The sequence below is a fragment of the Mycobacterium sp. RTGN4 genome (assembly GCF_033804635.1).
Classification (GTDB): domain Bacteria; phylum Actinomycetota; class Actinomycetes; order Mycobacteriales; family Mycobacteriaceae; genus Mycobacterium.
Map to the genome: position 1 here is coordinate 1 of NZ_JAPZLB010000025.1, position 45,259 is coordinate 45,259.

At 66.9% G+C, this 45,259-nt stretch carries 44 protein-coding genes; 25 read left to right on the forward strand and 19 right to left on the reverse strand.

What is annotated here, in order from left to right:
• Positions 1 to 142: 142 nt before the first annotated feature.
• Positions 143 to 1,360 carry an acyl-CoA dehydrogenase family protein gene (locus SLQ30_RS31735; protein WP_319449023.1) on the reverse strand — a complete coding sequence of 406 codons (1,218 nt, stop codon included), beginning with the start codon at positions 1,358 to 1,360 and terminating at the stop codon, positions 143 to 145.
• Positions 1,361 to 1,466: 106 nt separating this feature from the next.
• Here SLQ30_RS31735 and SLQ30_RS31740 point away from each other — a divergent pair, with 106 nt between their 5' ends.
• Positions 1,467 to 2,714, forward strand: a complete 1,248-nt coding sequence (locus SLQ30_RS31740) for an alpha/beta fold hydrolase (RefSeq protein ID WP_319449022.1) — start codon at positions 1,467 to 1,469, stop codon at positions 2,712 to 2,714.
• 5 nt (positions 2,715 to 2,719) lie between these two features.
• On the opposite strand, the gene SLQ30_RS31745 is transcribed toward SLQ30_RS31740, so the two are convergent.
• Genes SLQ30_RS31745 through SLQ30_RS31760 form a run of 4 tightly spaced genes read right to left on the reverse strand, consistent with a single transcriptional unit; the run spans position 2,720 to position 8,199 of the window.
• The gene (locus tag SLQ30_RS31745) at positions 2,720 to 4,477 is read right to left on the reverse strand and encodes an ABC transporter family substrate-binding protein (protein ID WP_413468235.1); all 1,758 of its coding nucleotides are present in this window, start codon (positions 4,475 to 4,477) and stop codon (positions 2,720 to 2,722) included.
• A complete protein-coding gene (locus SLQ30_RS31750; protein ID WP_319449020.1) occupies positions 4,452 to 6,296 on the reverse strand; it encodes an ABC transporter ATP-binding protein in 1,845 nt (614 codons plus the stop codon). Before SLQ30_RS31750 ends, SLQ30_RS31745 begins: the two co-directional genes overlap by 26 nt.
• Positions 6,293 to 7,225 (reverse strand): ABC transporter permease, encoded by a 933-nt coding sequence (locus SLQ30_RS31755; protein ID WP_319449019.1) that lies wholly within the window; start codon positions 7,223 to 7,225, stop codon positions 6,293 to 6,295. Before SLQ30_RS31755 ends, SLQ30_RS31750 begins: the two co-directional genes overlap by 4 nt.
• Positions 7,222 to 8,199, reverse strand: a complete 978-nt coding sequence (locus SLQ30_RS31760; protein ID WP_319449018.1) for an ABC transporter permease — start codon at positions 8,197 to 8,199, stop codon at positions 7,222 to 7,224. Before SLQ30_RS31760 ends, SLQ30_RS31755 begins: the two co-directional genes overlap by 4 nt.
• Positions 8,200 to 8,405: 206 nt before the next feature.
• Here SLQ30_RS31760 and SLQ30_RS31765 point away from each other — a divergent pair, with 206 nt between their 5' ends.
• Positions 8,406 to 8,666 carry a hypothetical protein gene (locus tag SLQ30_RS31765; protein WP_319449017.1) on the forward strand — a complete coding sequence of 87 codons (261 nt, stop codon included), beginning with the start codon at positions 8,406 to 8,408 and terminating at the stop codon, positions 8,664 to 8,666.
• A gap of 104 nt (positions 8,667 to 8,770) precedes the next feature.
• Positions 8,771 to 9,034: a hypothetical protein gene (locus tag SLQ30_RS31770; protein WP_319449016.1), complete on the forward strand. Its 264-nt coding sequence runs from the start codon at positions 8,771 to 8,773 to the stop codon at positions 9,032 to 9,034.
• A 74-nt stretch (positions 9,035 to 9,108) separates the two neighbouring features.
• On the opposite strand, the gene SLQ30_RS31775 is transcribed toward SLQ30_RS31770, so the two are convergent.
• Positions 9,109 to 9,588, reverse strand: coding sequence for a hypothetical protein (locus tag SLQ30_RS31775; RefSeq protein ID WP_319449015.1), 480 nt, complete (start codon positions 9,586 to 9,588; stop codon positions 9,109 to 9,111).
• 171 nt (positions 9,589 to 9,759) lie between these two features.
• Between SLQ30_RS31775 and SLQ30_RS31780 the strand changes: the two genes are divergently transcribed.
• The 11 genes from SLQ30_RS31780 to SLQ30_RS31830 all read left to right on the forward strand — a co-directional run bounded on the left by SLQ30_RS31780 (position 9,760) and on the right by SLQ30_RS31830 (position 24,143).
• Positions 9,760 to 10,464: a response regulator transcription factor gene (locus tag SLQ30_RS31780; RefSeq protein WP_319449157.1), complete on the forward strand. Its 705-nt coding sequence runs from the start codon at positions 9,760 to 9,762 to the stop codon at positions 10,462 to 10,464.
• A gap of 15 nt (positions 10,465 to 10,479) precedes the next feature.
• Positions 10,480 to 12,123: a HAMP domain-containing sensor histidine kinase gene (locus tag SLQ30_RS31785; protein ID WP_319449014.1), complete on the forward strand. Its 1,644-nt coding sequence runs from the start codon at positions 10,480 to 10,482 to the stop codon at positions 12,121 to 12,123.
• A gap of 23 nt (positions 12,124 to 12,146) precedes the next feature.
• Positions 12,147 to 14,024, forward strand: coding sequence for a glycosyltransferase family 39 protein (locus SLQ30_RS31790; protein WP_319449013.1), 1,878 nt, complete (start codon positions 12,147 to 12,149; stop codon positions 14,022 to 14,024).
• Between the two features lie 47 nt (positions 14,025 to 14,071).
• Positions 14,072 to 15,328, forward strand: a complete 1,257-nt coding sequence (locus SLQ30_RS31795; RefSeq protein ID WP_319449012.1) for a bifunctional glycosyltransferase family 2/GtrA family protein — start codon at positions 14,072 to 14,074, stop codon at positions 15,326 to 15,328.
• Between the two features lie 31 nt (positions 15,329 to 15,359).
• Positions 15,360 to 17,273 (forward strand): ArnT family glycosyltransferase, encoded by a 1,914-nt coding sequence (locus tag SLQ30_RS31800; RefSeq protein ID WP_319449011.1) that lies wholly within the window; start codon positions 15,360 to 15,362, stop codon positions 17,271 to 17,273.
• Positions 17,274 to 17,379: 106 nt separating this feature from the next.
• The gene (locus tag SLQ30_RS31805) at positions 17,380 to 17,871 is read left to right on the forward strand and encodes a carbonic anhydrase (protein WP_319449010.1); all 492 of its coding nucleotides are present in this window, start codon (positions 17,380 to 17,382) and stop codon (positions 17,869 to 17,871) included.
• Positions 17,872 to 17,967: 96 nt separating this feature from the next.
• Positions 17,968 to 19,962: a glycoside hydrolase family 15 protein gene (locus SLQ30_RS31810; RefSeq protein ID WP_319449009.1), complete on the forward strand. Its 1,995-nt coding sequence runs from the start codon at positions 17,968 to 17,970 to the stop codon at positions 19,960 to 19,962.
• A 245-nt stretch (positions 19,963 to 20,207) separates the two neighbouring features.
• Positions 20,208 to 20,423, forward strand: coding sequence for a ferredoxin (locus tag SLQ30_RS31815; protein ID WP_319449008.1), 216 nt, complete (start codon positions 20,208 to 20,210; stop codon positions 20,421 to 20,423).
• On the forward strand, positions 20,420 to 21,823 hold the full coding sequence (locus SLQ30_RS31820) for an NAD(P)/FAD-dependent oxidoreductase (RefSeq protein ID WP_319449007.1): 1,404 nt from the start codon (positions 20,420 to 20,422) through the stop codon (positions 21,821 to 21,823). Before SLQ30_RS31815 ends, SLQ30_RS31820 begins: the two co-directional genes overlap by 4 nt.
• Positions 21,824 to 21,834: 11 nt before the next feature.
• Positions 21,835 to 23,106 carry a cytochrome P450 gene (locus SLQ30_RS31825; RefSeq protein WP_319449006.1) on the forward strand — a complete coding sequence of 424 codons (1,272 nt, stop codon included), beginning with the start codon at positions 21,835 to 21,837 and terminating at the stop codon, positions 23,104 to 23,106.
• Positions 23,103 to 24,143, forward strand: a complete 1,041-nt coding sequence (locus SLQ30_RS31830; protein ID WP_319449005.1) for an NAD(P)-dependent alcohol dehydrogenase — start codon at positions 23,103 to 23,105, stop codon at positions 24,141 to 24,143. The genes SLQ30_RS31825 and SLQ30_RS31830 overlap by 4 nt, the downstream gene beginning before the upstream one ends.
• Before the next feature lie 3 nt (positions 24,144 to 24,146).
• On the opposite strand, the gene SLQ30_RS31835 is transcribed toward SLQ30_RS31830, so the two are convergent.
• The 3 genes from SLQ30_RS31835 to SLQ30_RS31845 all read right to left on the reverse strand — a co-directional run bounded on the left by SLQ30_RS31835 (position 24,147) and on the right by SLQ30_RS31845 (position 25,551).
• Positions 24,147 to 24,416: a hypothetical protein gene (locus SLQ30_RS31835; protein WP_319449004.1), complete on the reverse strand. Its 270-nt coding sequence runs from the start codon at positions 24,414 to 24,416 to the stop codon at positions 24,147 to 24,149.
• Positions 24,417 to 24,493: 77 nt separating this feature from the next.
• Complete coding sequence (locus SLQ30_RS31840) at positions 24,494 to 24,883, reverse strand: PaaI family thioesterase (protein WP_319449156.1); 390 nt, start codon at positions 24,881 to 24,883, stop codon at positions 24,494 to 24,496.
• 83 nt (positions 24,884 to 24,966) lie between these two features.
• Positions 24,967 to 25,551: a TetR/AcrR family transcriptional regulator gene (locus SLQ30_RS31845; protein WP_319449003.1), complete on the reverse strand. Its 585-nt coding sequence runs from the start codon at positions 25,549 to 25,551 to the stop codon at positions 24,967 to 24,969.
• A 227-nt stretch (positions 25,552 to 25,778) separates the two neighbouring features.
• On the opposite strand from SLQ30_RS31845, the gene cysD reads away from it, so the two are divergent.
• The 4 genes from cysD to SLQ30_RS31865 are packed head-to-tail and all read left to right on the forward strand — an operon-like array spanning position 25,779 to position 29,907.
• Positions 25,779 to 26,708, forward strand: a complete 930-nt coding sequence (gene cysD, locus SLQ30_RS31850; RefSeq protein WP_319449002.1) for a sulfate adenylyltransferase subunit CysD — start codon at positions 25,779 to 25,781, stop codon at positions 26,706 to 26,708.
• The gene (gene cysN, locus SLQ30_RS31855) at positions 26,708 to 28,558 is read left to right on the forward strand and encodes a sulfate adenylyltransferase subunit CysN (protein ID WP_319449001.1); all 1,851 of its coding nucleotides are present in this window, start codon (positions 26,708 to 26,710) and stop codon (positions 28,556 to 28,558) included. Before cysD ends, cysN begins: the two co-directional genes overlap by 1 nt.
• Positions 28,555 to 29,301: a 3'(2'),5'-bisphosphate nucleotidase CysQ gene (locus SLQ30_RS31860; RefSeq protein WP_319449000.1), complete on the forward strand. Its 747-nt coding sequence runs from the start codon at positions 28,555 to 28,557 to the stop codon at positions 29,299 to 29,301. The genes cysN and SLQ30_RS31860 overlap by 4 nt, the downstream gene beginning before the upstream one ends.
• Positions 29,302 to 29,310: 9 nt before the next feature.
• A complete protein-coding gene (locus SLQ30_RS31865; RefSeq protein WP_319448999.1) occupies positions 29,311 to 29,907 on the forward strand; it encodes a cysteine hydrolase family protein in 597 nt (198 codons plus the stop codon).
• On the opposite strand, the gene SLQ30_RS31870 is transcribed toward SLQ30_RS31865, so the two are convergent.
• Complete coding sequence (locus tag SLQ30_RS31870; protein WP_319448998.1) at positions 29,904 to 30,671, reverse strand: hypothetical protein; 768 nt, start codon at positions 30,669 to 30,671, stop codon at positions 29,904 to 29,906. The genes SLQ30_RS31865 and SLQ30_RS31870 overlap by 4 nt on opposite strands.
• A 64-nt stretch (positions 30,672 to 30,735) precedes the next feature.
• Between SLQ30_RS31870 and SLQ30_RS31875 the strand changes: the two genes are divergently transcribed.
• Complete coding sequence (locus SLQ30_RS31875; RefSeq protein WP_319448997.1) at positions 30,736 to 31,392, forward strand: pyridoxamine 5'-phosphate oxidase family protein; 657 nt, start codon at positions 30,736 to 30,738, stop codon at positions 31,390 to 31,392.
• On the opposite strand, the gene SLQ30_RS31880 is transcribed toward SLQ30_RS31875, so the two are convergent.
• Positions 31,381 to 32,208, reverse strand: a complete 828-nt coding sequence (locus SLQ30_RS31880) for a nitrilase-related carbon-nitrogen hydrolase (RefSeq protein WP_319448996.1) — start codon at positions 32,206 to 32,208, stop codon at positions 31,381 to 31,383. The two genes, SLQ30_RS31875 and SLQ30_RS31880, sit on opposite strands and share 12 nt — an antisense overlap.
• Before the next feature lie 60 nt (positions 32,209 to 32,268).
• On the opposite strand from SLQ30_RS31880, the gene SLQ30_RS31885 reads away from it, so the two are divergent.
• Positions 32,269 to 32,739, forward strand: coding sequence for an RrF2 family transcriptional regulator (locus tag SLQ30_RS31885; RefSeq protein ID WP_319448995.1), 471 nt, complete (start codon positions 32,269 to 32,271; stop codon positions 32,737 to 32,739).
• 3 nt (positions 32,740 to 32,742) lie between these two features.
• On the opposite strand, the gene SLQ30_RS31890 is transcribed toward SLQ30_RS31885, so the two are convergent.
• Positions 32,743 to 33,132, reverse strand: a complete 390-nt coding sequence (locus SLQ30_RS31890) for a VOC family protein (protein WP_319448994.1) — start codon at positions 33,130 to 33,132, stop codon at positions 32,743 to 32,745.
• A gap of 55 nt (positions 33,133 to 33,187) precedes the next feature.
• Here SLQ30_RS31890 and SLQ30_RS31895 point away from each other — a divergent pair, with 55 nt between their 5' ends.
• Positions 33,188 to 34,204 (forward strand): nitronate monooxygenase, encoded by a 1,017-nt coding sequence (locus SLQ30_RS31895; protein ID WP_319448993.1) that lies wholly within the window; start codon positions 33,188 to 33,190, stop codon positions 34,202 to 34,204.
• On the opposite strand, the gene SLQ30_RS31900 is transcribed toward SLQ30_RS31895, so the two are convergent.
• From SLQ30_RS31900 to SLQ30_RS31910, 3 genes are read right to left on the reverse strand one after another with little or no spacing between them, the layout of a single operon-like run.
• On the reverse strand, positions 34,185 to 35,084 hold the full coding sequence (locus SLQ30_RS31900; RefSeq protein WP_319448992.1) for a DUF4097 family beta strand repeat-containing protein: 900 nt from the start codon (positions 35,082 to 35,084) through the stop codon (positions 34,185 to 34,187). The genes SLQ30_RS31895 and SLQ30_RS31900 overlap by 20 nt on opposite strands.
• Positions 35,085 to 35,105: 21 nt before the next feature.
• Positions 35,106 to 35,750 (reverse strand): response regulator transcription factor, encoded by a 645-nt coding sequence (locus SLQ30_RS31905; RefSeq protein ID WP_319448991.1) that lies wholly within the window; start codon positions 35,748 to 35,750, stop codon positions 35,106 to 35,108.
• A complete protein-coding gene (locus tag SLQ30_RS31910; protein ID WP_319448990.1) occupies positions 35,738 to 37,054 on the reverse strand; it encodes a sensor histidine kinase in 1,317 nt (438 codons plus the stop codon). Before SLQ30_RS31910 ends, SLQ30_RS31905 begins: the two co-directional genes overlap by 13 nt.
• A gap of 152 nt (positions 37,055 to 37,206) precedes the next feature.
• Here SLQ30_RS31910 and SLQ30_RS31915 point away from each other — a divergent pair, with 152 nt between their 5' ends.
• The gene (locus SLQ30_RS31915) at positions 37,207 to 37,635 is read left to right on the forward strand and encodes a DoxX family protein (protein ID WP_319448989.1); all 429 of its coding nucleotides are present in this window, start codon (positions 37,207 to 37,209) and stop codon (positions 37,633 to 37,635) included.
• Position 37,636: 1 nt separating this feature from the next.
• Here SLQ30_RS31915 and SLQ30_RS31920 read toward each other — a convergent pair whose 3' ends face one another.
• A complete protein-coding gene (locus tag SLQ30_RS31920) occupies positions 37,637 to 38,050 on the reverse strand; it encodes a VOC family protein (protein ID WP_319448988.1) in 414 nt (137 codons plus the stop codon).
• 85 nt (positions 38,051 to 38,135) lie between these two features.
• Here SLQ30_RS31920 and SLQ30_RS31925 point away from each other — a divergent pair, with 85 nt between their 5' ends.
• Positions 38,136 to 39,017: an LLM class flavin-dependent oxidoreductase gene (locus SLQ30_RS31925; RefSeq protein ID WP_319448987.1), complete on the forward strand. Its 882-nt coding sequence runs from the start codon at positions 38,136 to 38,138 to the stop codon at positions 39,015 to 39,017.
• Between the two features lie 6 nt (positions 39,018 to 39,023).
• Here SLQ30_RS31925 and SLQ30_RS31930 read toward each other — a convergent pair whose 3' ends face one another.
• Complete coding sequence (locus SLQ30_RS31930) at positions 39,024 to 40,190, reverse strand: N(5)-(carboxyethyl)ornithine synthase (RefSeq protein WP_319448986.1); 1,167 nt, start codon at positions 40,188 to 40,190, stop codon at positions 39,024 to 39,026.
• Between the two features lie 183 nt (positions 40,191 to 40,373).
• Between SLQ30_RS31930 and SLQ30_RS31935 the strand changes: the two genes are divergently transcribed.
• Both SLQ30_RS31935 and SLQ30_RS31940 read left to right on the forward strand, forming a co-directional pair.
• A complete protein-coding gene (locus tag SLQ30_RS31935) occupies positions 40,374 to 41,450 on the forward strand; it encodes a 2-methylaconitate cis-trans isomerase PrpF family protein (RefSeq protein ID WP_319448985.1) in 1,077 nt (358 codons plus the stop codon).
• Positions 41,451 to 41,656: 206 nt separating this feature from the next.
• Positions 41,657 to 42,739: an AbrB family transcriptional regulator gene (locus tag SLQ30_RS31940; protein ID WP_319448984.1), complete on the forward strand. Its 1,083-nt coding sequence runs from the start codon at positions 41,657 to 41,659 to the stop codon at positions 42,737 to 42,739.
• On the opposite strand, the gene SLQ30_RS31945 is transcribed toward SLQ30_RS31940, so the two are convergent.
• Together SLQ30_RS31945 and SLQ30_RS31950 are read right to left on the reverse strand one after the other, a co-directional pair.
• Complete coding sequence (locus tag SLQ30_RS31945; RefSeq protein WP_319448983.1) at positions 42,708 to 43,394, reverse strand: response regulator; 687 nt, start codon at positions 43,392 to 43,394, stop codon at positions 42,708 to 42,710. The two genes, SLQ30_RS31940 and SLQ30_RS31945, sit on opposite strands and share 32 nt — an antisense overlap.
• Positions 43,376 to 45,055, reverse strand: coding sequence for a sensor histidine kinase (locus tag SLQ30_RS31950; protein WP_319448982.1), 1,680 nt, complete (start codon positions 45,053 to 45,055; stop codon positions 43,376 to 43,378). The genes SLQ30_RS31945 and SLQ30_RS31950 overlap by 19 nt, the downstream gene beginning before the upstream one ends.
• Between the last annotated feature and the right edge of the window lie 204 nt (positions 45,056 to 45,259).

The window sequence follows — 45,259 nt, forward strand, 5'->3', positions numbered from 1 at the left end:
CGGCCCGCCGGCGCCCCCCCCGCCCCCCCCCCCCCCCGCGCCCCCCCCCCCCCCCCCTCGCGTCCGCGCTCGTGCGGGGGGGTTTGGGGCGGGCGCGCGGCCCCCCCCCCCCCCCCCCCCCCCCCCCCCCACGAATCGCTCGTCAGAAGTAGGCGTTGGCGGGGATGGGCGTGTCGTGCAGGAGGTGCTGGCCGATCACCTTGGCCTTGTAGGCCACCGGGTTGTGGAGGGTGATGGTCCGGATGTTGCGCCAGTGCCGGTCGAGGTTCTTCTGCCTGCTCGCGGCACTGGCGCCTCCGAGTTCCAGCAGCCGGGTCGCGGCTTCCGGTGCGACGACGTCGAGGTGCACCTTGACCTTGGCGACCTTCAGCTGAGCCTCCGTCGTGAGCTTGGCGTCGGGTACGCCCGCGGCATCCGCCGATGCCGTCGCCTCCTCGATCGCCGCGGCGGCGTCCAACACCGCGGCACGCGCGATGTACGCCGTGCTGGCCAGTTCACCGAGCTGACGCTGCAACAGCGGGTCGTCGGTCGGCCGCTCGGTTGGGGCGTGGCTGAAGCTGCGGTCGCGCGACCTGAGCAGGGCCACCCCGTCGTCGACGACGTTGGCCAGGATGCCCGCGACCACGGCGTGGATGAACAGTTGGAGCGCCGAGTACTGCACGGTCGGTACCGGGTCGGCGTCGTACGAGGTGTCCGACAGCACTTCGTCGGCGGCCACCTCGACGCTGCTGAAGGTGGTGGTGCCAGTGCCGGTGCGACGCTGGCCGAAGCCGTCCCAATCGTCGACCAAGCGCACGCCTGCCCGGTCGGCGGGCACCACGATGGTCGCGACGGAGTCGTGATCCGTGGTGGCGGTGACGGTCAGGAAGTCGGAGAACAACGTCCCGGTGCTGTAGAACTTCTCCCCGTCGAGGCGGAAGCCGCCCGCCGGATCGGGGAGTAGCCGGGTGTTGAAGACCAGGCTGCCCACCGCTGCGCTGCCCTTCTCGCTGAAGGCGTTGCCGAAGATCTTGCCGTCGGTCACTTTGCCCAGCCAAGCCCGGGAGCCGGCGTCGTCGACCGTGTTCAACCGCTCCTCGACGAACCAGAAATGCGTCCGGAAGATGTGAGCCACAATGGGATCGGCGCGCGCGACGTCGATCACTGCGGAGAACAGTTGCGGGACAGTCAGTCCTGCGCCGCCGAGCTCGCGCGGCAGCCGGAGCTTGCCGAAGCCGGCCTGCTTGAGCTGCGCTACCTGATCAAATGGATTCTCGTCGTTGAGGTCTCGATCCTTGGCTCCTGACGCGATTCCGCTCAGTAGCTGGTCCCACTGGGCTGTTCCTGGCGCGATCGAGACGACTTCTTCGGTGGCAGACATGCCACCGTTGTACGCAACCTCTCGTCGCGGGGCACTGATTTGTCTCATGGCGAACCTAAGGATTCGATGCGTGCCGACCCGACGGAAGGGAGCACAATGGTCGTTGATGACCATGACCGCCAAGCGTCGCCGCGCACACGCCAAGTTGGCTGCGCTGCCCGGCGTGCGGCCGGTTCGCAGGCCACTGGGCAGCGGCGGTGAGTTCGACCTGTACTACGTGCGTAGCGGTCGCAAATCGGCGATTCCGCTGGTGATCATCCCCGGTGGACCCGGAGCGGCCTCGATCGCGCTCTACCGCGGGCTCCGCAGACACGCGGCGGCCGACGGGCTCGACGTCATCATGGTCGAGCACCGCGGCGTGGGCATGTCGCGTCACGACGACGCCGGTGTCGATCTGCCCGCCGAGGCCTTGACCATCGAGCAGGCCGTCGATGACGTCGCCGCCGTGCTCGACGATGCGCAGGTTTCGAAGGCAGTCGTCTACGGGACGTCGTACGGCACGTATCTGGCGGCCGGGCTCGGCGTGCGCCATCCGGACCGCATCCACGCGATGGTCCTTGATTCTCCGCTGCTCTCGGCCGACGACATCGAACTGGTTCGACAGGCTGCCCGCCGATTGCTATGGGACGGTGACGACCCCGAGACGGCCGAATTGGCGCCCAAGGTGCGCAAGCTCGTCGACGAAGGTGTGCTCACCCCCGCTGCGGCCCAGGTGGCCGTCGGGATGTACGGGCTCGTCGGCCCGGACGTTCTGCACCGTCAGCTCGACCTCTTGTTGAGCGGTCGAGACTGGTTGTGGGGTGCGATCGGGCAGACCGCCCGGATGTACTTCGAGCACGAGACGCCCTACCATCACGAGCCGGAGCTGGTCGCGCGGATCGGCTTCCGCGAACTCAACTACGGCGCGGTGCCAGACGGCCGGCCGCTCGATCCGGCTGTGACATTCCGCGAAATGGCCACCGGGGACGTCGATTTCGAGGCCGAGCCCTTCGACCTCGTCGCCGAGATGCCGAAGTTCGCATGGCCGACCGTCGTCGTTTCCGGTGGGCGCGACCTCACGACGCCGCCCGCGGTGGCCCGGCGCATCGCTGCGCTGATCCCGCAGTCCGTGCTGGTCGAATTGCCCACCCTGGGGCACAGCCTCATCGACACCAGGGAGCGGGCGGCACTGGAGATCGCCAAGGCGATCTATGCTGGCCATCTCGACGAGCTGCCCAGTCGCGCAGCGCAACTCGCTTCCGCGCCGACGGTCATGAGCATCCGCTTGTTGTCGATGGCGATCGGGGTGGCCTCGGTAGCCGAATCGGCCGTGCCCTCAGCGGTGCCGCGGCTGGTGCGCCGCGTCGCGCACTGAGCCGGTCAGGATTTCATGAAACCGATCGCCGTGTAGTTCACGTCCGCCAGCCCGGCGGCACCGAAGTTGGCGAGATTGCTTCGGACCGCAACGTTTCCGGGTGTCTGAATCAAGGGCAGGCTGAAGCCCTCGGCCCAGATCGCCTTGTCCAGTTCGTTGGCCCCTTCGCGCGTCTTGACGGGGTCGAGTTCGGCCAGCGTGGCTTCGATCTTGGCGTCGATGTCCGGGCTGCCGATCTTGCCGAAGTTGCTCTCCCCGGTGGACAGGTAAATCTGGGTCAGTCCGGAGAGCGGGAAGGCGTCTGCACCCCAAGCGAACTGGGCGATGTCGAAGTTGCCGACGGTGATGTACTGACTGAAGAAGCCATTGCCCGTCTTGGCGTCCAGATTCAGCTTCACGCCGATTTGGGCCAGGCTGTTCTGCGCGATCTGGCCGAACTGCCGCGTGCTTTGTGAGTCGTACAGCACGTCGCGCAGGGCCAGTTGCCTGCCGTCCTTCTCGCGGAACTGGCCGTTCATCTTCCAGCCCAGCGCGTCGAGTTCCCGCTTGGCCGCTTCTGGGTCGTATGCCACGACGCCGCTGTTGTCCTGATAGCCCAGCTGACCCGCGACGTAGATGTGGTTGTTGAGTGGCGCCGGGTTGTCCGCCAGTCCGCGTTGGGTCACGTTCGCGATCGTTTGCCGGTCGATGCCCTTGGCGATGGCGTTACGCAGCGCCGGATCTTCCAGAATCGAGCCCTTCGCGCCGTTGAACGTGAAGTGGTACCAGCTGAGCCCCGGAGCGCGCCGGATCGCAATGCCGGGGGTGTTGCGTGCGATCGTGAGCTCGTCGAGCGAAGCAACCCCGCTCGCGTCGATGGCGTTGTTCTGCAATGCAGGAATGCGGGCGGCGTCGTCGAGCACCAAGTACGTAATGCTGTCCAACTTCGCTGGCGTGCCCCACCACTTCGGGTTGCGCGTCAACGTGATTCGCTGCGCCGTGGGATCCATCGCCGAGATGATGAAGGGCCCCGCCGACGGTGGGGGGGCACTCAGGAAGCCCTTGTTGAAGGCTTCCGGGGTGGAGTTGACGGACTTCGGGAACAGCATGCCGTTGCCCGCGATGATGCCCTTCCAGTCCGCATAGGGTTTGGCGAACGTCATGATGGCCTGCCGGTCGTCGACGCCGCGCGTGACCGAACCGACGCGATCCATGCCGTTCGTTCCTGCGATCGTGTACGCCTTGTTCTTGCCGCTGGTGGCGTTGAACTGCGCTGCGATGTCCTCCCAGGTGATCGGCGTGCCGTCGCTCCACACCGCCTTGGGGTTGATGGTGTAGGTGACCACCTGCGGATTGGTCCCGGTCAGTTCGACGTTGGTGAAGTAGTCGTGGTTGACCGTCGCCGAGCCATCGGCGGCGATGGTGAACGCTCGCGGCATCGTGGGTTTGAGGATCGCGTACATGTCGCCGGTGTTGCCGTCGATCTGCAGCGCGTTGTAGTTCTCCGGGTATCCGGTCAGAGCCAGCCGCAAGTTGCCACCCTCTCGCAAGGTGGCGGGGTCCTGCGGATTCATGTCGTTCGTGGAGCCGACCTCGGCATTGCCGCCGGCCGCCGGCGGTGGCTCGTTGCCGCTGGAACACGCGGTGAGCGCACACGCGGTGACGAGCGCGGCGAAGGCGAGACGTCTGAGGGTCATCCCGCCGATGTTAGCGGGGGCCGATGCGACGGGGTGCGCGTCGCGGCCGTTTGGCAAACATTCACGTCTGGTCCGCGACGTTCGCAATGGGCTGGGGTACGGCAGCAAGAAGCCGCCGCGTGTACTCGTGCGCAGGTTTGGCGAATACGTCATCGGCCTCGCCCTGCTCGACGATCGAGCCGCCGAACATGACTGCCACCCGGTGGGCCAGGTGTTTGACCACCGACAGGTCGTGCGACACGAACAGGTACGACAACCCGAACTGCTGCTGCAGGTCCAGTAACAGGTTGATGATGCCGGCCTGAATCGAGACGTCCAACGCAGACACAGGTTCATCCAGTGCGAGGATCTTCGGTTGCAGCGCCAGTGCGCGAGCGATGCCGATGCGCTGCTTCTGGCCTCCGGAGAACTCGGCGGGATACCGGCTGGCGTCCTCGCGCCGCAGTCCGACGACGGTCAGCAGTTCGGCTACCCGGGCGTCGGTCGCGCGTTTGTCGAATCCGTTGGCAGTCAGTGGTTCTGCGAGCACGTCGAATACCGGCAGCCGCGGGTCGAGCGCTGCGACGGGATCCTGGAAGACGACCTGCAGGTCGCCGCGCACTTCCTTGCGCGACCGCCTGTCCAAGGTGGCCACGTCCCGCCCGAGCACTTCAATCGAACCACCTTGCGGGGCAGTCAGTTCCAAGATCTGGTGCAGCGTCGTGGACTTGCCCGAACCCGATTCGCCGACGATGCCCAGCGTCCGGCCCTGCTGAAGCTGGAAGCTGATGCCGTCGACTGCGCGTACCTCACCGATCTGGCGGCGGAACACCACGCCCTTCGTGAGCTGGTACGTCTTCACCAGGTCGGTGACGTTCAGTACCACTGCGGCGTCGGGTTCGGTTGCCACCGCGGGCGGAGCGGTGGAGACGCCATAGATCTCGGCCGCCGTTCGTCCGGCGACCTGATCGGTGCGGATGCACGCGGCAGTGTGCGCCACTCCGACGGGCAGCAGGTCGGGTTCCGTGGTGCGGCACTCCTCGATCGCCAACGGGCAGCGGGGAGCGAACGGGCACCCGCCCGGGAGGGCGGCAAGCGACGGCGGCGCGCCGGGAATCGGAACCAATCGGGTGCCCTGCGGCGAGTCCAAGCGAGGCACCGATCCGAGTAGCCCTGCGGTGTAGGGCATTCGACGGTCGGCGTACAGCGTGGCCACCGGTGCGACCTCCACTGCCCGGCCCGCGTACATGACGAGGGCGCGGTCGGCGAATTCGGCGACTACACCGAGGTCGTGGGTGATGATGAGCACCCCGGCGCCCGTGACGTCACGGGCGGTCTTGAGCACCTCGAGGATCTGCGCCTGCACGGTCACGTCCAGCGCCGTCGTCGGCTCATCGCAGATGATCAGATCGGGATCGTTGGCGATCGCGATCGCGATGACGACGCGCTGCCGCTCGCCACCGGACAGTTCGTGTGGAAAGGCCCGTGCCCGCTGCTCCGGTTGCGAAATGCCCACGAGGTCCAGCAATTCGATTGCGCGGGCGCGGGCCGCCCGCTTGCCGAGCTCGTGCTGGTGGGTCCGCAACGCCTCTGCGATCTGGTCGGCGACGGTGTAGACCGGGGTCAACGCTGACATCGGATCCTGGAACACCGTGCCGATCTTGTTGCCGCGGATGCCCGACATCTGTTGATCGCCAAGGCCAATGAGTTCTTCACCGTGCAGCCGTACCGATCCGGACACCTCGGCGTAGGGCGGCAACAGGCCGATGAGCGCCATCGCCGAGGCCGACTTGCCTGACCCGGATTCGCCGACGATGGCCAGCACCTCGCCGGAGTCGACGGAAAAGTCCAGACCGCGGACGGCGGTGACGTCCTCGGCGTTGGTCGGGAACGTAACCTCCAGGTCGGTGACCTCGAGCAGGCTCACGTCTTCTTACCTCGCCGTGGTCGCCTACTGTCGGGATCCAACGCGTCGCGCAGCCCGTCGCCGACGAGGTTGGCGCACAACACGATCGTCACCAGTACCCCGGCGGGGAACAGGAACACCCACGGGAAGGTGGTGACCGACGGCGTGCCTGCCGAGATGAGCGTGCCGAGCGAGACGTCGGGTGGTTGCACACCGAAGCCGAGGAAGCTCAGTCCCGTCTCGCCGATGATCGCCAGTCCGACATTCAGCGCGGTGTCGATGATCAAAATCGACGCCACGTTCGGCACGATGTGGCGGACGATGATCCTGGTATTGCTGACGCCCATGTACCTTGCTGCCGTGACGAATTCACGCTCGCGCAGGCTCATCGTCAGGCCGCGCACCATCCGCGAACTGATCATCCATCCGAAGGCCGAGAAGAGCACGATCAACCACAACACCCGACCGGACTGACCCAGCCTTGGGGTGACGATCGCGATGAGGATGAAACTCGGTACCACCAGCAGCAGGTCGACGATCCACATCAGGGTGCGATCGCGCCAGCCGCCGAAGTAACCGGCGATCGCGCCTACGGTCGCGGCGATGATGGTCGAGGCGAACGCGACGCATACGCCGATCAGCATCGACTTCTGCATGCCGCGCAAGGTCTGGGCGAGCAGGTCCTGGCCCAACGAGTTGGTGCCGAACCAATGCTTGAGCGTGGGTGGTTGCTGCAGCGCGTAGTAGTCCAAATCGAGGTAGCTGTATGGCAATAGCGGCGGCAGGGCGTAGCAGCCGACGAACAGCACCAGGAGGATCGCCAGTGCCACCACGGCGGTTCGGTTGCTCAGGAATCTGCGCCACACCAGCGTGCGCCGAGAGGCGAAGGCGCCGACGTCGACGCCCGACTTGGCGCTCGTCGACGACGTCGTGGTCACGGGCTCGCTCATCGCACACGCACCCGAGGGTCGAGCGCGGCGTAGATGATGTCGGAGAGCAGGCCGCCCAACAACACGGTCGCACCGGTGAACACCGTCACGGCGGTGATGATGTTGATGTCCTGCGTAGCAATGCCCTGAACCACCCACTCGCCCATGCCGTGCCATCCGAAGATCTTCTCGGTGAACACCGCGCCGGTGACCAATCCGCTGACCCCGTAAGCGAATAGCGTGGCCATGGGAATCAGCGCCGTCCGCAGGCCGTGCTTGAACAACGCCCGTCGTCGCGTCAACCCCTTGGCCCTGGCGGTGCGGATGAAGTCCTGCCCCAGCACGTCAAGCATGGCGTTGCGTTGGTAGCGGCTGTATCCGGCGATGGAGCCGAGCGCAAGCGTCAGCGTCGGCAACACCAGGTGCTGAACACGGTCGACGAATTGCGCCCACGCCCCGCCGACGGGCGTCGACGACGTCTCTCCGATGTAGGCGAAGATCTGGACGCCGAATATCGAATTGGTCCCGTTTGCAGCAAGGATCAGCAAGTTGGCAAGGACGAACACCGGCGTACTGAGGATCAGCAGGCTCAGTACCGTGATCACGCGATCGGACAACCGGTACTGCCGAACGGCGCCCCAAGCTCCTATGACGACGCCGAGGATCGCGCCTATCACCGACCCGATGAACACCAGCCGAAGGCTGACCCCGATGCGGTTCCACAGTTGGTCGGCGATCGGCTGACCGGCGATGGTCGTGCCGAAGTCGCCGCGGACCGCCCCGGAGAACCAGTGGGCGTACCGGATCGGGATCGGCTTGTCGAGACCGAGTTCGTCGGACTTGGCCTGGATCGACGATTGCGGAGGTCGCGGATTGCGCTGCAACAGGTTGTCCAGCGGATGAAACGACACCGATGCGAGCCCAAAGGTCAGAAACGACGCCAAAACCAGGAGCACGAGGTAGTTCAGCAGGCGGCGGGCCAAGAAGCGCGTCATGTCGCGCCCACCTCACAGTGCATTCGCACAGGGTAAGAGATCGGCGACGTCGATGCCGCGAAGTGGCCGTCTTGGCGCGGCGACCGCATTGGCGAATTGGCATGGCGTCGCCAGCCTGGTCACAGGGGACGGGAGTTCACTCGCATGAAGGAGAGCTCTCGAATGCTGGGTGACCCAACGAGGTTCGAAAGAAAGAGGGAAGGCCGATGCAACCGTTCAATCGACGCAACGTGAAGATGATGGCCGCGGTTCTTGGCGGCGGCGCAGCTGTCACGGCGGGCGCACTGAGCGCCGCGCTGCTGCCGCAACAGGGTGCGAACGTGGCGAAGTACAACGTCGTGAACGCCGGTTCGACCAGTACGTTCTCGACACCGCCGTCTGCGCCGGCAACTGGGATGGCTATCCCGTCCATAAAGGGCCCGGCGCCGCTGTGGGCGGGTGAGGCACCAGACTCGAACCCGCAGTAACGCGCATCACACGTTTGACCTTCGCCCGCTTCGGTTAACCGAACGGCGAAGGGATTGAAGCAGATCCCTTCGCGTTATGTTCTCGAACCGAATTGGAGTGATCCGTGAACACCACGAAGTTGAAGCTGATCTCGGCGACGGCTGGAGCGACGGGCGTGCTCGCGATGGGTGCCGTCTCGGTCGCCTTCGGCAGCACCAGTGTGGCCGAACCAAGCACCCCTGGCCCGGTTCCGACGCCAAGCGCGACGACGGGCGAGACCGTGGTCGAAGCGACGCCAGCTCCGGCCGAACCGACCACGTCGTCGGCCGTCCCCCCGATCAAGGGCCCGGCACCGCTGCCGCCCGAAGAAGAGGGCGTGCCAGGTTAGTCTTAGCACCAACCGATGAGTTGCCCGCCTTGCAGTCAAAGATGCTGCGAGGCGGGCGCTTTCATTTGATGCGCTTAGTGTCCGAGCATCGGTGCCCGCATCGTGGTGACGATCGGTGCGCCACCGGTACCGGGACGGGTAGCCCGGATGATCACCTGGTCGTCGACGGCGAACGGCGCCGCGGTCGCGGCAGACGGGACGACGTAGTTCTGTACGTAGCCGTCAGCGCTGCGCACGCTGACCGACGTAGCGTCGATGGCGGTGACGGTGCCGGTTTGCGACACCATCGTGGTGTACCCGCCGTCGTGGTCGGATATGACGAATTCGGCGTGCAACGCACTGTCGGCCGAGGTGCCGGAGTCAGCGTCGTGGAAGGGATCCATTCCACCCAGGCCACCAGGTCCATCGGGTCTTGGTGGCCCCTGATTTCCATGCCCGCCCATGAAGTGTGCATCGCTGCCGGTGGCGGCGTAGATCGCCGTCCCACCGAAGCCTGCGACCACGGTCGCCACCCCAATGGCGGCCAACGTGCCGCGAATTCCCCAGGTAGTCATGTGCTCACTGTGCGGCGGGTACTCGTGAGTGGGCTGTGAATCGGTCCAGTCCGCGATGTGCCCGCAGGTTTCACAGGCCACGCATAGGGTCGGCACAGTGTTGGCCCATCGCATGCGCGAATAATGACCGGTGTGACCACTGCAAACGGTTCCGAGAATGAGCGCGTCGTCATGCGCCGCGCCGATGGTAAGCCGATAAACGTGCTGGTCGTGGACGACGAACCCGTGCTCGCCGAATTGGTCTCCATGGCGCTGCGCTACGAGGGTTGGGACATCTCGACGGCTGGCGACGGCATGTCGGCTATCTCGTCGGCGCGGGACAACCCGCCCGATGTGGTGGTACTCGACGTCATGCTGCCCGACATGAGCGGGCTCGACGTACTCCACGAGTTGCGCCAGCAGATTCCCGGGCTGCCGCTGCTGCTGCTGACCGCCAAGGATTCCGTGGAGGACCGGATCGCCGGTCTGACCGCAGGCGGCGACGACTACGTCACCAAGCCGTTCAGCCTTGAGGAGGTCGTACTTCGGTTGCGTGCGCTGTTGCGCCGCACTGGCGTCGCCGATGAAGCGGGTGGCGCTCAGCTGGTGGTCGGCGACTTGGTACTCGATGAGGACAGTCACGAGGTGACGCGCGCAGGTGAGTCGATCACGTTGACGGCCACCGAATTCGAGCTCCTGCGCTTCATGATGCGCAATGCCAAACGGGTGTTGTCGAAGGCCCAGATCCTCGATCGGGTATGGAGTTACGACTTCGGCGGCCGGTCGAACATCGTCGAACTCTATGTGTCGTATCTGCGCAAGAAGATCGACAGCGGGCGCGAGCCGATGATTCACACCCTGCGAGGCGCCGGATATGTGCTCAAACCCGCGCGCTGAGGCGAAGGCGAGTAGTTGAGCACCGAGCAAGTGAGCGCCGAGCGCGGGACGCGGTTCTGGTCACCGCGCACCTGGTCGCTGCGCGTGCGTCTGCTGGTCACGCAGGTGGTCCTGCTCGCCGTGGTGTGCGCAGGCATCGGAATCGCCACCGAGCTCGCCCTGAAGCGCTTCCTGATGCACCAGCTCGACACCCAGCTGCTCGACGCCGGGCGTCGCTCGGCCGCGATCTTCGACATGCCACCGCCGCCGATGCGACCCCCACCACCACCGGGGGAGATGCCGCCGCCAATGGAGCCGTTGCCGCCGGACTTTCCGTACCGCGAGCGGTTCGACCCGGAACTGGGGCCGGGTCCTGGCTTCCTCAACGCGCCGGGCCAGGCCACCCGCACGGTAGGCGCGGTCGTACTGCGCGATGGCAGCGTCGACGCCGGGGTCATCACGCCCGACGGCGGCCGTGCCGAGCTCAGCGACGCCGCGAAGGCCACACTCGGAGCCATCCCGCCGAACCGCAGGCCGCAAAGTGCCGACCTCGACGGGCACGGCAGGTATCGGTTGATCGCGTTGCACCCGCGACACGGCGGTCAGGCCGTCATCGTGACCGGCCTTCCGACGGCGGACGTCGACCGCACCCTGCTGTGGGTCGTCGGGATGTTCTGCGTGGTCGCCGTCGTCGCACTCATCGCCGCGACCACTGCGGGCATCTACATCATCCGTCGCCAACTTGCGCCGCTGTCAAGGGTTTCCGCGGCTGCCAGGGACGTCGCCGACCGCGAACTCGACAAGGGTGAGGTGCGACTGCCAAGCCACATCGTCGCTGTGGACCCGGCGAGCGCGCATACGGAGATAGGTCAACTGGGGTCCGCGCTCAACCGCATGCTCGACCGCATCGCGGGCGCGCTGTCGGCCCGGCAGACCAGCGAGACACGCGTGCGGCAATTCGTGTCCGACGCCAGCCACGAGTTGCGCACTCCGTTGGCGGCGATTCGCGGATATACCGAGTTGGCCCAACGCAAACGTGCCCAACTGCCCGACGACGTCGCACACGCCATGAGCCGCGTCGAATCCGAGACCGCCCGCATGACGCGCCTCGTGGAGGACATGTTGCTCCTGGCCAGGCTTGACGAGGGTAGGCCGCTGGCGCGCGAATCGGTCGACCTGTCCCGGTTGGTCGTCGACACGGTCAGCGACGCGCACGTGGCGGGGCCCGACCACGAATGGTTGCTCGAACTACCCGACGAGCCCATCGTGGTCACGGGTGACGAGGCCCGCCTTCACCAAGTGCTGGCGAACCTGCTCGCGAACGCCCGCCTGCACACCCACCCCGGTACGACAGTCACGACGTCCTTGACGCGCGACGACACGGGCGCCGCCGTGCTCACGGTCGCCGACGACGGTCCGGGGATACCGGACACGTTGCGCCCGGAGATCTTCGAACGGTTCGCGAGGGGCGACTCAGGTCGGTCGCGCCGCGGAGCCGACCCGGCGGCGATACCGAGTGTGGGCGGTAGCACCGGGCTGGGGCTGGCGATCGTCGCTGCGGTCGTGAAGGCGCACGACGGGACGATTTCGGTCGACAGCAGGCCAGGGCGCACGGCGTTCGCGGTGACGCTCCCCGCCGGTTCACAGACGACCCACAGTCACGTCAAATCCGACGCCTAGCTGGGCGCGTGAGAATCAGCGGGATGACTGCCGTATTGCCGCGCGCGAAAACCCTGGACGTGGCCTCGCCCGACGCCGTCGCGGCGCGTGTGCGGGCGATCCGCGAACGGGTGGCGTTTGGCGGGTTGCTGGTGGTGACGGCCGCGCTCTACCTGTGGAACCTGTCGGCGAGCGGCTGGGCGAATGCCTTCTACTCCGCGGCCGCGCAGGCGGGAGCCGAGAACGCGACGGCGATGTTGTTCGGGTCGAGCGACGCGAGCAATGCGATCACGGTCGACAAGACGCCTGCGGCCTTGTGGGTGATGGACGTCTCCGTGCGGCTGTTCGGTTTGAACTCGTGGAGCGTGCTGGCGCCGCAGGCACTGGAGGGCGTAGCAGCGGTCGCACTGCTGTACGCGGCCGTGCGCCGCGCATCCGGACCGGCGGCTGCACTGCTCGCGGGGACGGTGTTTGCGCTGACGCCGGTGGCCGCGCTGATGTTCCGCTTCAACAACCCCGACGCGCTGCTGGTGCTGATGCTCGTCGCCGGTGCGTACTGCGTACAGCGCGCGTGCGAAAAAGACAGCAGCCGTTGGTGGTTGGTCGGGGCCGGGGTCGCGGTCGGCTTCGGATTCCTGGCCAAGATGCTGCAGGCGTTGCTCGTGTTGCCCGCCTTCGGCGTGGCCTACCTGACGTCCGCCGCCGCTCCGCTGCGGACGCGACTGATGCGGTTGGGAGGTGCGCTGGGCGCGTTCGTCCTGTCCGCGGGGTGGTACCTGTTGCTCGTCGAACTGTGGCCGTCGGAGTCCCGCCCGTACATCGGCGGGTCGCAGCACGACAGCATCGTCGAATTGGCCTTGGGTTACAACGGTTTGGGCCGGCTCACCGGTGAGGAAACCGGTGGCCTTGGCAACATGAACTTCGACGTCGGGTGGGACCGGCTGCTCGGGAGCGGCATGGGGACGTACATCGCCTGGCTGTTGCCCGCCGCAGTGGTGGGCCTCGTCGCGGGCCTGCTCATCACCCGGCGCGCCCCTCGGACGGATCCGACCAGAGCCGCGCTGATCCTGTGGGGCGGGTGGCTGGTGGTGACGGCCGTCGTGTTCAGCTACGCCAAGGGCATCGTGCACCCGTACTACACCGTCGCGCTCGCACCTGCACTCGCGGCGTGCCTCGGAATTGGCGCAGTCCTGTTGTGGCGCAACCGCGGTGACGTGCGGGCCGCGGCGGCGATGTCCGCCACCGTGCTCGTCACCGCCGCGCTCGCCGCGGTTCTGCTTTCCCGACACGGCGACTGGCTACCGTGGTTGCGGGGCGTGGTGGCCGTGGGCGGAGTGGGGGCCGCCGTGCTGCTGCTGGTAGTCGGTAGGTTGCCTCGGCACATGGCGACGTTCACGGCGGGACTGACCGTCGCGGCCATGCTGATCGCGCCGGCGGCCTTCACCATGGCCACCGCGCAGTCCGTACACGGCGGAGCCATGCCTGGCGTCGGACCTGCCCGCGGACACGGCAACTTCGGAGGATTCGCCGGCGGCCTTCTCGACTCGCCGGAGGCAGGCCCCGAACTGACGAGGCTGCTGGCCGCCGATTCGGGCGGCTTTGCATGGACGGCCGCCGTCGTCGGCTCGAACAATGCGGCCGGCTACCAATTGGCGGCGGACGCCCCGGTCATGGCCGTCGGCGGCTTCAACGGCACCGACCCGGCGCCCACCCTCACCGAGTTCAAGTCGGACGTCGCAGCCAAGCAGATCCACTACTTCATCCGCGGGCGGTCCGCCATGGGCATGGGCAACGTGTTCGGGCACGCCAGCGGCAGCCACGACGCCGCTGACATCACGGAATGGGTGCAGTCCACCTTCGCGTCGAAGCGGGTCGACGGGGTCGTGGTCTACGACCTGACCGCCGCGCCGAAGAACTCATAGCGGGCGCATAGCTTCTGCCAACGACCGACACACTCGCCTACCCGAACATGGAAACCATGACAGCCCTCGCCGTGGCGCCTGCGCCTCGCTTCGAATCCCGGCCCAATGCAGCCCTTGTCGCTCGCGAGCTCGGCGTGCCGGTGCTCGACGTCGTCGTGCCCGTGTACAACGAGCAAGCCGCCCTTGCCGATTCGATCCACCGGCTGCACCGCCACCTGTGCGAGCACTTCCCGTACCCCGTCCGCATCACGATCGCCGACAACGCCAGCATCGACGACACGCCTTTCATCGCCGCGGAATTGGCGGCCGAGCTCGATGACGTTCGGGTCGTGCGGCTCGAGCAGAAGGGCCGCGGCCGCGCGTTGCATCAGGTCTGGGCCGACTCCGACGCTCAGGTGCTGGCCTACATGGACGTCGACCTGTCTACGGATCTGGCCGCACTGGCCCCGCTCGTCGCGCCGCTGATCTCGGGACACTCCGACCTGGCGATCGGAACGCGCCTCGGCCGCGGCTCGCGGGTAGTGCGGGGCGCGAAGCGGGAGATCATCTCGCGCTGCTACAACCTGATCTTGCGGTCGACGCTTCAGGCCAAGTTCTCCGACGCCCAGTGCGGGTTCAAGGCCATCCGCGCCGACGTCGCACAGCGGCTGCTTCCGCACGTCACCGACACCGGCTGGTTCTTCGACACCGAACTGCTGGTGCTCGCCGAGCGAAGCGGACTGCGCATCCACGAGGTGCCCGTCGACTGGGTCGACGACCCCGACAGCCGCGTCGACATCGTCGCCACCGCAACGGCCGACCTCAAGGGCGTCGGTCGGCTGCTCCGCGGCTTCGCCAACGGCTCGATCCCGGTGAACGCGATTGCGGCGCAACTGGCCCCGTCACAATTGTCGGCCGCACCCAACTCGCTGTTCCGCCAGGCGGTGCGCTTCGGAGCGGTCGGCGTGGCGTCGACCTTGGCGTATCTCGTGCTGTTCATGTTGATGCACGGCGTGATCGGAGCGCAGGCCGCCAACCTGGTGGCGCTGCTCGTCACGGCGATCGCCAATACGGCTGCCAACCGCCGGTTTACGTTCGGCGTAACCGGTGCCACCAAGGCGGCGCGCCACCACGTCGAGGGGCTGATCGTGTTCGCGATTGCGCTGGCCATCACGAGCGGCGCGCTGGCCGGCCTGCACGCGTTCGTCGAGCAACCGCACCGGCTGCTCGAGCTCAGCGTGCTGGTACTGGCGAACCTGGTGGCTACGGCGCTGCGCTTCGTCCTGTTGCGCGGCTGGGTCTTTCACCCCCGCCGCACCCGCTGACTCACTTCACGAAAACGACAAGGAACCATCGATGACGATCACTGCAGACGACGTCCAGGCGGACGTCGTCATCGACGAGACGAGCCCGCCGGAGCCACGCTGGACGCGCCCCGCATTCTGGGCGCTACTGGCAGGCACCGCCGTGCTCTATCTGTGGGGGCTTGGCTCCTCGGGCTGGGCCAACAGCTACTACGCCGCGGCCGCCCAGGCCGGCACCCAGGACTGGAAGGCGTGGCTGTTCGGATCACTGGACCCCGGCAATGCGATCACCGTCGACAAGCCGCCCGCCGCGATGTGGGTAATGGGCCTGTCCGGCAGGCTGTTCGGCTTCAACGAGTTCACGATGCTGTTGCCAGAGGCGCTGATGGGCGTCGCAGCGGTCGCGATCCTGTACTTCACCGTCCGGCGCACCAGCGGCGCCAATGCGGGCCTGATCGCCGGGGCCGCACTGGCGCTGACACCGGTGGCCACGTTGATGTTCCGCTTCAACAATCCCGACGCCCTACTGGTGCTCCTGTTGGTCGTGGCGGCCTACTGCACCGTGCGTGCCATCGATGCCGGTAGCGCGCGACGGATGTCGATGTGGATGGCGTTGACGGGCTGCGCGATTGGATTCGCGTTCCTCACGAAGATGCTGCAGGCCTTCCTCGTCGTCCCCGGGCTCGCGTTGGTCGTTCTCGTCGCCGCGCCGTTCGGCATCTGGAAACGACTGGGCGCGTTGCTGATCGGTGGCGTGACGATGATCGTGTCGGCAGGCTGGTATGTCGCGTTGGTCAGCCTCTGGCCGGCCGGTTCGCGGCCCTACATCGCGGGTTCCACCGACAACAGCCTGCTGCAGTTGGCCTTCGGCTACAACGGTATCGAGCGGATCGCAGGCAACGAGGGCGGCGGCCCAGGAGGAGGCGGCGGTCCCGGTGGGCACGGCGGCCCCGGTGGCGGCATGAACCTCTTCTTCGGCGGCAACCCCGGTATCACGCGGCTGTTCGGACCGTCGATGGGCGTCGAGGCGTCGTGGCTGCTGCCCGCGGCCCTCATCGGGCTGGTCGCAGGGCTCTGGTTGACGCGGCGGGCGGCGCGTACCGATCGCGTCCGCGCCGGACTAATGCTCTGGGGCGGTTGGCTTCTGGTGACGGGCGCGGTGTTCAGCTTCATGGCGGGCACCGTCCACCCGTACTACAACGTCGCACTCGCTCCCGCGGTCGCCGCGCTGGTCGGCATCGCGGTGGCGCAACTGGTGAAGCGTAGGGACTCGTTGGTCCCGCGGCTGGTGCTCGCCGTCATGCTCTTGGCGACCGGGGTGTGGTCGTTCCTGTTGCTGAACCGGACACCCGAGTGGTGGCCCGTCGTGCGCTGGGTGGTACTCGTCGGGTCGATCGTTGTCGCGCTCCTGCTCGCGGTGCGGGCTCATCGGCTGGGCCGCGCGACGGCCGTCGTGGCGATCGCGGCCGCGCTCGTCGGGCTTGGCGGACCTGCGGCGTTCTCGATCTACAACGCCGCAAGTGTGCACAGTGGTCCGGGCACCATGTCCGGACCGCAGAAGCCGGGTGGCTTCGGAGGCTTCGGCAAGGGTGGACCGGGAGGGCCAGGTGGCCCCGGCCGCGGTGGCGACGACGCGCAGGTCGAGGAGTTGCTCAGGGGTGTCGACAACCGTTGGGCGGCAGCAGGAATCGGCTCGATGTCGGTGAGCGACCTCGAACTCAAGACCGGTGCGTCGCTGATGGCGATCGGTGGGTTCACCGGCGGTGACCCGTCGCCGACGCTGGCGCAGTTCCAGCAGTACGTCGCAGACGGGCAGGTCCGGTACTTCCTCGCCGATTCTGGACGGGGCGGCGCTGGCGGGCACCGGTCGGGTTCGGCAGGCGACATCACCACCTGGGTGGAACAGCACTTCAAGAAGCTGGACGTCGGCGGAACCACCGTCTACGACCTGCAGTCGAAGGTCTGACGCGGCAGGGCGCTAGTTGGAATCAACCCGATTTCCACCGTGGGATTCCGGGTACGGTCCAACTAGCGTCGTGCGTCGACGTGGATGCGAATGCCAGGAGGTCCCAATGTCCGTGACCGACGAGTACCTGAAGAACAACGAGGCCTACGCCGCGTCATTCAGTGGCCCGCTGCCGTTGCCCCCGAGCAAGCACGTCGCGGTCGTCGCGTGCATGGACGCCAGGCTCGACGTGTACCGGATGCTCGGCCTGGGCGACGGCGAGGCGCACGTCATCCGCAATGCGGGCGGCGTGGTGACGGATGACGAAATCCGTTCCCTGGCCATCAGCCAGCGGCTGCTGGGGACCAAGGAGATCATCCTCATCCACCACACCGACTGCGGCATGCTGACGTTCACCGACGACGGGTTCAAGCAGCAGATCCAGGATGAAACGGGGCTCAAGCCCGAGTGGGCCGCGGAGTCGTTTCAGGATATCGATGAAGACGTGCGGCAGTCGCTGCGTCGTATCGAGGCCAGCCCGTTCGTCACCAAGCACGAATCGCTGCGCGGCTTCGTGTTCGACGTCGCGACCGGCAAGCTCAACGAGGTCCACCCCTAGCGATTTCGGCGCGCTTCTCGGCGCTCAACCCGGAAATGCGCGCCGAAATCACGCGGGTGGGCCCCGTAAGGGCAGTTCACGGGCAATGATGTCGGGATGGTCCTGCAAAGCACGACGCCCGCCGACGGGAATGGAGCCGCGATTCAGTTCGACGCCACACCGTCCACGCCGTATGCACCGAGCAACCCGCGGAACCCATTTCCGCCGATTGCCGACTACGCATTCCTCTCCGATTGCGAGAACTCCTGCCTGATCTCGTCGGCCGGGTCGGTGGAGTGGATGTGTGCGCCGCGGCCGGACTCGCCCAGCTTCTTCGGCGCGATATTGGATCGCGGCGCCGGGCACTTCAGGATCAGCCCCTACGGGGTGACGGTGCCCGCCGCGCGCCGGTACCTGCCGGGCAGCATGATTCTGGAGACCACCTGGCAGACGCACACCGGTTGGATGATCGTGCGGGACACCTTGGTGATGAGCGAATGGCACGACATCGACAAGCGCTCGCACACCCATCGCCGCACCCCGATGGACTGGGATGCCGAGCACACGTTGTTGCGCACGGTGCGGTGCGTGAGCGGCACCGTCGAACTGGTGGTGGATTGTGAACCGTCGTTCGACTACCACCGCATCCCGGCACGGTGGGAGTACTCGACCGATGGATACGGCGAGGCAGTCGCGCGGGCCAAGCGTGACCCCGATGCGCATCCGACGCTGCGATTGACCACCAACCTGCGTCTTGGGCTCGATGGTCGGCAGGCGCGGGCCCGCACCAGGTTGAAGGAGGGCGACGACGTGTTCGTCGCACTGAGCTTCTCGTCGAACGCCGCGCCGCAAACCTATGCCGAGGCCGCCGACAAGTTGTGGAAGACCAGCGAGTGCTGGCGGCAATGGATCAACATCGGAAACTTTCCCGACCATCCCTGGAAGACCTACCTGCAGCGCAGCGCACTGACTTTGAAGGGGCTCAGCTACGCGCCAACCGGAGCGCTACTGGCGGCCAGCACCACCTCGCTTCCGGAAACGCCTCAGGGCGAACGTAATTGGGACTACCGCTACTCGTGGATACGGGACTCGACCTTCGCATTGTGGGGGCTCTACACGTTGGGTCTCGACCGTGAGGCCGACGACTTCTTCGCGTTCATCGCCGAGGTGTCCGGCGCCAACGACGGTGAGCCACACCCACTTCAGGTGATGTACGGCGTGGGTGGTGAGCGCACGCTCGTCGAGGGCACCCTCGATCACCTCTCCGGCTACGACAATGCCCGGCCGGTGCGGATCGGCAACGGCGCCTTCGACCAGATGCAGCACGACGTGTGGGGCTCGATGCTGGACTCCGTCTATCTGCACTCGCGCTCTCGCGAGCAGATCTCCGAGAACCTGTGGCCGGTGCTCAAGGATCAGGTCGAGGAGGCCATCGCACACTGGCGCAAGCCCGATCGCGGTATCTGGGAGGTCCGGGGGGAGCCGCAACACTTCACGTCGAGCAAGATCATGTGTTGGGTCGCACTCGATCGCGGTGCCAAGCTCGCCGAGCTACACGGCTGGACGGATTTCATCGAGCCGTGGCGCGAAATCGCCGAGGAGATCAAGGCCGACATCCTGGCCAACGGGGTCGATTCGCGTGGGGTGCTGACGCAGCGCTACGGCGACGACGCCCTGGACGCGTCGCTGTTGCTGGCGGTGCTGACCCGGTTCCTGCCGCCTGATGACCCCAGGTTGCGTGCGACGGTGCTGGCCATCGCCGACGAACTGACCGAGGACGGATTGGTGCTGCGCTACCGCACGCACGAAACCGACGACGGACTGTCCGGCGAGGAAGGCACGTTCACGATCTGCTCGTTCTGGCTGGTGTCGGCGCTGGTGGAGATCGGCGAGGTCAGGCGCGCGAAGCACCTGTGCGAGCGGCTGCTGTCGTTCGCCAGCCCGCTGCACCTCTACGCCGAGGAGATCGATGCGCGCACCGGGCGGCACCTTGGCAACTTTCCGCAGGCGTTCACCCATCTGGCGCTCATCAACGCGGTGGTGCACGTGATCCGAGCCGAAGACGACCCAGACGACACGGGAGAGTTTCAGCCCGCCAACGCGCCGACGTAGGTGACGACGGCGCGGTCGGGTGTCACGTAACTCCTTGAGCTCCTTGGCAGCAACGCTGTCCATCCCCCATAGACACGACGCCATTTGTACGACGTCGACGCGCTCAGCAGTCCGGTTTCGTGAGTAACTCTTTTTGTGTGGATTAACCGCTGTCAATCGCTCACTTACGTTAGCGTCAGCGCCACCGCTCCGATTGGAGTTGCGCTGACCAGCCCTCGGCGCCGGTTGAGAAGGAGCCCATTGGCATGCGCATCGTCGTCGACCTGAATCGCTGCCTGGGATACGCGCAGTGTGTCCCGCTGGCGCCGGAGGTACTCAAACTCAACGGCGAGGAAGCCCTGGCCTACGATCCGAATCCCGATGACTCGCAACGGCAGAACGTCGCGCGGGCCGTTGCGTCGTGTCCCGTGCAGGCGATCATCGCCGAGATGGATCCGCCCTCGGACAGGACGACGAAGTGAGCGCGCACCCGTTGATCGACCAGCTCGTCAGCACGTTCAAGGCCGAGGGCCGCATCGTGATCGTCGGTGCTTCGCTGGCCGGGCTTCGCGCAGCGGAAGCGTTGCGCGACGAGGGGTTCACCGGCTCGCTGACCATCGTCGGCGACGAAGTGCACGAGCCGTACGACCGGCCGCCGCTGTCCAAGCAGGTGCTCAAGGGCTGGGTGCCCGCGGGCAACACCAAGCTGCCGCGACTGCGGGAGGTGGACGCGGATTGGCGGCTCGGCGTCGCGGCGACCGGACTCGACCGCGACAACCGGGAAGTGTTGCTCGCCAACGGGGACAAGGTGCCCTACGACCGACTGCTCATCGCGACCGGCGTCCGCTCCCGCGCGTGGTTCAACCCCGAAGAGGCGAAACTGAAGGGGCTCTACACGTTACGCACCAGCGATGACGCGGCCAAGATCCAGGCGGCGTTCAAAGCCAAGCCCAAACGAGTGTTGATCGTCGGCGCGGGTTTCATCGGCTCCGAGATGGCCTCGGTGTGCCGTGAGCTCGGATTGGACGTGACGGTCGCGGAGCGCTCCAGCGCACCGTTGGTCGGGCCGCTCGGTGGGGTCATCGGCGACATCGCCGCCAAGATGCAACGCGACGCGGGAGTGGACCTGCGTACCGGGGTGGCGGTCGAGGCGCTGAAAGGTGACGCCGACGGACACGTCCGGCAAGCACAGTTGTCGGACGGAACGCTGCTCGACGTCGACGTGGTGGTGGCGTCGCTGGGATCGGTGCGCAACATCGAATGGCTCGAGGGCGCCGAGCTGGCCACCGGCTTCTGGGGGGTGGCCTGCGACGCGGGCTGCCGGGCCTTTGACATCAACGGCGTCGTGACCGACAACATCTTCGTCGCCGGTGACATCGCGCGGGCTCCGCACGTGCTCTACGAGTATCAGTTCATGGCCATCGAGCACGTGGATGCCGCGGTGCTGGGTGCCCAAACGGCTGCGCACAACATGGTCCACCTCGAGAAGGGGCGCCGCCCGCACCTGCCGCTTCCGCAGTTCTGGTCCGGCCAGTTCGGCGTCAACATCAAGGGCTGCGGCGTGTGCTCCTTCGGCGACGAGATCGTCTTCACCCAGGGCTCGGTCGAGGACCTCCGCTTCGCGGCCGCCTTCGGCAAGAACGGCCGCATCGTGGGAGCCCTCACCTTCAACCACGGCAAGTGGCTGGAGTACTACGGCAGGCTCATCGAACAATCGGCACCGTTCCCGCCGCCGCCTCCGGGCTATGACATCCCTACGAACTCTGAGGTGGTGTCGGCCCGCTTCCCGGATCCGCGGGAGCCGACCGGCATCCCCGACGTCGTACTCACTGGCCATGACCCCACCTCCCGCGGCGCCGAATTCCGCGCCAAGAGCCGCTAGAACGGAGCACGATGACAACCGCGGAAACCGCCTGGACCGAGGCGATGAAGTACGAGAACCGTCACGACCCATACCGGTTCTTCGACGAGCTTCGCAAGACACCCGTCGTGCAGGTCGCCGACAAGGTCTACGTCGTCACCGGCTACCGCGAGCTCTTGCAGCTCGCCCATGACCCGCACGTCAGCTCGGACATCTCGAAGAGTCCGATCTCGGCCCAGCCCGCGGCCGACGCCCCCGACGTCGGCGCCGATCACATGGAGGCCTATGGCAGCGCGCCGAGCCTGATCGTGTCTGATCCGGCCAGCCACGACAGGCAGCGTCGACAGGTCATGCGGCACTTCGCGCCGCCACACTCTCCGAACGTCATCCCCAACATGGCCGCTGACATACAGGCACTGTGCAACGACTCGCTGAACAAGGTACAAGCCAACGGCAGCAACACTTTCGATGTCGTCGACGACTACGCCTATCCGGTGCCGGTGGCGGTCATCTGCAAGATTCTGGGAGTCCCGGTACAGGACGAGCCCACCTTCCATAAGTGGATCTTTGACTTCATGGCGGGCACGGACCTGGGACCGGATGCCGCGACCGCGGAAGGGAAGGCACGCCTGGAAAAGGGCCGCGAAAGCATGGCGGCAATGAAGCAGTACATGGCCGGTCTGATCGAGGGCTTCGTGAAGGAGCCCGGTGACAACGTGTTGTCCAAGTTGGTGAGCGATACGGACGGCCCCGACGGCGCGATGGCGCCCGCTGAGGCCGCGGCCAATGCGCAGCTACTGCTGATCGCCGGCCACGACTCGACGGTCAATACCATCGCGCACTGTGTGCTGCTCCTGCTGCGCAACCCTGAGTCATTGGAGCTGCTGGGTGAGAAGCCCGAACTGATTCCGAAGGCGATCGAGGAAGTGCTGCGGCTGCAGTCGGCGGTCCAGTTCTTCCCCAGTCGCAGCGTCACCGCCGACGTCGAGGTCGGGGGCACCGTCATCCCGGCCGGCTCTGCGGTGCACCTGCTCTACGGCGCCGCCAACCGCGACCCGAAGCGGTTCCCCGATCCGGAGAAGTTCGACATCCAGCGCAAGGACAACCAGCACGTGGGCTGGGGCCGCGGCGTGCACAGTTGTGTCGGCGGTCCACTGGCGCGGCTCGAGGTCAACATCGCGGTGGAGACGTTCCTGCGGCGCGTCGAGAACCCGCGGCTGGTCGTCGACCCGCCGCCATACCGACAGAACCAGGTGTTCCGCGGACCGTTGCATCTCGAGGTCGAGTTCGACCGGATCCTGTGAAGGCCTTCCAGTTCGTCGAATGGCAACGGCCGGGCCAGCTCCGGGACGTGCCAGTGCCCGAACCGGGGCCGGGGGAGGTGCTGGTCAAGGTCGGCGGCGCTGGTGCCTGTCACTCGGATCTGCATCTGCTCGAATTGCCCTCTGGGGCACGGTCGTTCGCGTTGCCGTTCACGCTGGGGCACGAGAACGCCGGCTGGGTCGAGACGATGGGCCCCGGCGCAACGGGTTTCGCGCCGGGTGACGCCGTCATCGTGTATGGCCCGTGGGGTTGTGGCCTGTGCACGAATTGTCGTCAGGGGATGGAGAACTACTGTCAAACCCCAGGGCAGCCCAGTCCCGGTGGCCTCGGTGGAACCGACGGGGGGATGGCCGAATATCTCCTCGTCCCATCGACGCGTTACCTGATTCCGTTGGGGGACTTGGACCCCCGTGAGGCAGCGCCGTTGAGCGACGCCGGGTTGACCAGCTACCACGCCGTGAAGCGCTCCGTGCATCTGCTGGGACCGGGTTCGACTGCCGTCGTCGTCGGCGCAGGCGGGCTCGGCCAGATGGCCATTCAGGTGCTCAAGGCGCTGTGCTCCGCGACAACCGTTGTTGCAGTGGATACTTCACCGGAGAAACTGGACGTCGCCAAGAAGTTCGGCGCCGATGAAGCGCTGAGCTCGGGTCCGGATGCGGTCAAGCGCATCAAGGACATCACCAAGGGTCAGGGTGCCGAACTCGTACTCGACCTCGTCGGAGTCGGCCCTACGCTGGCCATGTCGGCGGAGGTGGCGCGGGTGCTCGGGCACCTCACGATCGTCGGGGTGGGCAACGCGACGTTGCCCGTCAACTTCTCCAGCCCTCCGCACGAATGCTCCGTGGCGTCACCGTTCTGGGGATCCATCCCCGAACTGATCGACGTCATCAACCTCGCCCAGACCGGGAAGGTCAAGATGCTCGTCGAGCACTTCACGCTCGATGACGCCGCGCACGCCTACCAGCTGCTCCACGACGGGAAGATCCAAGGCCGCGCGGTCATCACCCCGAACGACTGACCGCTAGATGCCGGTGCACAGCGACACGAACGGAATCGGCGCACAGACACCCACCGAGAAGTACGGTGTGATGTCGCCGTTCCACGCCGGTGGCGGGGGCGGCGGTGGCGGGGGCAACGCGGCAGCGACACACGTGTTGGACGGCGGATCGAACACCGTGCCCTGCCCGCATTCGGTTGCGCTGCTCACCCCTGGCGACACCGATGTCAAGAAGGTAAGCGGCGCCAACGCCGCGGCGCCGATCACAACCAAGCGACGAATCATGGCGGTCATCGAGACCCCCTCTGGTCTTCCCCGACCCTGCTTAGCCCCTAAATGATATGTCCAGTGGGCTCACAGTTTAAGAGTGTTCAGCCGACTTTGTAGGTCGCGATCGCCTTCGCGACGGCCTCGCCTTCCGGGGTGACGACGTCCACGTCGCAGTTCGCCAGCGTCTTGCCGCGGCGTAGTGCCCGCCCAACGCCGATCAGGTCGGTGGCGCGCGCCGGGGAGAGAAACTGCAAGGCCATCGACGTGGTGACTCCGCGCAGCGACTCTGCGGCGTGGATGCCTGCCCACGCGGCGGCCATCACGGTGACATCGGCGAGGGCGGCGATGGCCCCGCCGTGCACCATGTCGCCGAGCGTCACGTTGGTCGGATCCCACGGCAGCCGCAGCCGCACCTCGTCGCCGTCCAAGACCTCGGCGATGATGCCGAGCTTGGTGACGAAGGGGGATTGCGGCAGGAACTGGGCCATCACTTCGGGGCCGGTGGGAAGGGGCATGACGGAAGTGTTCGCCATGGCCTGGCCGGTTTCAATTACGTGTGAGGTAGGCGCCGCGCCTACCCACGGGCCAACGTGGCCAATGCGACGGCGGTGCGCTCACAGAACGCCGCTCGATCGATGAGTCCGCGCGTCATGGCCCTGGCCACCGTGATCCCGACGAGGAAGTCGAACACGGTATCGGCGTGGGCCTCGTCGTGCGGCACCTTCGGCCGCGCCGCGGTCAGCAGTGCGACCATCTGCTGGCGCACGTCAACCTCGGAGCGCAGCACCAACCGTTCGTAGACCTGCTCGTCGTGGTGGTACGCCGTGAGCAGTCCCGGCAGCGCCGCGCGCACGGCGGGATCGGCCAGGAACCCGAGGAACGTCGACACCCACGCAAGCAGGTCGGCCGTGAGGTCCCCGGTTGGCGCAGGCATGGGAGCGGGTTGCGGATGGCCGAAGGCCGCGTCCTCGACGAGCGCCTCTTTGGTGGCCCAGCGCCGGTAGATCGTCGGGGCGCCCACGCCGGCGCGGCGCGCGATGGCGACCACCGTGGCGCCCTGGTAGCCGACCTCGACGAGTAGCTCGCGGGTGGCTTGCAGCACCGCGACGTCCTTGGCCGGGTTGCGGGGCCTTCCGACCGCGGAGGTCGCACTCGTCATCGTCGGCCACCTATCGGAACGGGTTGATTACGTTTCACACGATAACGTAATAGCGCGCCTCGTGTCCGAGCGTGAACCTGGCGACGCCCTACTCGCCCGATCCGTCGCGATTTTCACACTCGCGGCCGGAAGGCGTGAGCGGATCCGTTGACACGCCGCCGCGCGGCATCTACATTCCTGGTCATGATTGTAATTCTGGCTAACTCTACCAACTTAAAGAGGAAGTCGTGACGGCGGCAGCGGAACTCGACCAGCCGGCAAGAAAGTACGAACTGAGCCACCTGAGGTCGCTCGAAGCCGAAGCCATCCACATCATCCGCGAGGTGGCCGCCGAGTTCGAGAAGCCCGTGCTGCTGTTCTCCGGTGGCAAGGACTCGATCGTCATGCTGCACCTCGCCATCAAGGCGTTCCGGCCCGGCCGCCTGCCCTTCCCGGTGATGCACGTCGACACCGGCCACAACTTCGACGAGGTGCTGCAGGTCCGCGACGAGCTAGTCGCGGAAAGCGGGGTACGGCTCGTCGTGGCGAAGGTCCAGGACGACATCGATGCGGGACGCGTCGTCGAGACGATCCCGTCGCGCAATCCGATGCAGACCTTCACGCTGTTGCGCGCCATCCGCGAGAACAAATTCGACGCGGCCTTCGGTGGGGCCCGCCGCGACGAGGAGAAGGCCCGCGCCAAGGAGCGCGTGTTCAGCTTCCGCGACGAGTTCGGCCAGTGGGACCCCAAGGCGCAACGCCCCGAACTGTGGAACCTCTACAACGGGCGCCACCACAAGGGCGAGCACATTCGGGCGTTCCCGATTTCGAACTGGACCGAGTTCGACATCTGGTCCTACATCGGCGCCGAGAAGATCAAATTGCCGTCGATCTACTACGCGCACGAGCGGCAGGTCTTCGAACGCGACGGGATGTTGCTGGCCGTTCACAAGTACCTTCAGCCGCGCAAGGACGAGAAGGTCATCGAAAAGGTCGTGAGGTTCCGCACCGTCGGCGACGTCACCTGCACCGGTTGTGTCGAGTCGACGGCGGGCACGGTGTCCGAGGTGATCGCCGAGACCGCGGTGTCGCGGCTGACCGAACGTGGCGCGACCCGCGCCGACGATCGCATCTCCGAGGCAGGCATGGAAGACCGCAAGCGAGAGGGCTACTTCTGATGGCAACGTTGCTGAGGCTCGCGACCGCCGGTTCGGTCGACGACGGCAAGTCGACGCTCATCGGCCGCCTGCTGTTCGACTCCAAGGCCGTCATGGAGGACCAACTCGCGTCGGTCGAGCGGACGTCCAAGGAACGCGGACACGACTACACCGACCTGGCGTTGGTGACCGACGGCCTGCGCGCGGAGCGTGAGCAGGGCATCACGATCGACGTCGCGTACCGCTACTTCGCCACGGCCAAGCGGAAATTCATCATCGCCGACACCCCGGGCCACGTGCAGTACACGCGCAACATGGTCACCGGAGCTTCGACGGCGCAGTTGGTGATCGTGCTCGTCGACGCGCGTCACGGGCTGTTGGAACAGTCGCGGCGGCACGCGTTCCTGGCGTCGCTGCTCGGCATCCAGCACATCGTGTTGGCGGTCAACAAGATGGACCTCGTCGACTGGGACCAAGAGCGGTTCGAGAAGATCCGCGACGACTTTCATGAGTTCGCCGCGCGTCTCGACATCCACGACGTCACGAGCATTCCGCTGTCGGCGCTCAACGGCGACAACGTGGTCACCAAGTCCGACGTCTCGCCCTGGTACGACGGTCCGGCCCTGCTGAGCCACCTCGAAGAGGTCTACATCGCGGGTGACCGCAACCTGGTCGACGTCCGCTTCCCCGTGCAATACGTCATCCGGCCGCAGACGCACGAGCACGCCGACCATCGCAGCTACGCGGGCACCATCGCCAGCGGCGTCATGCGTCCCGGTGACGAGGTCGTGGTGCTGCCTGCCGGAAAGACCAGCCGCATCACCGAGATCGAGGGCCCCGGTGGGCCGCTCGAGGAGGCGTTCGCGTCGATGGCCGTGTCGATCAGCCTCGCCGACGACATCGACATCTCGCGCGGTGACATGATCGCGCGGCCCAACAATCAGCCGCACGTCACGCAGGACTTCGACGCGACGGTGTGCTGGATGTCTGACGAAGCGGCACTGGAACCTGGCCGCGACTACGTCATCAAGCACACCACGCGGACCACCCGGGCCAGGGTGACGGCGCTGGACTACCGGCTCGACGTCAACACGCTGCACCGCGACAAGAGCGCAACGGCGTTGAAGATCAACGAACTCGGCCGCGTCACCTTGCGCACGCAGGTGCCGCTGCTGCTCGACGAGTACTCCCGCAACGCCGCCATCGGATCGTTCATCCTGATCGACCCCGACACCAACGGCACGGTTGCCGCGGGCATGGTGCGCGACACCACGCCCGCAGCGACGCGCACCGCCACCCCGAATGCGGTGCGGCATCAGAACCTCGTCACCGCCGAGGACCGGCTGTCGAGGGGGTCCACTATCTGGTTCACCGGGCTTTCGGGCTCCGGCAAGTCGTCGGTGGCGATGCTCGTCGAGCAGAAACTGCTCGAAAGTGGTCGTCCCGCATACGTGCTCGACGGGGACAATCTGCGGCACGGGCTGAACGCCGATCTCGGCTTCTCGATGGACGATCGGGCGGAGAACCTGCGCAGGCTGGCGCACATCGCGACGCTGCTGGCGGATTCCGGCCAGATCGTGCTGGTGCCCGCCATCAGTCCGCTCGAGGAGCACCGCGCGCTGGCCCGCAAGGTGCACGCCGATCAAGGCTACGATTTCTTCGAGGTGTTCTGCGACACTCCGCTGGAGGACTGCGAGCGCCGAGATCCCAAGGGGCTGTATGCCAAAGCGCGAGCGGGCGAGATCACGCACTTCACCGGAATCGACAGTCCGTACCAGCGGCCGAAGGATCCCGACTTGCGGCTGACTCCGGAGCAGTCGGTGGAAGAACTCGCCCAACGGGTCATCGACATGATCGACGCCAAGCAGTGAACGATCACGAGGTCGCCGCTGCGCTGGCAACCAAGGCCGGTGAACTGCTGCTCGGCGTACGCGTCGAATTCGCTGACGCCACCGCTGCCGAGCGAAAGGACGCCGGGGACAAGCGCGCTCACGCATATCTGATGGAGGCGCTTGCCGCGGAGCGCCCCGGTGACGCGGTGCTCTCCGAGGAGGCCACCGAAGCGGAGAAGGCGAACTCGACGCGGCTGACCGCAGACCGCGTGTGGATCGTCGACCCGCTCGACGGAACCCGTGAGTTCTCCGAACTCGGGCGCCAGGACTGGGCGGTACACGTGGCGCTGTGGCAGTCGGGCGAACTGGTCGCCGGAGCGGTCGCGCTTCCGGCGCAGGGTGTCACCCTGGCGACGCCCGACGTGGCCGCCCCGCCCGCAGCGCCTGGCGCGCCGCGGATCGTGGTGTCGCGGACCCGCCCGCCCGCGGTCGCGCTGGCGGTGCGCGACGCGCTGAACGGGACCCTCGTTGAAATGGGTTCCGCGGGTGCCAAGGTCGCGTCCGTGGTGCAGGGCATCGCGGACGTCTACGTGCACGCCGGTGGTCAGTACGAGTGGGATTCGGCGGCCCCGGTGGCCGTCGCCCGTGCTGCCGGCCTCTTCACGTCGCGCATCGACGGTTCGCCGTTGCGCTACAACCAAGCCGAGGTGCTGCTGCCGGACCTCATCGTGTGCCGCCCCGAGTTGGCCGATGCCGTACTGGCGGTCACGACCTCCTACTAGCGTGAACTCATGACGAATCCCACGCTGCGGGCCTTGGCCGAACTTCCGCTGGAGCCGCCCAGCCTTGCGGACTCGACGCTGGTCCTGATCGACTGCCAGAACACCTACACGCGAGGTGTGATGGAACTCGACGGCGTGCAGGCCGCGCTCGACGAGGCCGCGACACTGCTCGACCGCGCGCGGACGGCAGGCATACGCATCATCCACGTCCAGCATTCCGACGGCCCTGGCTCGCTCTATGACATCGAGGGCGAGAGCGGCGCGATCGTCGCGCGGGTGGCTCCGCGCGAGGGTGAACCCGTTGTGATCAAGCAGTACCCGAATTCCTTCGTACACACCGACCTCGAGGACCACCTCAAGGCGGTCGACGCGACCAATCTGGTGATCGCCGGATTCATGACCCACATGTGCGTGAACTCAACTGCGCGTGGGGCATTCAATCTCGGTTACGCGCCGACCGTCGTCGCGGCGGCCACCGCGACGCGGGCATTGCCCGGGCCGACCGGCGAACCGGTTTCGGCTCAGGTCATGCAAGCCGCGAGCCTGGCGGGCATGGCGGATCTGTTCGCCGTCGTCGTGCCACGCGCTTCGGCCATTCCCGACTAAGGGTCAGGCCTCGCCGAATCCCCGTCTGGCGTTGGGGTTCCCCCGATGAGGTCGTCCCAGTGCCTTCGAACGGGCGCCCAGCGCTTGTCGAAGGCGGCGGCCCGTCGTTGCGCGTGGGCGCGCTTCTTCACGCTGTAACGTCTGCGCGCCCATGGCGACGTCGGGCGCGCCAGCCGCACCGCGCCGGCCCACGCGACGGGGTAGATGAACAGGCCGAGCAACGCGGTCGGGTACTTGCCCTTGAGCGCCGTGATCGCGACGAGCACGAAATTGGCCAGCAGCAGTACGACGGCCGCGTTGCGCGCCATGGCGATGTGGTCGGGCAGATCATTGACGTTCGCGGGGGACACCCCGACCGTCGCCAGTCCAACGCAGGCCGCCGCCAACGTCACCACGTTGACCGACAGTTGACCCTCCTGCGACCAGTACACGTCCTGCAGCCGAAAGATCATCGCGAACTCGTCGAGCACCAGGGAGGCGCCGACACCCACCAGCACGGCCGCCAGGTAGGTCCACACCGACAGCGGCGGCGAGCCGACCGCCGTGAACCCTCCGACGATGAGCAGCACGATGCCGGGCGTCGAATGATGCATGTGCACGCCGCCACTGCTGACGTTGTGAAACGGACCCCTGCCGTCGCGGATCAGGCGGGTGATGCCGCGGGTGGTCAGGAACGTCACCACGAAGGCGATGAAGCTCAGCAGCAGCGGCCCCTTGTATCCATCGACGACCTCGTGCTGCCACCAGTCATTCAGCCAACTCATGTCCGACAGTAGACATGAGCACCCGCCGCTGGCGCTTCGGACACGGCCAACTGAGAATGGTGCGATGACGCAGTCGCCCTCCACGCGGATCAGCAGGCTCGCCGAGAAGCAGCGCACCGCGCGCAGCGAGCTCGACGAACTGCTCGACGGCACCCCACTGGCCACCGTCGCGCTCGAGCGCGACGGGCACCCGGTGATCTTCCCGACCGGGTTCGCCCGCATCGGTGACGAATTCGTCGTGCACGGGTCGACGGGTTCGCCGTGGATGCGTGCGCTGGCCGCGGGGGCCTCGGCCGCCGTGTCGGTCACCACGTTGGACGGCGTCGTCGTCGCGAGAAGCGGGTTCGAATCCTCGTTCCGCTACCGCAGCGCGACGCTCTTCGGCGTCTTCGAGCGGATTCCAGAGGCCGACAAGCTCGGGTACCTCGACAAGCTGACCGACAAGTTCATCCCTGGCCGGGTCGCCGAGTTGCGTGGCAGCACCGGCAAGGAGCTCGCTGCCACGATGGCGCTGAGCATGCCCATCGCACAAGATAATTGGTCGCTGAAGGTCAGCGCGGGCTGGCCAGAGGATCCCGACGAGGACGTCGCGTCAGGAGCGTGGGCGGGCGTGATCCCGATGACCGTTGCCTACGGCGCCCCGCTGGCAGCCCCGGACTGCAACCCGGTGACGCCGGTGCCCGCGTCGGTGCGCGCAATGACCGAGCCGTCAGTCCAGTAGCCGGGTACGGCGGTACAGTTCGACGCGTCGATCGCCGTGTACGTCGTTGTGCTCGTTGAACTTCTTGATTCGCGACTCCGCCAAGTCGATGTCGGCAATGACGTTGCCCGGCTTGCCATATTCCGCGATCGCCAGCGGGTAGCCGTCGGCATCGATGAGCACGCTGCCTCCGATCCAGTCCTGCCCGCGCTCGACGCCGACGCGATCGCAGACGGCGATCGCCAGCCGGTTCATACCCGCTCCGGCGAGCGCGCGCACCTGCTCGGTGGGCCGCTCGCCGTCCGGCCTTGGCAGCAGCGGCCAGTTCACCGGCGCGCACAGCAGGTCGGCGCCGTCGAGCGCCACCGCGCGCACCCATTCGGGGAATTCGATGTCGTAGCAGATCATTACGCCGAGGCGGCCGTGCTCCGTGTCCACCACCAACGGCAGGTCGTCGGCCCGATCGAACACCGCATTCTCGGAATCCCACAGGTGCGCCTTGCGGTAGACCCCACGTAGTCCCTTCGGGTCGACGACGGCCGCACTGTTGTAGACCTTGTCGCCCGCGGCCTCGGGAAAGCCGGCCACGATCGTGACGCCAAGAGCGGTCGCCAGGTTGGCCCATGCGGTGATGGACGGGCCGTCGCGGGGCTCGGCCAGCGACACCAGTTCGGACCGATCGGCGAACACGTAGCCCGAGGACGCCAGTTCCGGTAGCACGATGAGCTGCGCTCCGGCGAGGGCGGCCTGTTCGATCGCGGTCGTCGTGGCGACGCGGTTTCCGGTGGTGTCGCCGACGTGCAATGGGACCTGGCAGCAGGCGACGCGGATGGTCATCTACTGATGGTGGACCACTCGTCCCGGGTTCGCAGGCACGTCGATGGCACAATTCGCAGCATGAGGATGTCAGCCAAGGCGGAGTATGCCGTCCGGGCGATGATCCAGCTGGCGACGGTCGGGGAGAACGTGCTGGTCAAGACCGATGACCTGGCGAAGGCCCAGGGGATTCCGCCGCAGTTCCTCGTCGACATCCTGTCCGACCTCCGCGGCGACCGGTTGGTGCGCAGCCACCGCGGCCGCGACGGTGGTTACGAACTCGCGAAACCGGCCGCCGACATCAGCATCGCCGACGTACTGCGGTGCATCGACGGTCCGTTGGCCAGCGTGCGCGACATCGGGCTTGGCGACCTGCCGTACTCGGGGCCGACGGCAGCGCTGACCGACGTCTGGCGTGCGTTGCGGGCCAGCATGCGCGCCGTGCTCGAGGAAACCAGCGTCGCCGACGTCGCATCCGGATCGCTGCCCAAGCACGTGGCGGACCTCGCGGGCAACTACCTCACGCAGGAGGAGCGGCGCGGCCACGCCTAGACGCTAGCCGCCCGACCCGTACGGCCGAGTGATGATCTCGAGGTAGTGCCCGGACGGGTCTTGGAAGTACACGCCGCGACCACCGTCGTTGCGGTTGATCTCACCTGGGCGGGCACCCCGTGGATCCGCCCAGTGTGCAAGTCCGCGGGACTGGATCCGGCCGTAGATGGCGTCGAATTCTTCCTCGCTGACCAGGAACGCGTAGTGCTGCGGATGAATGTCCGCACCGTCCGGCGCCTGCGCGTAGTCCAGACTGGCGCCGTGATTGAGGGCGACCGCGAGAAACGGGCCGAACTCGGCGGCCGTCGGGAGCCCGAACAGATCGGTGAAGAAGTTCGCCGACTCGCTGCGATCCCTGGCGGCCACGATGGTGTGGTTGAACGTGATGGCCATGTGAATCTAGTCAACCACCGTGTGCGCGGCGAGCCCAACATTGCAGGATGGAGCCATGACCGACTTTCATCTTCACGACCTGAAGGTTCCGGTGATCATCGCCCCGATGGCCGGTGGTCCGTCCACCCCGGAGCTGGCGGCCGCCGGATCCAACGCGGGGGGAGTCGGCTTCGTACCCGCCGGGTACCTCACCGCGGAGGCGTTCGGGGATCGCATCACGGCGACGCGGCGCCTGACGACTGGCCCACTCGCCGTCAACCTGTTCGTGCCCGGGCCCAGCACCGCAAGCCCTGCGGCGATCGAGGGCTACGCGAAGTCGCTCGCCGACGAGACCGAGCGCTACCACGTACAGCTTGGTGAAGCGCGGTTCGACGACGACGCGTGGGCCGCCAAACTCGAAGTGGTCATGGATCTGAGGCCCGACGTCGTCTCGTTCACCTTCGGCCTCCCGACGCCAGAGGAGTGCGCCCGCCTGCGCGGAGCGGGCGTGTACACGATCGCGACCGTGACGACGTTGAAGGAAGCCGAGGAGGCCGTGGCCTGCGGTGTCCACGCGCTGGCCGCGCAGGGGCCATCGGCGGGCGGCCATCGTGGCACCTTCGACCCCGTTGCGGAGCCTGCGACACAGCCACTCGACCAGCTGCTGCACGCGGTGATCGTGGGTACCAACCTGCCCGTCATCGCTGCCGGTGGGCTGATGACGGCCTCCGACGTCGCCGACGTGCTCGCCTCCGGTGCGGTGGCCGCGCAACTCGGGACGGCGTTCCTGCTCGCCGACGAGGCGGGCAGCAGCCCTGTGCACCGGGCTGCGCTGGCGGGCTCCGAATTCACGGAAACCGCTGTCACCAAGGCATTCTCGGGACGGTACGCGCGTGGTCTGCGCAACCGCTTCGTAGCCGAGCACGAAGCTGATGCGCCGTTCGGCTACCCCGAGGTGCACTACCTGACCAGCCCGTTGCGGGCGGCGTCGGTGCGGGCCGGCGACCCGCAAGCCACCAACATCTGGGCCGGCACTGGTTTTCAGAATGCCCGGGCGGGTTCGGCCGCGGACATCATCGGCGCCTTGGGGTAGGGCCGTCGTCCAGCGTTCTGATGGTGACGTCGCCGTCCTGCACGCTCACCGTCACCTGACCGACGGCGCGCGCCAGATCGTTGGTCTGCGGAACCTGCACATTGGTCGAATCGCCGGATGCGCGAACGAAATACGGTCCCGCAGCGGGCAGCGCGATGGACACATCCCCGTCGTCGGTGCCGACGTCGATGGTGCGGGGCGCGGCTTCGGCGAAGTCGACGCTGACGTCCCCGTCGACCGAGTCCGCGCGGAACGATTCGGAGACCGAAATCGGCCTGCGCGTCACCACGTGGCCGTCGGTGGTGTGGAGCTCGACCCGACGGGCGCTGCCGTCGAGCACGACCGCGCCGTCCGTGTTGCGCGCCGTCAGTTGATCGAGGTCAGCCTGCGCGAACAGGACGCCATCTTCCTGCTGGACGGTGACCGACAACCGCCGCGCCAAGTCGGCGGGGAGTGTCACGGTGAGCTCGCCTGCGCGGTCCCACGGCAGAAACGGTGTTGTGTCCCCACCACTTACGGCCACCCGCGTGGTGCCCGCATCCTCGCTGACAGCAAGGCTGTGTGCTGCCGTCCGGGTGGACCTGACCTGACGCATGGTGATGGTCGGTTCGCGGGTGTCAGGGTCGGTCGCGATCCGTATCGCCGATGCCAGGTCACCGGTGTTGATGACGAGCGACCTCATGTCCACGGGCAGGTTCTTGGTGTCGGCGACGACGCGCACGGCGCTCACGCCCCACGCCGCGACTCCGAGGAATATCACCATTCCTGCGACGAGTACCGCGGCGACCGCGACGAGGACGGCGCGCAGGGCGGTGCGTGCGCGCGGTGTGAGAGGCGGCGGAGCGGGTGGTGCCGGTGGTGGGGGAGCGATGGTGGTCATGAGGAAAATCCCTTCCGTGGTTCAGGATTCGAGGTAACGGAGCACCGCGAGCACGCGGCGGTTTTCGCTCTCATCGGGAGTCAGGTTCAACTTGGCGAAGATGGACGCGATGTGTTTCTCTGCGGAGCCCACCGACACGTGCATGGTGGCGGCGATGGCGGAATTGGCCTTTCCTTCGGCCATCAGTTGCAGCACTTCCTGTTCCCGCGGCGTCAGTTCATCGAGCACGGAGCGACGGCGTGACCGGACGAGAATCTGCGACACCACCTCGGGGTCGAGCACGGTGCCGCCGTTCCCGACCACCGTGACCGCGTCGAGGAACGCGGGGACATCCGCGACGCGATCCTTGAGTAGGTATCCGAAACCCTTTGTGTCCGAGGCGATCAGGTCGGCCGCATAGCGTTCCTCGACGTAGTGCGACAGCACCAGCACCGGCGACTCCGGGTTCTGGCTGCGCAGCAGCGCGGCGGCGCGGATGCCTTCGTCGGTGAAGGTCGGAGGCATGCGCACGTCCACGATCGCGAGGTCGGGCCGCAGTTCGTTGACAAGCCGCAGCAGGTCGGTCGCGTCGGAAACGCCGGCGACCACCTCGTGTCCCGAGTCGATCAGGATGCGCTCGAGGCCCGCCCGCAGCAGCGCGGAGTCCTCGGCGATCACGATGCGCATGGCAGTACCGCCGTCACGATCGTGGGACCCGTGACTGGACTCGACACCGTGAAGGTGCCCTGCGCCGCCCGCACCCGTTCCTCGAGGCCGCGTAGCCCCGTCGTGTCGTGCGCCGAGGTCACCGCCGCCCCGCCGACGCCGTCGTCGAACACCGATACGTTCAGCGCGCTTGATGATTCGTCGAACCGAACGGTGACCACCGCCTGCGTGGCGTGCCCGTGTTTGACGACGTTGGTCAGCGCCTCGGCGACGACGAAGTAGGCGACGGATTCCACTTCGTCTGGAAGACGTTGGGGCAGATAAACGTTCAACGTTGTCGGCACACCCGAGGTCTCGATGCGCTGCACGACCGACGACAGGGCCGCATCCAGCCCGCGGTCGGCGAGAATCGTTGGAGCGATACCACGCACGACGTTGCGAAGTTCGACGAGCGCGCTCTTGGCGTCGTCGTGGGCCTCGGCGATGAGCTTCTTCGCCTCGGGCAGGTCGGTGTCGAGCTTGGTCTGCGCCAGTCCGATCGTCATGGCCAACGACACCAACCTGGGCTGAACGCTGTCGTGCAGGTCGCGCTCGATGCGATGACGTTCGGTCTGCGCCGAGGAGACCGCGCCCAGTCGCGCGTCGGCCAGTGCACTCACTTGATGCTGCAACGCCGCGGTCGGCGACGGCCGAAGCAACCAACGGTCGATCCTGGCGTCGAGGGCGGGTGCGAACACGACGATCGCTATGGCGGCCGCCAACGCGACGATGGCAAGCACCCAAGCCAAAGCGGGCGGGATGAACGACAGTCCGGCTTCGGCATCGCTGCGGTCGATGGCCGTCGCGACGGCTGGGCCGACGAAGGCGAACACCAACAGGGCCAACGCCACCGCGGTGGCCAGCGCGTCGTAGCTCATCCTGAGGTAGTGGTGCGCCACGCCCTTCCAGAACCGCGCGCTGCTGACGTCGAGCCACAGTTGATGCGCCCAGCCCTGGAAGCCCTCGAACTGCGACAACCTGCGGGGCGGAATCGGGATGCCCATTCCGAACACGGTCTCGCTGCGCACCCGTTCCACCCATTCGGCGCCGCGCATCAGATACACGAAGACGATGCCGGTGAGCACGAATCCGATGACCGACGGGATGGAGGAGACCGCGACGATCAGAAGCGTCAGTGGGATCCAGAACCACACCACGGCGATCGCGGCCCCGGTGAGCATCGACGCGCTTGGCACCAGGCCGATCGTGCGGCCACTGACACTTACGTCGTCATCGGGCACGGCGGGGGGAGCGGGCGCCTGAACATCGGGGGTAACTGCAACCATGCCCTAAACCTAGGGACTCGCGACGACGTCCGACACGGCGTTTCCCCGCGAGTCGACGGGGGGTTATCCCCCGCACGCTCGCCGCGATGAGTTTTTCCCGACCCCACGGTCTGCCCGGTATCAACTTCTCGCACAACCGACAGGAGCTCGACATGAGCATCACCTCTCCCAACGCCGAAGCCACGACGGGAGCACCCGCGAAGCGATCTGCGGGTCGCATCGCCGGCATCGCGATCAGCGTGCTCGTCGGCGCGTTCCTGGTCTTCGACGCCGTCGGCAAGTTCGTCGGACCGGCAGCCGTCAAGGAGGGCACCGCAGCGCTGGGCTTCCCGGCAGGCCAGGCCCTGATCATGGGCATCGTGCTCAGCGTCTGCCTGGTGGCCTACGTGATTCCGCGGACCGCCGTGCTCGGCGCACTCGGCATCACCGCCTACCTCGGCGGCGCCGTCACCGCGAATATGCGTGTCGAGGCGCCGCTGTTCAGCGCGACGCTGTTCGCCGTCTACGTCGGCGTGCTGATGTGGGTCGGATTGGTGCTGCGCAGGCCCGCGCTGCTGAAGGTGGTCGGGCTCGCCCGCTGAACTAGTTCGGCGCGATGAGCTCCAGCGCGATGTTGTCCGGGTCGCGGAACTCGAGGATGACGCCGTGGCCGATCTCCTTGATCGGCTCGTGCGCCACCCCCAAATCATCGAGATGGGCTGCGGCCGCATCCAATTCGGCTCTCGACGAGACCCGCAGACACAGATGATCCAGACCGACGCGGTCCTCGTCGAACCGGTCGTCGGCCACCGGCCGCAAGCCGACCAGCAGGTCGCCAAGGTTGTACAGCACGCCGCCGAACAGGAAGCTCATCCGTTCCCTGGTCGCCTCGTCGGCGTCGGCCGGGACCTCCAGCGCGACGGGCCAGCCGAACACCGACTCGTAGAAGCGGCGGGATCGCCCGATGTCGGTGACCGTCAGCCGGATGTGTGAGACGGAGTTCGCGCCGATCGCCATGCCCGCCATGCTGCCAGGTGGCGATGGGGACGTTCGGTGAGGGCCGGGATCATCAGCGTGCCAGAATCCCGAGGTGCGAATCGGGATGACGATGCCGGTGATGGAGCCCAACCTCGATGCGGCGACGCTCAAGTCGTGGGCGAGGGTGATCGATGATGGCCCGTTCGCGTCGCTGTGTTGGGGGGAGCGCATTGCCTTCGACAACCCCGATTCGCTGACGCTGTTGGGCGCGTTGTCGGCGTGGACCGACCGGGTGCGACTGGTGACGACGGTGATCGTGCCGCAGTTGCACGACCCGGTGATGCTGGCCAAGGCGCTGGCCACCGGCGACATGATCAGCGGTGGGCGGCTCACCGTCGGCATCGGTGTTGGGGGCAGGCACGAGGACTACGACGCCGTCGGCGCCGATCGGGCGACGCAGACGATGCGGAGCATGGCTGAGCGGGTCGCGATCATGAAGCAGGTGTGGGCAGGCGAGAAGGTCACCGAGTCCGTGTTGCCCGTCGGACCCTCGCCCGTGCAGTCGGGTGGACCGAGGCTGCTCGTGGGGACCGTCGGGCCCAAGACGCTGCGTAGCGCGGCAGGCTGGGCCGAAGGCCTCGCAGGCACGACGCTCGACCTCGACGTCGCCAAGGAGGACGCACTCTTCGACGTCGCCAGGACTGCGTGGGCCGAGGGAGGCAAGCCGAAGCCGCATCTGGCGACGTCGTTCTGGTTCGCGATGGGGGGCGGCCCGCAGGCGCGCGAACAGGTGCACCACCACCTTCGGCGGTACATGAACTGGATCCCCGCCGAGTTCGTCGACGCGATCGCCCCAACAACGGGATGGGCCGGAACGGACGACGAATTGCTGGACGTGCTAAGGAAATTCGAAGGTATCGGCGCCGACGAAGTACATCTGATCCCGACGAGTGCCGACCTCGATCAGGTGCGTCGGGTGGCCGACGTCGCCAAGGAATTCAGCTAAGGATGCTCAGGCCAGTACCGGATGCGGATAGTCCGCGGCTCGGTGTTGGAACGACAGGATGGCCGGGTTGAGCACGGTGCCTTCACGAAGCTCGATGGCCCGCGAGATCGTCGTACTCGCCGCCCACGACGTCCCGCCCTCGAGCACCGTTTCGATGTGGGGTAGCAGCGCCTCGCTGATCTCCCACGTCGCAGAGTTCCACAGGTACGACGGGCTGTGGTCGACGGCGTAGTAGAGCAGTCCATTGCCCATGTCGAGTACCGGGTCGGTGAACGACGTGGGCCGTGCCCAGCTGAATCCCATTCCCGCATCGCAGGATACGTCGATGAGCAGGCTGCCCGGGGTGAAGCTGGGCAGGTCGCGCTCGGTGACGAAGATCAGTGGCTTGTTGGGGTTTTGGAGCACGCAGTTGACGACGATGTCGTGGTCCGCGAGGAATTGCGCGGCGGGGATGTCACCGCTCTCCGGGGTGTCCGCCCAGGTGTGGCTGGGGTCGTCGTCGTCCTGTCCCATCTGAACGATTTGAGTTCCTGGGATGGGTGATCCGACGGCGGCGACCTCGCGGTTGGTGAGGATCTGCACATCGTCGACGCCGTGCGCGTTCAGCGCGGTGACTGCCCCGCGGGCGGTGGCGCCGAACCCGATTACGGCGGCGCGCAACCGACGGCCATAACTGCCCGTGATACCAGCCAACTGCATCGCGTGAATCACCGAGCAGTAGCCGGCGAGTTCGTTGTTCTTGTGGAACACGTGCAGGCCGAAGCCGCCGTCCGCCTGCCAGTGGTTCATCGCTTCGAACGCGATGAGGGTGAGCTTCCGATCGACGGCGACCTGCGTCAGCTCGGCGTCCTGAACGCAATGGGGCCATCCCCAAACGACCTGTCCCTGCCGCATTTCGGCGAGATCCTCGGCCTGCACCTTCGGAAGCAGGATGACGCCGCACTCGGCGACGAGCTCGGCACGCGTCCGGATGCCGCCAACCAATGCGGCGAGACCGTCGTCGGTGGCGCCGAATTCGCTGCCGTATCCGCGCTCGAGAAAGATCCGCTGGGCAAGCTCGGGTTCGATCCGGCTGAAGTGGTCCGGATGGATCGGCAAACGTCGCTCGTTGGCCTTCCGGGAGCGCGCGAGCACACCCAGCGAAAGGTGTTGAGCATCGGGGGCTTTTGTCATACCGGCAAGACCCTACGCCAGCGTTGCCACGGCCGTTCACGATCCGATGCGCTGCGCACAATGCGCACAAGGCGGTTTTCGACCGTTGCGCGGGTTGTGAGCACAAGCGCGACTTCGTCGTCGCGCCTTCGTAATTTCACAGGTAGACCCCACCCGGGGAGTTGCCGAATTACGGAGTTCGAAATGTTGATTTCCTTGCCGGCCATGCAGTTTCGCGGCGGTACGTCGAAGGGTGTGTACCTCCTGGCCGACGATCTTGCCGCACACACCGATTCGCTGGACGCCGTGTTGTCGGCGCTCATGGGCGGCGCACCGCGGCAGGTCGACGGCCTCGGCGGCGACGCCACCACCACCAGTAAGGTGGCCATCGTCGGACCGTCGGCCGAGGACGGCATCGACGTCGACTACCTCTTCGCCCAGGTCGATCCGACCACTGGCGCGGTGGACCGGACCCCGACCTGCGGCAACATCCTGGCAGGGGTGGGACCGTTCGCGATCGAGCGCGGCCTTGTTCCCGTCACCGGTGACGTCACCGAGGTTCGGATCCGGCTGGTGAACACCGGCGCCCGCGTCGTCGCGGCGATCCAGACCCCGAATGGGGCGGTCGACTACAGCGGCGATCAGAGCATCGCAGGCGTCAGCGGCAGCGCCGCACCGGTGCAGCTGACCTTCACCGACTTCGCGGGCGGCACCACCGGCACGCTATTCCCCACCGGCAATCGCGTCGACCACATCGACGGTGTCGAGGTCAGCTGTGTCGACGCAGGCGTGTGCGCCATCATCATGCGGGCGGCAGACCTCGGACTGACGGGTGGCGAGCTTCCGGCTGAGCTCAACGGCGACGACGCGCTTTTCGAGCGCATCGAGCGGATTCGTCGCAAGGCCGGCGAGCTCATGGGCATGGGCGACGTCAGCGGACGGGTGGTGCCCAAGGTGATGTTGGTGTCGGAATCCGACGATGCCGACATCCGGTCGCGCTACCTGGTCCCGACGTCCTGCCATCCCGCCCACGCGGTGACGGGCGCCATGAACTTGGCGTCCACGGTGTCGATCCCCGGTACGGTCGCGCACGAATTTCGCAGCGCGAGCGGTGATTCGGTCATCAGCATCGAGCATCCGGGCGGCGTGCTTGAGCTCGGTATCACGCTGGACGGCGATGCGCCGGTCGGCGCCACCATCACCTCGACCGCGCGGAAGCTGTTCGACGGCAACGCATTCGTCGAATTCACTCCGACCGTCGCCACGCCGGCCACGCACTGACTGGCCAGTCCTCCGCCGGACCTCGCGCCCTCCCATGGGCGCGAGGTCCGTTGCCTTTTGGCAGCCTGCGCACAATGCGCACAAGGCGGAATTCGATCGTTGCGTGGGTTGTGAGCACAAGCGAGACTTCGCTGCCGCCGCTTCGTAATGTCCTGGTCAGAGCACAAAAAGGTGCTACGAGAATCCACTGGAGACCGGTGATCACAATGAAGAAATACCAACACTGGATGGCGGCGGCGGCGATCATCGTCGCGCTGGGCACCCTGTTCACCTACCTCGCGTTGCCCGCAGGCTGGTTGATCGCGGGAATGCTCGGCGCCGCGGTCGTCGCGCTGACCTCGCGCCGAGAGCTCAATCCGCCCGCCAAGGCCATGTCGGCGGCCCAAGGTGTCATCGGTGTCGTCGCGGTCGAGCCGCTGACCAAGCTGACGGGCTCGGACCTCGTCCACTTCGCCGGGTGTGCAGCGTTCTCGGTCAGCATCACGCTGGGACTGAGCGTCGTCTTCGGACTGGCGCTCGCGCGGCTGGCGAAGGACCTGGGAGCGGCGACGGCCAACCTGTCGCTGATCGCCGGCGGCGCCAGCACGATCTCCAGCATGGCCCGCGAGCTCGGCGCCGACGAACGCTACGTCGCGCTGTCGCAGTACCTGCGCCTGACGATCGTGGTGCTGAGCATGCCGCTGGTGCTCAGCAGCCTCGGCACGCACGATTCGACGCCGGGACTGGTTGGAGCGCACGACCATTGGAATGTCATCGGACTGCTGGCCATGGCTGGCCTGGTCTTCGTCGCGGGGCGCGGTGCGAAGCTGCTCCGCATGCCCGCCCCATTTCTGCTGGGCCCGCTGGTCGTGACTGCGGCGCTGGCGGTCGCGGACCCAGCGCTGGCGAGCATGGTCAGCCCGACCACGATCATCACCAATGTGGCGTACGTGGTCATCGGCTGGCAGGCCGGCGGCGGCTTCGCCGTCGACGTGCTGCGACGGTTCGTCCGGCTGATCCCACTGACACTGGCCTTCATCGCGCTGACCGTCGGCAGTTGCTTCGGAGTCGCGGTGGTGGTGAGCCACTGGGCCTCGGTGTCACTGTCCGACGCTTACCTGGCGACCACGCCCGGTGGTATCTACGGCGTGCTGGCCATCGGCAACGAGGTGCACTCGGGTCCCATCGTGGTGACGCTCCAAGTGCTGCGACTGATCACGATGGTCGTGGCCGCGGGCCTGATCCCGAAGGTGTTCGGATTGGTGGCCCGTCGGTCCGTCAGTGGGGGCGTCGCCCCGGCGTTTGCGTGACGGCCGCCGTGAACTCCTGCTCCGGGCGCCCGGTGGTGCCGTATCGCAGCCCAACGGTCACCTCGCCGGCGGTGGCCAGCGTCGCCAGGTACCGCTGCGCGGTCGCTCTGGAGATGCCGGTGGCCTCCGCCACCTCTGCGGCCGACAGGGGGTGTTCGGCATCGTGCAACGCCTGCAGCACCAGCTTCTTGGTCGGAGACGGTGGGGCCTCGGACTGCGGCGCCTTGGCAATTTTCGGTCGCAGCGCATCGAGTGCCGCATCGATTGCAGCGGCGCTCAGGCTAGGGGCCGCGAGGATCTTCCGGTAGCGCGCGTAGCCGGCCAGTCGGGCGGCCAACTCCGTTGGCTGGAAGGGCTTCACGAGATAGCCCAGCGCCCCGGCGGCGATGGCCGCGCGCACGGTCTTCGGCTCGGTGGCGGCGGTCAGCATCATCGCGTCACCGTCGAGTTCGCGGACGAAGTCGACCCCCGAGCCATCCGGCAGATAGACGTCCACCAACGCCAGATCCACGGTTCCGACCTTGCGCGCGGCCGCCAGGGTGTTCACCGTGGCGGTCACGGTGAATCCCGGTAGGGCTTGGACGATTCCGGCGTGCATGTTGGCCACGCGGAAGTCGTCGTCGATCACGAGCACCGTCAGGTCTGGGGCGTCCACTCGGCCTCCACTTCGGTCATGACTCCTGGGAGTCGGGCAATGAATTCGGCTCCGGAGAGCCGGGCTTCGGGGTCACCTGCGCTCGACAGCTTCAAGTCGCCGCCGAGGGCCCGGCTCAGCTGTCGCGACAGCGCGAGCCCGATTCCGCGGCCACCCGGTATGCCCGAGTCCGGTTTGGTCGTCGTGCCCTCGACGAAGAGTTCGTCGACGAAAGCGGGTTGGACTCCCGAACCACTGTCGGCGACGGTGATGAAGAGGGTGGAATCTTCCTGCAGCAATTCGACTTCCACCTCCTTGACGGCGCCAGTGCCGCCGCGCGCCGCATCGATGGCGTTGTCGACCAGGTTGCCGAGCACGGTGGTGACGTCCACCGGTAGCGCCAAACGTCCCGCCACCCAAGTGTTCTCGCCGATGGTCAACGTAACGCCGGCCTCTCTGGCCCCGGCCGACTTCGCGGCCAGGAAGGCCTGCAGATAGGGATCGCGCACCGCGTCGATACCCGGCACCGCAGAGCCCAACGGTCCGGTTCCGAGGATTTCCTCGACGTATCGAGCGGCTTCCTCGGTGTGGCCGGCATGGAGCAGTCCGTTGAGCAGGTGCAGCCGATTGGCGAACTCGTGGCGCTGAGCGCGCAATGCAGTGCTCATCAGTTGCACCGCGTCGAGTTGGCGGGTCAGCGACTCCACGTCGGTGCGATCCCTGACGACCAGGACGGTGCCCAGACTCTTTCCTTCGCGTTCGACCGGCCGGGCGGAGACGACGACGATGCGCTCGCCGACGTTGGCCAACGTGGGTATGGCGTCGGCCGCGCGGAACACGCCGAGCACGCGGGGCGTCAACCCGATGTCGGTCACTGGCCGGCCCGGTTGGGCGTCGATTTCGAGCAGCCGGCAGGCCTCCTCGTTGACGAAGGTGGTCTGCCACTCCACATCGGCGGCGACGACGCCTTCGCCGATCCCATGCAGTACCGCTGCCTGTCCGCGCACCAGCTCGGCCATCTCGGTCGGGCGCAATCCCAGGGTGAGCGACCGCCACCGGCGCGCCAACAGCACGGACCCGACCGCGCCAAGCAGCAGTGCCACGCCGCCAAGCACGGCCGACGTACGAACGTTGCTCCAAAGTTCTTCATGGACAGCGGCAGTGGAGACTCCGACGCTCACCTCGCCGACGACGCGTTGGGAACCGGGTGCCAGCACCGGTACCTTCGCCGCCACCGACGGGCCGAGCGTCCCGATTTCGACGACCACTTCCTCGTGGCCGGACAGGGCCACCGACGGGCTGGTGCTGGTCGGTTTGCCCAGCTGGTCGAGGTCGGGATGGGCCAACCGTATGCCCCGGTCGTTCGTGACGACCACGTACAGCATGTCGGTGCGGCGCTGGACGTCCATCGCGATGGCCTGCAAGGGCCCCTTGGCCAGATCGGCGGGGGACAGCGGATCCGGCTGGTCATCGATACCGGTGACCCCGGTCCTCACCACGGGCGCGTCCGCCAGCACCCGGGCGATGTCGAGCGCGCGGATGCCGTACTCGTAGCGGATCCGTTGGTGACTGAAGACGGCGGACATGCCGAAGGCGATGGCGAGTGTGAGCGCTACGACGAGGATCTGCAGCACCAACACCTGGGTTGCGAGCCGTGCGTCGATGCGGGCCTTGCTGGCCATGACGGGAAAGCCTACCTGCAGGTATGCGGACCAAGGGGACAAACGCGGGCGCGGGGGGGGGGGGGGGGGGGGGGGGCCCCCCCCCCCCCCCCCCCCCCCCCCCCCCCCCCGCCCGGCCCCCCCCGGCGGCGGCACCGCCGGCCACCGCCGCAGCCGCCGCGGGCGTCGGCCAGCCGCTCAATCAGGTGGTGGCCTTACCGCGGT

Excerpts from the sequence above, each read along its gene's own strand:
- SLQ30_RS31735 (WP_319449023.1), bottom strand. The coding sequence starts at position 1,360 with ATGTCTGCCACCGAAGAAGTCGTCTCGATCGCGCCAGGAACAGCCCAG.
- SLQ30_RS31740 (WP_319449022.1), top strand. The coding sequence starts at position 1,467 with ATGACCATGACCGCCAAGCGTCGCCGCGCACACGCCAAGTTGGCTGCG.
- SLQ30_RS31755 (WP_319449019.1), bottom strand. The coding sequence starts at position 7,225 with ATGAGCGAGCCCGTGACCACGACGTCGTCGACGAGCGCCAAGTCGGGC.
- SLQ30_RS31760 (WP_319449018.1), bottom strand. The coding sequence starts at position 8,199 with ATGACGCGCTTCTTGGCCCGCCGCCTGCTGAACTACCTCGTGCTCCTG.
- SLQ30_RS31765 (WP_319449017.1), top strand. The coding sequence starts at position 8,406 with ATGCAACCGTTCAATCGACGCAACGTGAAGATGATGGCCGCGGTTCTT.
- SLQ30_RS31775 (WP_319449015.1), bottom strand. The coding sequence starts at position 9,588 with ATGACTACCTGGGGAATTCGCGGCACGTTGGCCGCCATTGGGGTGGCG.
- SLQ30_RS31780 (WP_319449157.1), top strand. The coding sequence starts at position 9,760 with ATGCGCCGCGCCGATGGTAAGCCGATAAACGTGCTGGTCGTGGACGAC.
- SLQ30_RS31790 (WP_319449013.1), top strand. The coding sequence starts at position 12,147 with ATGACTGCCGTATTGCCGCGCGCGAAAACCCTGGACGTGGCCTCGCCC.
- SLQ30_RS31795 (WP_319449012.1), top strand. The coding sequence starts at position 14,072 with ATGGAAACCATGACAGCCCTCGCCGTGGCGCCTGCGCCTCGCTTCGAA.
- SLQ30_RS31800 (WP_319449011.1), top strand. The coding sequence starts at position 15,360 with ATGACGATCACTGCAGACGACGTCCAGGCGGACGTCGTCATCGACGAG.
- SLQ30_RS31805 (WP_319449010.1), top strand. The coding sequence starts at position 17,380 with ATGTCCGTGACCGACGAGTACCTGAAGAACAACGAGGCCTACGCCGCG.
- SLQ30_RS31810 (WP_319449009.1), top strand. The coding sequence starts at position 17,968 with ATGGTCCTGCAAAGCACGACGCCCGCCGACGGGAATGGAGCCGCGATT.
- SLQ30_RS31815 (WP_319449008.1), top strand. The coding sequence starts at position 20,208 with ATGCGCATCGTCGTCGACCTGAATCGCTGCCTGGGATACGCGCAGTGT.
- SLQ30_RS31825 (WP_319449006.1), top strand. The coding sequence starts at position 21,835 with ATGACAACCGCGGAAACCGCCTGGACCGAGGCGATGAAGTACGAGAAC.
- SLQ30_RS31835 (WP_319449004.1), bottom strand. The coding sequence starts at position 24,416 with ATGACCGCCATGATTCGTCGCTTGGTTGTGATCGGCGCCGCGGCGTTG.
- SLQ30_RS31845 (WP_319449003.1), bottom strand. The coding sequence starts at position 25,551 with ATGACGAGTGCGACCTCCGCGGTCGGAAGGCCCCGCAACCCGGCCAAG.
- cysN (WP_319449001.1), top strand. The coding sequence starts at position 26,708 with ATGGCAACGTTGCTGAGGCTCGCGACCGCCGGTTCGGTCGACGACGGC.
- SLQ30_RS31865 (WP_319448999.1), top strand. The coding sequence starts at position 29,311 with ATGACGAATCCCACGCTGCGGGCCTTGGCCGAACTTCCGCTGGAGCCG.
- SLQ30_RS31870 (WP_319448998.1), bottom strand. The coding sequence starts at position 30,671 with ATGAGTTGGCTGAATGACTGGTGGCAGCACGAGGTCGTCGATGGATAC.
- SLQ30_RS31875 (WP_319448997.1), top strand. The coding sequence starts at position 30,736 with ATGACGCAGTCGCCCTCCACGCGGATCAGCAGGCTCGCCGAGAAGCAG.
- SLQ30_RS31880 (WP_319448996.1), bottom strand. The coding sequence starts at position 32,208 with ATGACCATCCGCGTCGCCTGCTGCCAGGTCCCATTGCACGTCGGCGAC.
- SLQ30_RS31885 (WP_319448995.1), top strand. The coding sequence starts at position 32,269 with ATGAGGATGTCAGCCAAGGCGGAGTATGCCGTCCGGGCGATGATCCAG.
- SLQ30_RS31890 (WP_319448994.1), bottom strand. The coding sequence starts at position 33,132 with ATGGCCATCACGTTCAACCACACCATCGTGGCCGCCAGGGATCGCAGC.
- SLQ30_RS31895 (WP_319448993.1), top strand. The coding sequence starts at position 33,188 with ATGACCGACTTTCATCTTCACGACCTGAAGGTTCCGGTGATCATCGCC.
- SLQ30_RS31900 (WP_319448992.1), bottom strand. The coding sequence starts at position 35,084 with ATGACCACCATCGCTCCCCCACCACCGGCACCACCCGCTCCGCCGCCT.
- SLQ30_RS31905 (WP_319448991.1), bottom strand. The coding sequence starts at position 35,750 with ATGCGCATCGTGATCGCCGAGGACTCCGCGCTGCTGCGGGCGGGCCTC.
- SLQ30_RS31910 (WP_319448990.1), bottom strand. The coding sequence starts at position 37,054 with ATGGTTGCAGTTACCCCCGATGTTCAGGCGCCCGCTCCCCCCGCCGTG.
- SLQ30_RS31915 (WP_319448989.1), top strand. The coding sequence starts at position 37,207 with ATGAGCATCACCTCTCCCAACGCCGAAGCCACGACGGGAGCACCCGCG.
- SLQ30_RS31920 (WP_319448988.1), bottom strand. The coding sequence starts at position 38,050 with ATGGCGATCGGCGCGAACTCCGTCTCACACATCCGGCTGACGGTCACC.
- SLQ30_RS31925 (WP_319448987.1), top strand. The coding sequence starts at position 38,136 with ATGACGATGCCGGTGATGGAGCCCAACCTCGATGCGGCGACGCTCAAG.
- SLQ30_RS31930 (WP_319448986.1), bottom strand. The coding sequence starts at position 40,190 with ATGACAAAAGCCCCCGATGCTCAACACCTTTCGCTGGGTGTGCTCGCG.
- SLQ30_RS31935 (WP_319448985.1), top strand. The coding sequence starts at position 40,374 with ATGTTGATTTCCTTGCCGGCCATGCAGTTTCGCGGCGGTACGTCGAAG.
- SLQ30_RS31940 (WP_319448984.1), top strand. The coding sequence starts at position 41,657 with ATGAAGAAATACCAACACTGGATGGCGGCGGCGGCGATCATCGTCGCG.
- SLQ30_RS31950 (WP_319448982.1), bottom strand. The coding sequence starts at position 45,055 with ATGGCCAGCAAGGCCCGCATCGACGCACGGCTCGCAACCCAGGTGTTG.